Consider the following 53,317-nt stretch of genomic DNA (forward strand, 5'->3'; position numbering starts at 1 on the left):
GGCGTTGAGATGGTAATGCCGGGCGACAACATCAAGATGGTTGTCACCCTGATCGCTCCGATCGCCATGGAAGATGGTCTGCGCTTCGCGATTCGCGAAGGCGGCCGTACCGTTGGTGCCGGCGTGGTTGCCAAGATCATCGAGTAACCGCTCGGTGTCGAAAAGGGCCCTTCGGGGCCCTTTTTTCTATTGCTGATCATTTATTGACACCCCCTGGACGCATCCGTACAATTGCGCCTCCTTTTACCGGGCGTATTGCGTTTGGTAGGGATGGCTAATTGGAGTCTGAGGTCAAAATGCAAAACCAACAAATCCGTATTCGGTTGAAGGCTTTTGACCATCGCCTGATCGATCAATCAACCCAGGAAATCGTGGAAACCGCGAAACGTACTGGTGCTCAGGTGCGTGGTCCGATTCCACTGCCGACCCGCAAAGAGCGGTTCACTGTTCTGGTTTCTCCGCACGTCAACAAGGACGCGCGCGACCAGTACGAGATCCGTACTCATAAGCGTGTGCTGGATATCGTCCAGCCGACCGACAAGACTGTCGATGCGCTGATGAAGCTTGATCTTGCGGCTGGCGTGGAAGTGCAGATCAGCCTCGGCTAAAACCTGGAGTTTTAGTCGTGTAACGCTCTGAAATGGGCGGCCATAGCGGGTGAAAGCCCCGTACACTCAAGAGGTTACAACATGACTATTGGTGTAGTCGGTCGTAAATGCGGCATGACCCGCGTTTTCACCGAAGATGGTGTCTCTATTCCGGTTACGGTCATTGAGATCGAGCCGAATCGCGTCACTCAGTTCAAGAATGAAGAGAGCGATGGCTATCGCGCTGTGCAGGTTACTGTCGGCGAGCGTCGCGCGTCCCGCGTTACCAAGGCTCAGGCTGGTCATTTCGCCAAGGCGAATGTGGCTGCTGGTCGTGGTGTCTGGGAATTCCGCCTTGATGGCGAGGAGTTCCAGGTCGGTGACCAGATTAAGGCCGAGATCTTCCAGGCTGGACAGATGGTGGATGTCACCGGTCAGTCCAAGGGTAAAGGCTTTGCCGGTACCATCAAGCGCTGGAATTTCCGTGGTCAGGACAATACTCACGGTAACTCCGTATCCCACCGCGTCCCGGGTTCTATTGGCCAATGCCAGACTCCAGGCCGTGTTTTCAAGGGCAAGAAGATGTCCGGGCACATGGGCGCCGAGCGCGTAACCGTGCAGTCCCTGGAAATCGTGCGTGTCGATGCCGAACGTAATCTGCTGTTGGTCAAGGGTGCAGTGCCCGGTGCCACTGGTGGTGACGTTGTCGTGCGTCCGGCTGCCAAGGCTCGCGGGTAAGGGGGAGTTCACATGCAATTGAATGTTAATGGCGCACAAGCCATCGAAGTCTCCGAGCAAACCTTTGGCGGTGAGTTCAACGAAACGCTGGTGCACCAGGCAGTCGTCGCCTACATGGCTGGCGGTCGTCAGGGTAGCAAGCAGCAGAAGACCCGTTCTGACGTTTCCGGTGGCGGCAAGCGCCCCTGGCGTCAAAAGGGTACCGGCCGTGCTCGTGCAGGTACCTCGCGTGGTCCGATCTGGCGTGGCGGTGGTGTGACTTTCGCTGCTCGCCCGCAGAACCATGAGCAGAAGCTCAACAAGAAGATGTACCGCGCAGCGCTGCGTTCCATTCTTTCTGAACTGGTTCGTTCCGAGCGTTTGGTCGTCGTTGAAGATTTCGCCGTCGACAGCCCCAAGACCAAGCTGCTTGCTAACAAGCTGACCGGTATGGGTTTGAATGACGTACTGATCGTTTCCGATGCTGTCGATCAGAACCTGTATCTGGCGGCCCGCAACCTGCCGCACGTCGATGTTCGTGACGTTCAGGGTTCCGATCCCGTCAGCCTGATCGCCTATGACAAGGTCTTGATCACCGTGTCGGCTGTGAAGAAATTCGAGGAGCTGCTGGGATGAACCAGGAACGCGTATTCAAAGTCCTGCTTGGTCCGCACGTCTCCGAGAAGGCAACCATGTTGGCTGATAGCAAAAGCCAATTCGTTTTCAAGGTTGCTACTGATGCAACCAAGCTGGAAATCAAGAAGGCTGTCGAAAGCCTGTTCAACGTGAAGGTCGCTAAGGTCAGCACTCTGAATGTTCAGGGTAAGACCAAGCGCACCGCTCGCGGTCTGGGCAAGCGTAATGACTGGAAGAAGGCATACATCGCACTTCAGCCGGGCCAGGATCTCGATTTCTCCGGCAACGCTGAGTAAGGAAGGGGTGCATCATGGCAATCGTTAAATGCAAACCGACTTCCGCAGGCCGCCGTTTTGTGGTCAAAGTGGTCGGTCAGGAGCTGCACAAAGGCGCTCCTTATGCTCCGCTGCTCGAGAAGAAGTCGAAGTCTGGCGGTCGTAACAACAACGGTCGAATCACTACTCGTCACATTGGTGGTGGTCACAAGCAGCATTACCGTCTGGTTGATTTTCGTCGTAACAAGGATGGCATTCCAGCCGTCGTTGAGCGCGTTGAATACGATCCGAACCGTACTGCACACATCGCGCTGCTGAAGTATGCCGATGGTGAGCGTCGTTACATCATCGCTCCGAAGGGTGTATCTGCGGGCGACCAGCTGCTGTCTGGCGTAAACGCGCCAATCAAGGCTGGTAACAGCCTGCCGCTGCGTAACATTCCGCTGGGTTCCACCGTTCATGGTGTCGAGCTCAAGCCGGGCAAGGGCGCTCAGATTGCTCGTTCCGCTGGTGCTTCGGCGCAGCTGGTCGCGCGTGAAGGTGCTTATGTAACGCTGCGTCTTCGCTCCGGCGAAATGCGTAAAGTGCTGGCTGAATGCCGTGCGACCCTGGGTGAGGTCTCGAACTCCGAGCACAGCCTGCGTTCGCTGGGTAAAGCTGGTGCCAAGCGCTGGCGCGGTGTTCGCCCGACCGTTCGCGGTGTGGCAATGAACCCGGTCGATCACCCCCACGGTGGTGGTGAGGGTCGTACCTCCGGTGGTCGTCATCCGGTGTCGCCATGGGGCTTCCCGACTAAGGGCGCGAAGACTCGCTCTAACAAGCGCACCGATAACATGATCGTCCGTCGTCGCAAGTAACTAGAGGGATACGACAGTGCCGCGTTCTCTGAAAAAAGGTCCTTTTATCGATCTTCACCTATTGAAGAAGGTCGAAGTGGCGATGGAAAAGAATGATCGCAAGCCGGTTAAAACCTGGTCGCGTCGTTCTATGATCCTGCCGCAAATGGTCGGTCTGACCATCGCTGTGCATAACGGTCGTCAACATGTCCCCGTTCTCGTGAGCGAAGACATGGTCGGTCACAAACTCGGCGAGTTCGCTGGTACCCGCACTTATCGCGGGCACGTAGCGGACAAGAAAGGCAAGCGCTAAGGGGTAAGGAAAGATGGAAGTAGCCGCTAAGTTGTCGGGCGCTCGCATCTCCGCCCAGAAAGCCCGCCTGGTCGCCGACCAGATCCGCGGGAAGAAGGTGGGCGAAGCGCTCAACCTGCTGGCTTTCAGCAGTAAGAAAGCCGCCGAGATCATGAAAAAAGTGCTGGAGTCGGCTGTAGCCAACGCCGAGCACAACGAAGGCGCTGACGTGGACGACCTGAAGGTTTCCACTGTCTTCGTCAACGAGGGGCGTTCGCTTAAGCGCATCATGCCGCGTGCCAAGGGCCGCGCTGATCGCATCGTCAAGCGGTCTTGCCATATCACTGTCAAGGTTGCGGACAAGTAACGGAGTCGATCAGATGGGTCAGAAAGTACATCCCACTGGCATTCGCCTGGGAATCGTCAAGGAGCACACTTCCGTCTGGTATGCAGATGGTCGTACGTACGCCGATTATCTGCTTGCAGATCTGAACGTGCGTGAATACCTCCAAGACAAATTAAAAAGCGCGTCCGTAAGCCGTATCGACATCCATCGTCCGGCTCAAACCGCACGCATCACCATCCACACCGCTCGTCCCGGCATCGTGATCGGAAAGAAAGGTGAAGATGTTGAGAAGCTGCGTCAGGACCTGACCAAGAGAATGGGTGTGCCTGTGCACATCAACATCGAAGAAATCCGCAAGCCGGAGCTCGATGCAATGCTGGTAGCACAGAACGTCGCTCAGCAGCTGGAGCGTCGCGTAATGTTCCGCCGCGCTATGAAGCGCGCCGTACAGAACGCGATCCGCATTGGTGCCAAGGGCATCAAGATCCAGGTGAGCGGTCGTCTGGGTGGGGCTGAAATTGCCCGTACAGAATGGTATCGGGAAGGTCGTGTGCCGTTGCACACCCTGCGTGCCGATATCGACTACAACACCTACGAAGCGCACACCACTTACGGTGTGATTGGCGTCAAGGTTTGGATCTTCAAAGGCGAAGTTATTGGTGGTCGCCATGAAGAGCTCAAGCCGCAAGCGCCTGCGCCTCGTAAAAAAGCTGCCAAGTAAGGAGTACGCCAAATGTTGCAACCAAAGCGTACAAAATTCCGCAAGCAGATGACGGGGCACAACCGTGGCCTGGCTCAGCGCGGTAGCAAAGTCAGCTTCGGCGAATTCGCTCTGAAGTCTGTCGCCCGTGGTCGTCTTACTGCGCGTCAGATCGAGTCTGCACGTCGTGCATTGACTCGTCACGTTAAGCGTGGCGGCAAGATCTGGATCCGCGTCTTCCCTGACAAGCCTATTTCCAAGAAGCCGCTTGAAGTGCGGATGGGTAAAGGTAAGGGTAACGTCGAGTACTGGGTTGCCCAGATTCAGCCGGGCAAGGTGCTTTACGAGATCGAGGGTGTTTCCGAAGAGCTGGCGCGTGAGGCATTCGCCCTGGCTGCTGCAAAGCTGCCTCTCGCCACCTCCTTTGTTAAGCGGACGGTGATGTGATGAAAGCGAATGAGCTTCGTGAAAAATCCGCTCAGCAGCTGAACGAGCAGTTGCTCGAGCTGCTGCGCGACCAGTTCAATCTGCGTATGCAGAAAGCAACTGGCCAGTTGGGGCAGTCTCACCTGCTCTCGCAAGTCAAGCGCGATATCGCTCGTGTCAAGACTGTGCTCAACCAGCAGGCAGGTAAGTGATCATGGCTGAAGTTGAAAAAACTGTCCGTACGCTGACTGGCCGCGTCGTCAGCGACAAGATGGACAAAAGCATCACCGTACTGATCGAGCGTCGCGTCAAGCACCCGATCTACGGTAAATACGTGAAGCGTTCGACCAAACTGCACGCCCACGACGAAACCAACCAGTGCCGTATCGGTGACAAAGTCACGATTCGCGAGACTCGTCCTATGGCGAAGACCAAGTGCTGGATGTTGGTTGATGTCGTCGAACGTGCCGTCGAAGTCTAAGGGCTAAGGGTCGGAGAAATTATATGATTCAGACTCAATCAATGCTCGATGTGGCTGATAACAGTGGCGCTCGTCGCGTCATGTGTATCAAGGTTCTCGGCGGTTCGCACCGCCGTTACGCCGGCATCGGCGACATCATCAAGGTTACCGTCAAGGAAGCGATTCCTCGTGGCAAGGTCAAGAAAGGCCAGGTAATGACCGCTGTAGTGGTCCGTACCCGTCACGGTGTTCGTCGTCCCGACGGCTCCATCATTCGCTTCGATGGCAACGCTGCTGTTCTGCTGAACAACAAGCAGGAGCCTATTGGCACCCGTATTTTCGGGCCGGTGACGCGTGAGCTTCGTTCCGAGAAGTTCATGAAGATCGTCTCGCTCGCGCCTGAAGTGCTGTAAGGAGAAGCCGCATGCAAAAGATTCGTCGCAACGACGAGATCATCGTCATCGCCGGCAAAGACAAGGGCAAGCGCGGTAAGGTGCTCCGGGTGCTCGCTGACGACCGTCTGGTTGTCGGTGGTGTCAACCTGGTGAAGCGCCATACCAAGCCGAACCCGATGTCGGGCGTTCAGGGCGGTATCGTCGAGAAGGAGGCGCCACTGCACGCCTCTAACGTCGCTATTTTCAATGGCGAAACCAACAAGGCTGACCGCGTTGGGTTCAAGGTTGAAGACGGCAAGAAAATTCGTGTCTTCAAGTCGACCCAAAAGCCGGTTGAAGCTTGAGACTGCTAGGTAGATAACCATGGCACGACTAAAAGAAGTTTATCGGAAGCAAATCGCTCCCAAGCTGAAAGAAGAGCTTCAGCTTGGTAACGTGATGGAAGTTCCGCGCATTACCAAGATCACCCTGAACATGGGTATTGGCGAGGCCATCGGTGATAAGAAAATCATCGATAACGCGGTCGCCGATCTTGAAAAAATCACCGGCCAGAAGGTCGTCGTGACTCACGCTCGCAAGTCTATCGCTGGCTTCAAGGTCCGCGAAGGCTGGCCGATCGGTGTCAAGGTGACATTGCGCAGTGATCGTATGTACGAGTTCCTGGATCGTCTGTTGTCGATCTCCCTGCCTCGGGTTCGCGACTTCCGCGGCCTGAATGCCAAGTCGTTTGACGGCCGTGGCAATTACAGCATGGGTGTGAAAGAGCAGATCATTTTTCCGGAAATCGATTACGACAAGATCGATGCCCTGCGTGGTCTGGACATCACTCTGACCACTACTGCTCGGACGGATGAAGAGGGTCGCGCACTGCTGCGTGCCTTCAACTTCCCGTTCCGTAACTGATTGGAGTAGGCACATGGCTAAGCAAAGCATGAAGAACCGTGAGCTGAAGCGTCAGCAAACGGTTGCCAAGTACGCCCAGAAGCGTGCCGCGCTGAAAGCAACCATCGCTAACCCGGAGTCCACTCCGGAAGCGCGTTGGGAGGCTCAGGTGGCTCTGCAAAAGCAGCCTCGTGACGCAAGCGCTTCGCGCTTGCGTAACCGCTGCCGTCTGACCGGTCGTCCGCACGGTGTTTATCGCAAGTTCGGTCTTGCGCGTAACATGCTGCGTCAGGCCGCCATGCGTGGCGACGTACCGGGTCTGGTTAAAGCCAGCTGGTAAGAACGGTAGCTCGGCGCTCCTGTCGAGCTGGCTGTTTCCAAATCAAGCCCCTCTGGGGCTTGATTTGTTTCTGGACTATCTCTAGAATGTCCGGCTCGCCCGAGCCACGCCTTCGGCGTTCGCTCATCTAGCAGGCGACACGAGCCCTTCCGGGCTTATTTTTTTGTATTAGGAGCCAAGAGCCCATGAGTATGCAGGACCCGTTAGCGGACATGCTAACTCGTATCCGTAATGCCCAGATGGCCGAAAAGTCCGTCGTAAGCATGCCGTCTTCCACTCTGAAGGTGGCTGTAGCCAACGTTCTTCAGGGTGAAGGCTATATAGCAGGATACAACGTCAGCAGCGACGCCAAGCCGCAGCTGTCTATCGAGCTTAAGTATTTCGAGGGCCGTCCGGTCATCGAGGAGCTGAAGCGCGTAAGCCGTCCTGGCCTTCGCCAGTACAAATCCGTTGATCAGTTGCCGAAGGTTCGCGGCGGTCTGGGTGTTTCGATCGTGTCCACCAACAAGGGTGTGATGACTGATCGGGCTGCTCGCGCTGCTGGCGTTGGCGGCGAAGTGCTCTGCACAGTGTTCTAAGGGGGGATAAGCATGTCTCGCGTTGCTAAGAACCCCGTCAAGCTGCCCGCTGGTGTTGAATTCAACATGTCCGGCCAGCAGCTTTCGGTAAAGGGTGCCAAGGGTGCTCTGGAGCTGAATGTGCACTCGTCCGTGGAAGTGATTCACGAGGCTGGTGAGTTGCGTTTCGCTGCTCGCAATGGCGATCAGCAGAATCGCGCCATGGCCGGTACCACCCGTGCGCTGGTTAACAATATGGTCATCGGCGTCAGCCAAGGCTTCGAGCGCAAGCTTCAGCTGGTTGGCGTTGGTTACAAGGCGCAAGCCAAAGGTCAAGTGCTGTCCCTGGCTCTCGGCTTCTCGCACCCGGTGGAATATGAACTGCCGCAAGGCGTTACCGCTGAGACCCCCAGCCAGACCGATATCCTGATCAAGGGTGTCGATAAGCAACTGGTCGGTCAGGTGGCTGCTGAAATCCGCGATTTCCGTCGTCCTGAGCCTTACAAAGGCAAAGGCGTACGTTACTCGGACGAAGTGGTCCGTCGTAAAGAAGCTAAGAAGAAGTAGGGCATAGCAAATGAGCGTAAAGAAAGTTACTCGTCTGCGTCGCGCTCGCAAGGCACGCCTGAAGATGCGCGAGCTGGAAACCGTACGCCTGTGTGTGTACCGCTCTTCCCAGCACATCTACGCCCAGGTCCTTTCGGCCGACGGCGGCAAGGTCCTGGCCAGCGCCTCGACTCTGGACAAAGAACTGCGCGGCGGTGCCACTGGCAACGTCGACGCTGCCAAGAAAGTTGGTCAGCTGGTCGCTGAGCGTGCTAAGGCCGCAGGTGTCACCCAGGTGGCGTTCGACCGTTCTGGCTTCAAGTACCACGGTCGTGTCAAGGCACTGGCTGATGCTGCTCGTGAAGGCGGGCTGGAGTTCTAAGTTATGGCATATAACGAGCAAAAGCGCGACGAAGGCTACATTGAGAAGCTGGTTCAAGTTAACCGCGTCGCCAAGACTGTAAAGGGTGGTCGTATCTTCACCTTCACCGCGTTGACCGTGGTGGGTGATGGTAAGGGTCGTGTAGGTTTCGGTCGCGGCAAGTCCCGTGAAGTACCTGCTGCTATTCAGAAGGCCATGGAGGCGGCTCGCCGCAACATGATCCAGGTTGATCTGAACGGCACCACGCTGCAGTACGCTACCAAGGCGGCGCATGGCGCTTCCAAGGTCTACATGCAGCCTGCTTCCGAAGGTACCGGTGTTATCGCCGGAGGCGCGATGCGCGCCATCCTTGAGGTGGCTGGTGTGCAGAACGTCCTGGCTAAGTGCTACGGCTCGACCAATCCGGTGAACGTGGTTCATGCCACTTTCAAGGGGTTGAAGGCCATGCAGTCGCCTGAGTCGATCGCTGCCAAGCGTGGCAAGAGCGTCGAGGAGATTTCCTGATCATGGCTAATACCGTCAAGGTCACGCTGATTAAAAGCGTCAGCGGTCGTATCCCCAATCACAAGCTGTGCGTAAAGGGCCTCGGCCTTCGTCGCATTGGTCACACTGTCGAGGTTCAGGACACTCCTGAGAATCGCGGCATGATCAACAAGGCTTATTACATGCTCCGTGTGGAGGGCTAAGCCATGCAACTGAACGATTTGCGTTCTGCGCCGGGTGCCCGTCGCGAAAAGCTTCGTCCTGGTCGTGGTATCGGTAGCGGTCTGGGTAAGACCGGTGGCCGTGGTCACAAGGGTCAGACTTCCCGTTCCGGTGGCAAGATTGCTCCTGGGTTCGAGGGTGGTCAGCAGCCGTTGCATCGTCGTCTGCCGAAGTTCGGCTTCGTATCGCTCAAGGCCATGGATCGTGCAGAAGTACGCACATCCGAGCTGGCCAAGGTCGAAGGCGATGTTGTCTCCGTGCAGAGCCTCAAGGATGCCAACGTCATCAACCAGAACGTGCAGCGTGTGAAAATCATGCTGTCCGGTGAGGTTGGTCGCGCTGTGACCCTGAAAGGCATCGCAGCCACCAAAGGTGCGCGTGCGGCTATCGAAGCAGCTGGCGGCAAGTTCGAGGAATAAATGGCTAAGCAAGGTGCTCTCTCCGCGCTGAGTAATGGCGGGCTGTCTGAACTCTGGGCTCGTCTGCGCTTTTTGCTGATGGCGATCATCGTCTATCGAGTAGGGGCGCACATCCCGGTGCCGGGGATCAATCCCGACAGGTTGGCCGAGCTGTTCCGTCAGAACGAAGGGACCATCCTTAGTCTGTTCAACATGTTTTCAGGTGGTGCGCTGGAGCGCATGAGCATCTTTGCACTGGGGATCATGCCGTACATCTCGGCATCGATCATCATGCAGCTTATGACAGCCGTCAGCCCGCAGCTTGAGCAGTTGAAGAAGGAAGGTGAGGCCGGTCGCCGCAAGATCAGTCAGTACACGCGTTATCTAGCGCTGGTGCTCGCTATCGTGCAGGCCATCGGTATGTCCGTCGGTCTGGCCGGGCAAGGCGTCGCATTCAGCAGTGACTTCGGCTTCTACTTCGTCGCCATCACCACGTTTGTGGCGGGAGCGATGTTCATGATGTGGCTGGGTGAGCAGATCACTGAACGTGGCGTCGGTAACGGCATTTCGATGTTGATCTTTGCCGGTATCGTTGCTGGTTTGCCGGGCGCCCTAGGGCAGTCCTTCGAGTCAGCTCGCCAAGGTGATGTCAATATCATTGCGCTGTTGGCCGTGGGGCTTCTGGCCGTTGCGATCATTGGTTTTGTGGTCTTTATTGAGCGTGGTCAGCGGCGAATCGCCGTGCATTACGCCAAGCGTCAGCAGGGTCGTAAGGTCTTCGCTGCACAAACAAGCCACTTGCCCTTGAAAGTCAATATGGCTGGCGTGATTCCAGCAATCTTTGCGAGCAGCATTCTATTGTTCCCGGCTTCGTTGGGTCAGTGGTTTGGTCAGTCCGAAAGCATGAGCTGGCTGGCTGATATCTCGCAGTCGATTGCTCCCGGTCAGCCATTGAATATCCTGTTGTTCAGTGCCGGAATCATCTTCTTCTGCTTCTTCTATACGGCGTTGATGTTCAACCCTAAAGACGTTGCAGAAAACTTGAAGAAGTCCGGTGCGTTTATTCCAGGGATTCGTCCTGGTGAGCAGTCGGCGCGCTATATCGATGGTGTGCTGACCCGCTTGACCTTGTTCGGTGCCCTGTACATGACGGCTGTTTGCTTGCTTCCTCAGTTCCTTGTGGTTGCCGCAAATGTGCCGTTCTACCTTGGCGGGACCTCGTTGCTGATTGTGGTCGTGGTTGTAATGGACTTCATGTCTCAAGTGCAGTCACACCTGATGTCCCACCAGTACGATTCCCTGATGAAAAAAGCCAACCTGAAGGGCTACGGCAGCGGAATGCTTCGCTGAAGTCGGCTCTCAAGGTTCTAGGAGTTGGTCATGAAAGTTCGCGCATCGGTCAAAAAACTGTGCCGCAACTGCAAGATCGTTCGTCGCGAAGGCGTCGTTCGTGTGATCTGCAGCGCAGAACCGCGGCACAAACAGCGCCAAGGCTGATTGTGAGCTAAGGCTCGGGCCCGGCAGCTAGTGCGCTGCCGGGTTGATTATTTGTTATTACAGCGTTAGTATCTCGCGCCCTTTTCTTGGCTTCCGGGGCGTTGGGTAGCTGTCAATTGGAGTTTCACTGAATGGCCCGTATTGCAGGCGTAAACATTCCGGATAACAAGCACACTGTTATCTCGCTGACCTACATCTATGGTGTTGGTCGCACTCGCGCACAGACAATCTGTGCCGCTACCGGTGTAAACCCGGCAGCAAAAATCAAGGATCTTAGTGACGAGCAGGTTGAGCTGCTTCGTGGCGAAGTGGGCAAGTTCATCGTTGAAGGTGACCTGCGTCGCGAAGTCAACATGAAGATCAAGCGCTTGATGGACCTGGGTTGCTACCGCGGCCTGCGTCATCGTCGTGGTCTGCCGGTCCGCGGTCAGCGTACCAAGACCAACGCTCGTACCCGTAAGGGTCCGCGTAAGCCGATCCGCAAGTAATCGCATTAGCGCATCGACAGGAATCTAATCATGGCAAAACCTGCTGCTCGTCCTCGTAAAAAAGTAAAAAAGACGGTGGTTGATGGCATCGCCCATATCCACGCTTCTTTTAACAACACCATCATCACTATCACCGACCGTCAGGGCAATGCGTTGTCCTGGGCGACGTCTGGTGGATCCGGCTTCCGCGGTTCGCGTAAGAGCACCCCGTTCGCTGCCCAGGTGGCTGCCGAGCGTGCTGGTCAAGCTGCGCTTGAGTATGGCCTGAAGAACCTGGACGTTAACGTCAAGGGTCCTGGTCCGGGTCGTGAATCTGCCGTTCGTGCATTGAATGGTTGTGGTTATAAAATCGCCAGCATCACCGACGTGACGCCGATCCCGCACAACGGGTGCCGTCCGCCGAAGAAGCGCCGCGTGTAATCAGGAGACAGTGAGAAATGGCTCGTTATATTGGTCCCAAGTGCAAACTGTCTCGTCGTGAAGGCACCGATCTCTTCTTGAAGAGTGGTGTGCGCGCGCTCGAATCAAAGTGCAACATCGAAACCCCACCGGGTGTTCACGGTCAGCGTCGTGGTCGTTTGTCCGACTACGGTACCCAGCTGCGTGAGAAGCAGAAAGTCCGCCGCATTTATGGTGTTCTTGAGCGCCAGTTCAGCGGTTATTACAAGGAAGCTGCCAGCCGCAAGGGCGCTACCGGTGAAAACCTTCTGCAACTGCTCGAGTGCCGTTTGGACAACGTCGTGTATCGCATGGGCTTTGGCTCTACTCGTGCCGAATCACGTCAGCTGGTTTCGCACAAGTCGATTAGCGTAAATGGTCAGACAGTGAACGTTCCGTCTTACCAGGTTAAAGCAGGCGACGTGGTAGCCGTTCGTGAAAAGTGCCGCAACCAGCTGCGTATCGCCCAAGCCCTTGAACTGTGCGTACAGCGCGGTCGCGTTGAATGGGTCGAAGTAGATGCCGACAAGAAATCCGGTGTTTTCAAGAATGTTCCGGCGCGCAGTGATCTGTCAGCCGACATCAACGAAAACCTGATTGTCGAGCTCTACTCCAAGTAAGGGCTAGAAAATAGGTGTATCCATGCAGATTTCGGTAAATGAGTTCCTGACCCCCCGCCATATCGATGTGCAGGTGGTCAGTCCGACCCGTGCCAAGATCACTCTCGAGCCCCTCGAGCGCGGTTTTGGCCATACCCTGGGCAACGCGCTGCGTCGTATTCTGTTGTCCTCCATGCCCGGCTGCGCTGTGGTTGAGGCTGAGATCGACGGTGTGCTTCACGAGTACAGCGCTATCGAGGGCGTGCAGGAAGATGTCATCGAAATCCTGCTGAACCTCAAAGGTATCGCCATCAAGCTGCACGGCCGTGATGAAGTGACCTTGAGCCTGGTGAAGAAGGGCGCGGGCGCTGTTACCGCTGCCGATATCCAGCTGGATCACGATGTCGAAATCGTCAATGGCGATCACCTGATCGCCAACCTGGCGGCTAATGGCTCGATCAACATGAAGCTCAAGGTCGCTCGCGGCCGTGGCTACGAGCCGGCTGATGCGCGTCAGAGTGATGAAGATGAGAGTCGTAGCATTGGCCGTCTTCAACTCGACGCAACCTTCAGTCCGGTCCGTCGCGTGGCTTATGTTGTCGAAAATGCTCGTGTTGAGCAGCGTACCAACTTGGACAAGCTGGTTATCGACCTGGAAACCAACGGAACCCTGGATCCTGAAGAAGCGATCCGTCGTGCCGCGACCATTCTGCAGCAGCAGTTGGCCGCGTTCGTCGACCTCAAGGGTGACAGCGAGCCGGTCGTGGTCGAGCAAGAAGACGAGATCGATCCGATCCTGTTGCGTCCGGTTGACGACCTGGAACTGACCGTGCGTTCGGCGAACTGCCTCAAAGCAGAAAACATCTACTACATCGGTGATCTGATCCAGCGCACCGAAGTCGAGCTGTTGAAGACGCCGAACCTGGGCAAGAAATCTCTGACCGAAATCAAAGATGTTCTGGCTTCTCGTGGTCTGTCCCTCGGCATGCGCCTCGACAATTGGCCGCCGGCCAGTCTCAAGAAGGACGATAAGGCTACGGCCTGATCGACCATAGTCACCGAACTGATCGTTTGGTAAGGAATTTCAATCATGCGTCATCGTAAAAGTGGCCGTCATCTCAGCCGCACAAGCGCTCACCGCAAGGCCATGTTTCAAAACATGGCGGTGTCGCTGTTCGAGCACGAACTGATCAAGACAACCCTGCCTAAGGCCAAGGAACTGCGTCGCGTAGCCGAGCCGCTGATCACTTTGGCTAAGGAAGACAGCGTCGCTAATCGTCGTCTGGCTTTCGACCGTACTCGTTCCAAGGCTATCGTTGGTAAGCTGTTCAACGATCTCGGCCCGCGTTACGCCGCCCGTCAAGGTGGTTACCTGCGTATTCTCAAGTGCGGTTTCCGCGCTGGAGACAACGCACCGATGGCTTACGTTGAGCTGGTTGACCGTCCGGTCACCGGTGAAGTGGAAGCTGCCGAGTAAGCTTTGCTTGCTTGAAAAAAACCGAGCGCATGCTCGGTTTTTTTATGCGTATGGGTCTTTAGCTGCGTCAGCCAGCGAATCGGCGATCGCTTAAGATGACCTGAGCGAAGCATGGCCGATTAAGGTATTCGTTTTCTCAGTCATGCACGCGGGTGTTACCGATCATGACGGCAATCAGTAGTGCGTCGCCGGCTGCATATAGGGTGAGCGACTCTTAGAGCCGGATGAGCGCGTCGAGTTACGCTGACCCGATCGGGACTGCTGATTCGGCATATGGCTGGGCGCTGCCCGGGGTGGGAGGTGATTCCTGCGGAATCGCTGATAGCTGATGTGAGGCCGGGCTTGGGGCAGCCCGGCTTGTTTATTGCTGTCAGGCCTTGTCGCGCTCCAGTAAAGGCTTCAGGAAGTGACCGGTATGTGACTGGGACATTGAGGCAACTTGTTCAGGTGTGCCTGTTGCGATGATCTGTCCGCCCTTTGAGCCACCTTCAGGCCCCAGATCCACAAGCCAGTCAGCGGTTTTGATCACATCAAGGTTGTGCTCGATCACCACGACAGTATTGCCGTGATCGCGAAGGCGGTGGAGGACGTCCAAGAGTTGCTGGATATCAGCGAAGTGCAGCCCGGTGGTTGGTTCGTCGAGGATGTACAGGGTTTTGCCTGTGTCGCGCTTGGAGAGCTCTCGAGACAGCTTGACGCGCTGAGCTTCGCCGCCGGACAGCGTGGTCGCACTCTGTCCCAGCTTTATATAAGACAGCCCTACGTCCATTAGCGTTTGCAGCTTACGCGCCACCGCAGGCACGGGGTCGAAGAATTCCCTGGCTTCCTCAATGGTCATGCCCAGCACTTCGGTAATGCTTTTGCCCTTGTACTTCACCTCGAGCGTTTCGCGGTTGTACCGCTTGCCTTTGCACACATCACAGGGCACATAGATGTCGGGCAGAAAATGCATTTCTACCTTGATCACGCCGTCGCCTTGGCAGGCTTCGCAGCGCCCGCCCTTCACGTTGAAGGAGAAGCGCCCGGGTCCGTAGCCCCTTGAGCGTGCTTCCGGTACGCCGGCGAAAAGCTCGCGAATGGGGGTGAAGAGGCCGGTGTAGGTGGCCGGGTTAGAGCGAGGCGTCCGTCCAATCGGACTTTGGTCGATGTCCACGACCTTGTCCAAGTGCTGGAGGCCGTCGAAAGAGTCGTGTGCTGCCACTTCCAGTGTTGTAGCGCCGTTCAAGGCTGTGGCGGTGATCGGGAAAAGCGTATTGTTGATCAGCGTCGACTTACCCGAACCCGAAACGCCAGTGATGCAGGTAAGCAGCCCGACAGGGATCTCCAGATCCACATTGCGCAGATTGTTGCCCCGCGCACCCTTGAGTTTGAGCAGCTTGGCCGGGTCGCGCGGTGTTCGTTCGGCAGGGTAGAGAATTTTCACCCGGCCGGATAAATACCCGCCGGTCAGCGAAGCAGGGTTGGACATCACTTCATCGGGCGTGCCTTCTGCGACGATTTGCCCGCCGTGCACGCCGGCGCCTGGACCAATGTCGACGACGTAGTCTGCCAGGCGTATGGCGTCCTCATCGTGCTCGACGACAATCACTGTGTTGCCTATGTCGCGGAGGTGGCGAAGCGTGCCCAGCAAGCGTTCGTTGTCTCGCTGGTGTAGGCCAATAGAAGGCTCGTCGAGGATGTACATGACGCCGACCAGGCCGGCACCGATCTGGCTCGCCAGGCGGATACGCTGGGCTTCACCGCCGGACAGCGTGTCAGCGCTGCGGTCCAGGGTCAGGTAGTCTAGACCCACGTTCACCAGGAATTGCAGTCGCTCGCAGATCTCCTTGAGAATCTTGTCGGCAATTTCGCCGCGACGGCCCGGTAGCGTGAGTCCAGCGAAATATTCTGTGGCGTCGCCAATCGGCAGCCCGGTCACTGCCGGTAGCGTCTTGTCCCCGACCCAGACATGGCGAGCTTCGCGGCGCAGCCGAGTACCACGGCACTCCGGGCAGGGCTGTGTGCTGAGATACTTGGCCAGTTCTTCACGTACTGAGTTGGATTCGGTTTCCCGATAGCGGCGCTCGAGGTTGGGGATAATGCCTTCGAAAGGGTGTGACCGTTTGACGATGTCGCCGCGGTCGTTCAGGTATCGGAAGTCGACATTTTCCTTGCCGCTCCCGCGCAGAACATATTTCTGCTGCTCGGCGGGCAGGGTGTCGAACGGCTCGTCGAGGCTGAACCCGTAATGCGAGGCGAGTGAGCCGAGCATCTGGAAGTAATAAACATTGCGCCGATCCCAGCCGCGGATAGCGCCTTCAGCCAGTGTTAACTCGCCATTGACCAGGCGCTTGGCGTCGAAGAATTGTTTGACGCCAAGGCCATCGCAGGTTGGGCAGGCCCCTGCGGGATTGTTGAAAGAGAAAAGCTTTGGCTCCAGCTCGCTGATCGAGTGTCCACAGACGGGGCAGGCGAAGCGAGCGGAGAAAATCATCTCCTCGCTGTCATCCTCTTCTTCCATCGGCGCCACCAAGGCGATGCCGTCGGCCAGTTTCAGTGCCGTCTCGAACGATTCGGCGAGGCGCTGCTGCAGGTCGTTGCGGACCTTGAAACGATCCACCACAACGTCGATGGAGTGCTTCTTCTGCTTGTCCAGTTTCGGCAGTTCATCGAGCTCGTAAAGTCGACCGTTGACCCGCGCGCGAACAAAGCCCTGGGCGCGTAACTCATCGAATACCGCCAGATGTTCGCCCTTGCGCTCGCGGATTACTGGCGCAAGAAGCATCAGCTTGCGGCCTTCAGGAAGCGCGAGGACCTGGTCGACCATTTGGCTAACTGTCTGGGCTTCCAGTGGGGCGTCATGGTCAGGGCAGCGTGGCGTGCCCGCACGTGCATAGAGCAGTCGCAGGTAGTCGTAAATCTCGGTGATGGTGCCGACGGTGGAACGTGGGTTGTGGGAGGTCGACTTCTGCTCGATGGATATGGCCGGGGAGAGCCCTTCGATGGTATCGACGTCGGGCTTTTCCATCATCGAGAGAAACTGCCGGGCATATGCCGACAGAGATTCGACGTAGCGGCGCTGGCCCTCGGCATAAAGCGTGTCGAAGGCCAGCGAGGACTTGCCCGAACCAGACAGGCCTGTGATCACGATCAGTTTGTCGCGTGGCAAGGTCAGGTCGATGTTTTTCAGGTTGTGGGTACGAGCCCCACGAATCAGAATCTTGTCCAAAGCAGCCTCGCATGGCGGGCGAAAACCCGAAAGTATACGGCCACGGGCGACATCGCGGCAAAGTAGCGAACCTGTGCCGGGCAGGGGATGACTGCTAGAATCGCCGCCGGTTAATTCAAGCGAGACCCCACATGCAGGATCCTTACAGCGAGCGCATGAGCGCCAGCGAAACCCGTGCAGCCTCCGGCTTAGCCTTGGTTTTCGCGTTTCGCATGCTCGGCATGTTCATGGTGCTGCCGGTGCTAGCAACCTATGGTATGGATCTGCAGGGCGCGACGCCGGCACTCATTGGTCTCGCCATTGGTGCTTATGGTTTGACCCAGGCGGTGCTGCAAATTCCGTTCGGAATCATTTCCGATCGAATTGGCCGCCTTCCAGTGATCTATTTCGGGCTGTTGATCTTTGCCGCTGGCGCGGTGTTTGCCGCGACGGCCGATACCATTTGGGGGGTCATCGCCGGTCGTGTCCTGCAGGGGGCGGGTGCGATCTCGGCCGCGGTAATGGCGCTGTTGTCCGATCTGACCCGTGAGCAGCATCGCACCAAGGCAATGGCGATGATCGGCATGAGTATCGGGGTGTCGTTCGCGGTGGCGATGGTTGTCGGCCCGCTGCTGACGAGTGCATTCGGACTTTCCGGACTGTTTTGGGTGACGGCTGGTATGGCAGCGCTAGGCATGCTGGTCGTAGCCGTACTTCCGCGCGCGCCAGCACATATTCGGCACCGGGAATCCGGAGTCGCCCGGCAGGCGCTGGGTGCAACGCTCCGCCATTCCGATCTGTTGCGGCTTGATTTCAGTATTTTCGCGCTGCATGCGGTTCTCATGGCCAGCTTCGTCGCGTTACCGCTGGCGCTGGTGAATGAAGCCGCCCTGCCCAAGGAGGAGCACTGGTGGGTGTACCTTACCGCGCTGGTAGTAGGTTTCTTGGGTATGGTGCCTTTCATTATCTATGGTGAAAAGAAGCGTCAGATGAGGCGCATCGTCCTGGGTGCGGTCGCGGTGCTGGTACTTTCCGAGTTGTTCCTCTGGTGGTTCGGCGATCGGCTCTGGTCGTTGGTCGGCGGCATGATCGTCTTCTTCATCGCTTTCAACTTGCTGGAAGCTTCATTGCCGTCGCTGATCAGCAAGGTCGCCCCGGCGGGTGGCAAGGGAACGGCGATGGGGATCTATTCAACGAGTCAGTTCCTTGGTTCCGGCCTGGGCGGCGTGCTCGGCGGCTGGCTCTACCAGCTGGGTGGTCTAGGGACGGTATTCGCAGGATGTGCAGCGCTGTGTGCGCTCTGGTTTATCGTTACCTGGAGCATGCGAGAGCCGCCGTACGTCACGGGGCTGCGTCTGCCGCTGTCCGCCGGTGCGGCGCGTAATCCGGCACTTACGGAGCAAATGATGGCGATCCCGGGTGTATCCGACGCGGTGGTGATCGTCGAGGAGGCCGCTGCTTATGTGAAGGTGGACATGAAGGTGCTGGATCGGGCTGCACTGGATCACCTGGTGGCCTGATAGAAAGGTGCCCCATTTCTGGTACGCAGGTTTGGCTTTGGCCTTCGTCCGGTCGCGTCGGTTGGCCCACTTCGGGCCGGTAGGGTAAGATTGCCGGTCATTGGCTATTTCACGCTTGTGGATTCGAGCCAACCACATTCATGTTTGAGCAAAGGAGTTACCCATGGCCAGAGGGGTGAATAAAGTCATCTTGATCGGCAATGTCGGCGGCGACCCGGAAACCCGCTACATGCCCAATGGCAATGCGGTGACCAACATCACGCTGGCCACCACCGACAGCTGGAAGGACAAGCAGACCGGCCAGCAGCAGGAGCGCACCGAGTGGCATCGCGTCGTGCTGTTCGGCAAGGTTGCCGAGATTGCTGGCGAGTACCTGCGCAAGGGCTCGCAGTGCTACATCGAAGGGCGCCTGCAGACCCGTGAGTGGGAAAAGGAAGGCGTTAAGCGCTATACCACCGAGGTGGTCGTGGACATGGGCGGGACCATGCAGTTGCTGGGTGGCCGTGGTGGCAGCTCCGACGATGCGCCGCGTCAATCTCAGCCGCGCCCGCAGCGTGAATCCCAACCGCAGCAGCAGTCGCGGCCCCAGTCTCAGCCGCAACCCGCTCAGCAGCCGGCTCCGGACTACGACAGCTTCGACGACGATATCCCGTTCTAGAGTTCACTCCATGCGAATGCGCCTGATGCTGTTGGGCGGCGGTAATGCCCTGGGTCAGGCGCTTATCCGCCTGGGCGCCGAGGAAGACATTGGCTTTCTCGCGCCGCGCCCGCCCAGTCAGGGCTGGGATGCGCCAAGTCTGACCACTTTGCTCGACGATAACCGTCCGGATATCGTGATCAACCTTGCCTATTACTTCGACTGGTTTCAGAGCGGGCGGGTGGATGAAACGGCGCTAACCAAGCAGGAGCGCGCTGTCGAGCGCCTGGCCGAGCTGGGGCAGCATCATCAGTTCGTTCTGATGCAGCCGTCCAGCTACCGTGTTTTTGACGGGGCCCGAACGACTTCCTACAGCGAAAAAGACGAAGTGGCGCCGCTGGACGCGCGTAGCTGTGCCCTTTGGCGTATGGAGCAGAGCGTGCGTGCGCTTTGCCCTCGGCACGTTCTTCTGCGCTTTGGCTGGTTGCTGGACGACAGTTCGGACGGCTTGCTAGGCCGTTTCCTTCAGCGTCTTGAGCAGAGCGAGGAGCTTTGTCTCGCCGATGACCGTCGCGGCAATCCTACGCCAGTGGAAGATGCGGCGCGGGTCATCCTGGCTGTGCTGAAGCAATTGGATTGTCAGGCGCCACTGTGGGGAACCTACCACTATGGTGGGCATGAAGCGTCAACCCCGCTGGTGGTCGGCCAGGCGCTCCTGGCCGAGGCGGCCAGTCATCGCCAGCTGGCGGTTGAAAGCCTGACCCCTATCGCTCATGCGGCCTGCTCAGATGCAGCAGACGAGCCGCAGCACGGCGTGTTGGCCTGCAAGAAAATATTCAACACCTTCGGCATCAAGCCGCGCGCCTGGCGCACCGGGCTGTCGAGCCTATTGGAGCGCTATTATCGTCATGGCTGAGCTGCCTGTTCTGGTTACCGGAGGGGCCGGGTTCATCGGCTCTAACCTTGTTGATGCACTTGTTGCTCGAGGCTACTCCGTTCGGGTATTGGACAATCTGTCTACTGGCAAGCGCAGTAATTTGCCGGATCATGCGGGCGTTGAGCTGATGGTCGGCGACGTCGCGGATGCACAAACCATGCGCGATGCCGTTCGGGGATGTCGCGCCGTTGTGCACCTTGCGGCTGTGGCATCGGTACAGGCCTCGGTCGATGATCCGGTTGGTACGCATCAGAGCAATCTAGTAGGAACGCTGAATCTCTGTGAGGCGATGCGCGAAGCCGGTATACGCCGGGTTCTTTTTGCATCGAGTGCGGCGGTATACGGCAATAACGGAGAGGGCGAGCCCATAGGCGAAGACACGCCGAAAGCGCCACTGACGCCCTATGCTGCAGACAAGCTGGCCAGCGAGCACTATCTGGATTTCTACCGGCGTCAGCATGGACTTGAACCGGTAGTCTTCCGTTTTTTCAATATCTACGGCCCACGCCAGGATCCGTCCTCGCCCTATTCGGGCGTGATCAGCATCTTTACCGAGCGTGCCCAGAAGGGCTTGCCTATCGCCGTTTTTGGCGACGGCGAGCAGACGCGCGACTTCGTGTATGTCGGCGATCTCGTCGAGCTTCTCATGCAGGCGCTGGAGTCGTCGGTGGTTCCGGAGGGCGCTGTGAATGTCGGACTGAACCAGGCGACCTCGCTGAACCAGCTGCTTGATGCAGTGGGTGAGGTGCTTGGCGAATTACCCGAGGTGACATACCAGGCGGCGCGGCATGGGGACATCCGGCATTCGCGCGCTAACAATACGCGGCTGCAGCAGCGCTATCGCTTACCAGAGCCTGCTACCGGAATGCGTGAAGGTCTGGTCAAATTGCTAGGTTTGTAGCGATTCGCGGAAACAGAAAAAGGCGCCGAATGGCGCCTTTGTTTTGTCTGAGGTTCGGCAGTGCCGATGACTTCAGAACTTGTAGCCGAGACCGACCATGTAGACCATTGGATCGACGTCAACATCGACTTTGACCTTGGCGCCGCCGAAGTTCGTTGTGCCTGTCGTATCGATGTCGATATAGCGAACCTGGGCGTTGACCATCACATTGTCGGTCAGCATGTAATCCATGCCCACTTGCGCAGCCAAGCCCCACGAGTCCTTCATGTCCAGGCCGCTGAAGCCCTTGCCCTCAGCTTCGCTGCTGAGCTTGTCATCGAAGAACCAGGTGTAGTTGATGCCAGCGCCGACGTAGGGTTGGAACGCTGACTTGCTGTCGAGCGGGTAGTACACGACGCTGAGGGTCGGTGGCAGATGCTTGAGTTCGCCCAGCTTGCCGTTCAACGATGCAAAACCGCCGGGCATGCCAGCAACACCGACGTCATGAGTGAAGGGGCTGGCGGCGAGCAGTTCGATACCGATTTTGTCGGTAACCATGTAGGCGAAGTTCAGACCCAGCTGGGTGTCGCTATCGAGCGTAGCCTTGGTGCTGGCAACGCTCGTGGAGAGGGCGCCTACCCAGATGTCACTGCTTTCCTCGTGCGGATCAACAGTAATCGCACCAGCACGCAGAAGTACATCACCAGCCTGGTAGGCCTGGGCGAAGGGGGAGGCGAGAGCTACGGCCAGCACGGACGCGGTAAACAGGGTCTTGCGCATAATGGAAACTCCATAGAGACATGGTGTGTTGCGACTGGTGGCCATGGTAGGGCGTGCGGACCTGGCGACTTTGATCCAGCTCAACGAAACGTTCCGCTTTGCCCCGGCTGCGACGTAATGCCCGGGTTGCCTTCTTTTGCGGATCTAGATGATAATGTTTCTCTTTTCTGAACCGCAGTGGCCGGATATGCGTCGTGGTTTAAAGATGAGCTGCGCGACTATTGCAAGCTGTTATAACATAACGTTTTAGGCTGCCGTGAACCGAGGATCCGCTCCGCATGAATCAGTACCCGACCCGCTTGTTCGCAGGCGTGCTGTTGTCGTTATGCCTGCCGCTTAACGCAGCTCCGCTGGACGCTGCGCTAGAAGAAAGCCAGCAACTGGCTGCCGAAGCCAAGGCCTCGCAGGCGCGTATCGAGCAACTCGATGACGCGACGCGGCAGATGCTCACCGAATACCGCAATGCCGTTCAGCAGGCGGAGGCCCTGAAGGCCTACAACGAGCAGTTGGTGGAGTTGACCGCTGCGCAGCGCAAGGAGCTGGATGGATTTCAGCGTCAGCTGGACAGCATCGAGCGCACCCAGGAAGCCGTTGCGCCGCAGATGGGACGGATGATTGAAGTGCTTGAGGAGTTCATCGCAGCAGACCTTCCGTTCCTCCCCGACGAGCGCGCCGATCGCCTCGCCAGTCTGCAGGACATTCAGGCGCGCGCTGACGTCAGCCTTGCTGAGAAATATCGCCGCATCCTTGAGGCCTACCAGATCGAGAGTGACTACGGCCGCACTCTGGAGGCCTGGCGCGGCGAGCTGCCGGTCGAAGGCGGCAGTCGCAGCGTCGAATTCCTGCGTCTGGGTCGGACGATGCTTTATTACCAGACTCTCGATGCACACGAGAGCGGTTGGTGGAACCCGAAGACCCGCGGCTGGAAAGTCCTTGATGGCAGCGCGCGTCGGCCGATCACCAAGGCGATTGCCATTGCCCGCCAACAGCAAGCCCCGACCTGGCTCGAGCTGCCCATCAAGACCTTGGCCAAGGAGGCTGCGCAATGAGCCGCTTGTTGACGTTATTGCTCATCGGACTGTTGCCGGCAATGGTTCAGGCTGCAGAGCCCCTGAGCCCCGACCAGTTGCTCCAGCGTATTCGCAGCGAGCGCGCCGCAGAAGTCGACGCCATGCAAGCGCGGGAGCAGGCCTTCATTCAGAATCGCAGCGAGCAAGCGCAACTGCTGGCGCGAGCCAATGCTGCGCTTGAAAAACAGAAAGCCGAAGCCGAGCGCCTGAAAACTGAATTCGACCGTCAGGAAGCCGAGTTGGCCGAGCAGGAAAAGCTATTGGCGCAGCGCGTCGGTCATCTCGGTGAACTGTTTGGTGTGGTCAGGCAGAGCGCTGGTGACATCGCCGGGCAATGGCAGGACAGTCTGCTCAATGCCCAGTATCCGGAGCGTTTGCAGCGCCTGCGGGCGTTGGCGGAAAGCCGCACGCTGCCGTCGGCCGATGATCTGGACAGCTTCTGGATGACGCTGCTCGAAGACCTTACGGCCAGTGGTCAGGTGGAGCGTGTCGAGCTGCCGGTAGTCGGCGTCGATGGGCAGCGCAGCACCCAGCCGGTTCTGCGGGTCGGTAACTTCTCGGCATTCACCGATGATAATTTCCTGCGCTACGACAGCGACGCTCGCGAGTTGCTGACGCCGAGCCGCCAGCCTGCCGGCATGGGGACGGTCAATGACTACATGAACAGCAGCGAGGCGTTGGCCACGCTGCCGATCGACCCGAGCCGCGGTTCGTTGCTGGCTCAGCTGCAGCGCCAGCCCCAATTGTGGGACCGTGTCCAGCAAGGTGGTCTGGTCGGCTGGGTCATTCTAGTCTTGGGTGCCATCGGCCTGATCCTTGCGGTATGGCGCATGGTCTATCTGGCAAGGGTCGGGCGGGCGGTGAACCGGCAGACGCGCGAGCTCAATCAACCGCGTGACGACAACCCGCTGGGCCGTATCATCGGCGTGCTGGGACCGAAGCCTCAACTGTCCGACCTCGAGACGCTTGAGCTGAAGCTCGACGAGGCGATCCTCCAGGAGACACCACCCCTCGAGCGCGGCCAGCCGCTGCTCAAGCTGCTCAGCGCCGTCGCGCCGCTACTCGGCCTGCTGGGCACCGTGACCGGCATGATCGTGACCTTCCAGGCCATTACGCAGAGTGGCGGAGGGGATTCTCGGCTGATGGCCGATGGTATTTCTCAGGCGCTGGTAACCACGGTGCTGGGCCTGGTGGTGGCGATACCACTGTTGTTCCTGCACAGCCTGCTGGCGAGCCGCAGCAAGGCGCTGATCCAGCTGCTCGAACAGCAAAGCGCTGGGCTGATCGCGCTGCATCTGTCGGGGACTCCGCGTCGTGACTGATCTGCACGGCCAATGGCTGCGTCTGGTCGACAGCGGTTATGCGCTGCTCGACTTCATGGCGGCAGGTGGCGCGGTGATGTGGGCGCTGGCTGCTCTTTGTGTGCTGTATTGGACGCTGGTCTTCGAGCGGTTGTGGTTCATGCGCCGGGTGTTTCCGCGCTGGGTGGAAGCCCGCCGCGAGGCCTGGTCACGCCTGGGTAATGATTCCGGTAGCTGGCAACGCGCCGTGCGTAGCGCCTGGCTGGCGCAGGCCCAGCAGCAACTGGCCGGACCCTTGCGCATGAGCAAGACGCTGGTGGCGATGTACCCGCTGCTTGGATTGCTGGGCACCGTCAGCGGAATGATTGCGGTATTCGATGTGCTGGCGCTTAACGGCACCGGCAACCCGCGCGGCATGGCCGCGGGCGTCTGGCAGGCGACACTGCCGACCATGGCCGGCATGGTGCTGGCCATCACTGGACTGTTTAGCCTGGCGCGTCTCGAACGTATTTCGCGCCAGGCTCTCGACCGGCTGGCCGACCAGCTGCGTCACGATTGAGGATTAACGGATGCGTATGCGTCGTCACCACTACCAGCAGGAAGAAGATACCGGCATCGACCTGACGCCGATGCTCGACGTGGTTTTCATCATGCTGATTTTTTTCATCGTCACCAGCTCCTTTATCAAGGAATCCGGTGTCGAGGTTCAGCGGCCGCAGGCCGACACCGCCAGCGCGCAGGAAAAGGGCAATATCCTGATTGCGGTGACGGCGGATGGTCAGGTCTGGATCGACAAGCAGGCCGTGGACGTACGCAGCGTCAGGGCCCACGTCGAGCGCATGCGCGTCGACCAGCCGGAAGGTGCCGTCGTGGTGCAGGCCGATCAGGATGCGCGCACGGGCCTTGTGGTTCAGGTGATGGATCAGGCACGTCTCGCCGGGGTTCAGGACGTGGCCCTGGCCGCCAGTTCGGGAGCGCAGTGATGGTTCGTGGGCTGACCCGCGTCGGGTTGTCCTTCATCGCTGCCTGCGTGGTGGCGTTGCTGTTGTTTGCGCTGATGCTGAGCATGGTCAACCCGCCCCGTAGCGAGGTGACCGACGACCCGGTGGCCATTGCTAATTTCGTGCGGATGGACAATCGCAACGAAAGCACTGCCACCCGCTCGCGGCAGCAGGCACCGCAACCGCCTCAACCAAAGACACCCCAAACCCCCACGCCGCCGACCCCGAGCATGGCCACTCCGAGCGCCAATCTGCCGAAGCTCGATTTGCCCCTGCCGAACATCGACACCGGTGTATCGGTCGCCAGCGCGCCAGCGCCCAGCCTCGCCGGGCTGACAGCCGCGTCCGCTCCGGCAGCACCTCCTGCGCCAGCCGCTCCTTCGGCAGACGAGACGGCAGGACAGTCCGGTCCCGAGCAGGAAGTCATGCCGCTCAATGATGTTCGTCCCGAATACCCTTATCGGGCGCGTCAGCGCGGTATCGAAGGCCATATCAAACTCGCCTTCACCATCACCGCCGCCGGTAAGGTTGAAAACATCCGCGTGCTGGAGGCTTCGCCGTCGAATGTGTTCGATCGCGAGGCCCGCCGTGCCGCGGCCCGCTGGCGTTTCGCCCCGCGCACCGAAAACGGTTCGGCCGTCTCGCGTGAAGCCGTGAAAACCCTGCATTTCCGCCTGCAAGGAGAACGCTGACATGCCCCGTTTGCTGTTGTTGATCTCGTTGTTGTTCGCTGCATCGGCTCAGGCTGCCCAGAGCGTTGATCCCTCGGTGTTCAAAGCATTGGAACGAGCCCAGAGTGCGCAGGAGAAGGGCGACTATGGCGCTGCGCATCGCGCGCTGAAACAGGCCGAGGCAAAGCCAGGCAGTGCCGAGGAAGCCTTGTTATGGCGAAGCCGGGCGTATCTGGCCTGGGCTGAAGGCAACAATCGTCAAGCGCTGGAGCTACTCGACAAGGCGATCGCCAGTGGCAAGCTGGACGAGGCAATTCTGCCGAACGAGCGGCTCAATCTGGCGAAACTCAACCTGGTCGAACGCCGCTATGCCAAGGTCGTCAGCCTGCTGGGCTCACCCGCCAATGCAAGCGAAGAAGTGCTGCAGATGCTGGTGCAGGCTTATCAGGGGCTCGGGCAGCATGCCAAGGCATTGCCACTGGCCGAACGCTATGTCCAGGCCAACCCCAACGCGGCCGACACCTGGTTGCAGTTTCTGGTAGCCGGTAACGCTGAGCTGAAGCGTTACGAGACAGCAGAGCGCTGGCAAAGCAGGCTTCTAGCCCGTCATCCGGATCAAGCCAAGAGCTGGCGGCAGTTGGCGGGCTTGCAGCAGATGGCTGGCGATGAAGACAAGGCGCTGGCAACCCTCCGTGCGGCTCATGTCAAAGGTCTTCGATTTACTGAGGCCGAACTGGACAATCTAGTCTTGCTTGCCAGCGCCGCGGGTCAGCCCTGGCAAGGTGCCAAGCTGCTTCAGGGCATGCTTGACTCACGCCTTCTACCCAGTGATGCCAAGCGGCGCGAACGTCTGGGGATGCTCTGGTGGCAAGCGCGTGAGCGTTCGCAGGCGGCGCAGATCTACCGCAATCTGGCGGCTCAATCCGGTAGCGCCACGTTCTGGCTCAACGTCGCTCAGCTGGAGCTGGAGCAAGCCCATTGGCAGGCCGGGCTCGATGCGCTGAAGCAGGCCGAGCGCGCAGGCGCCGAGCGACGCAAGGTTCGCTCATGGCGGGAGTGGGCCGAAGGCGAGCTAAGCTTCGAGCGTCAGCGTCAGGTCGCCAGCACTCGCTGACGGTGATGGGACGAACTGAGAGGGCGCTTTCAGGCAGCGCTGAGATGTCCTGAACGAGCGCTGCGCACGCTGCGTAGTAGAGGCAAACAGAAACCCCGCACCGACGCGGGGTTTCGCTTTTCTGCGTGGTGATATGCGGATGCTGGTTAGCGAAGGGCAAGTTCGCCCGCTGTGATGTGCGAGGCTCAGTTATTACCGTGCGTCCACGATATGCGCTGTTACCTGCTGCCAGCTTGCAAGACGAAATCGATTGGTATCGCTCAATGACGCCGTTCAGCTAGTTGATAACGGCGTCGCAGCGCTGCCTTTATTCAAGCTCGTAGAGATAGATCTTCTGCGCTTCCATGCGATAGCCCGCATCGGCCAGTTCGCTGGTGGCGTGTTCGACTTTTAGCGGACCTTCAATCCAGAAGGGCTGGTACAGCTCGTCCACTTTCACCCCGAGCTCGCTGGTGGCATGCACGATCTGGTTGGACGGCGGGGGCGGCACGTGAATACAGGCGCCGAAATAGGGCACCAGCAAAAACTCGGTCACTCGTCCGTCTTCGCCCATGTCCAGCGGTACGATATAGCCGGGCAGCTTGACCTGAACACCATCGAGGTTTTCGACTACCGGCTCGGCGGGTGATTGCTGAGCCGCTGACGGGCCCGCTTCTGCGGCGAGCGCATCGGCCAGTTGCGACATATCGTGGAGCGCCACCGGGGGAGGTGGCGGCGGGGCGTCTGCCGGGATCAGGTCCGACCATTGCAGCTCACGGACTTCCGCAGCAGCGAAAGGCGCCGCGAGGGCGAACAGGGTGGCAAGCAGCAGGCGAGACATGGGGTTCCTCATACTCTGATCGATAGGCCGTCGGCCAGCGATTGCCGGTAGGCACGCCACGCCGGCACACAGCCCATCAATAGCCCGGCAAGCACTATGCCCGCCAGCACCGACCACTCATAGGCACTCGGCAGCGCCAGCGGCAGATACAGACCGTAGTGACTCTGCAGCGGCCCCTGCGCGAACGCAATGGCGATATATAACAGCAAGAGCCCGAGCAGCGCGCCCGCGAGTGCCAGACTCAGGGCTTCGACCACCAGCAGACCGGCGATATGCCAGGGCCGGGCACCCACCGAGCGCAGAATGGCCATCTCACGGCGCCGCTCGTTGAGGCTGGTGAGAATGGCGGTGAGCATGCCGATCAATCCGGTCAGCACGACGAACAAGGACACCACGAACAGCGCCTGTTCAGCGGTGCCCATCAGGCTCCAGAGCTCTTGCAGCGCCACGCCGGGCAGAATGGCCAGCAGCGGCTCGCCGCGATAGCCATTGATTTCGCGCTGCAGCGTGAAGGTGGCGATCTTGCTGTTGAGGCCCAACATGAAGGCAGTGATCTGCTTGGGTTGTAGGTCTAGCTGGCGCGCCTGTTCTGCATCGATGCGCGCGGCGCCGCGAGCCGGCATGCCGTTCTGCCAATCGATGTGCAGCGCCTCCATCCCCGCCAGATTGACATGCAGCGTGCGGTCCACCGGCGTGCCGGTGCGCGTGAGGATGCCGACTACACGAAAGGGCTTGTCGTCGTGCTTAACCAGGCTGACCGTGGCGACACCGTGCGCCAGCACCAGTTGGTCGTCCAGTTTGTAATTCAGTGACTCAGCCACTTCGGCGCCCAGCACCACTTCGAAAGGGTCATCGGCGAATGGTCGGCCGTGCGCCAGTTGCAGCGGCTGCTTGCGACCGTAACGGTAATGGTCAAAATAGGCGCTGCTGGTGCCCATCACGCGATAGCCGCGGTGAGAATCGCCCAGCGAAATAGGAATGGCCCAACTGACCCGAGGGTGCTCGGCGAAATGCTCGAAGCTCTCCCAGCGAATGTTGTTGGTGGCGTTGCCGATACGGAACACCGAATACAGCAGCAGGTTCACCGAGCCGGAGCGGGCGCCGACGATCAGGTCGGTGCCGCTGATGGTACTGGCAAAGCTGGCGCGCGCCTCGGTGCGCACGCGCTCCACGGCGAGCAGCAGGCATACCGACAGCGCGATGGCGAAAACGGTGAGCAGGGCAGTGAAGCGGCGGTTATTCAGGCTCGCCAAGGCCAGGCGCAACAGGTACATGGCCTACAACTCCGGGATGCGTGCGGCGTGATTGAGCTCCGCCAATGAGAGGCTGCGGTCGAACAGTGGCGCGAGGCTTTGGTCGTGACTGACAAACAGCAGGCTTGAACCAGCCTCGCGGCATTCGGCGAACAGTAGCTGGAGAAAGGCTTCTCGACTGTCGGCATCAAGGGCCGACGTGGGTTCGTCGGCGATTACCAGTTCCGGCTGACCGATCAGTGCACGGGCTGCGGCGACGCGTTGTTGCTGGCCGATCGACAGGGCTTCGGCCCGTCGCTCAAGCAGGCTCTTTGGTAGGCCGAGATGCTGGAGCAGGCTGGCTGCCGCCTGCGCAACGCTGCCATATCGCTGACGTGCGCGCGCGGCCCGTGCCCTGGAAAAATGACAGGGCAGGCTGACGTTTTCCGCCACCGAAAGGAAAGGCAGCAGGTTGAACTGCTGAAAGATATAGCCGGTGTGATCGACCCTGAATCGATCCCGCGCACCGGCCGAAAGCGCTGCGAGATCGGTGCCGAGCAGCTGAACCGTTCCGCGCTGCGCTTTCTGCACGCCGCCAATCAGGCCCAACAGGGTGGTCTTGCCGCTGCCCGACGGCCCCTTGAGGAACAGGCTCTGGTTGGGTGCCAGCGTGAAGCTGGGAATGTCGAGCAGCTCCGCCTGGCCCGGCCAGGCGAAACCCAATTGGTGCAGTTCAAGCAGTGATGCGGTCATCGAGATGATCCGTGTCGGGCAAGCCGGGAGTTTACTGCGTCGAGCCAGGCGGCAGACAGGATCAGATCAGAAGGCTGCGCGTGGCTGGTCCGCGGTGAGTTGCACGCCCTGTTGACCGTTCGGACCGATCAGCTGTGCCTGGATCTTCTGCGTACCGGGGAACGCTTTGAACAAGCCTTGCAGATCGAGCGCCTTTAGCGCTTCGGGCGCGGCGCAATTGAAGTGGTAATGCGCGTGGATTTCGCTGTGCTGGCTTTCATGATCTTCATCGTGCTCGTTGTCATGGTCATGGCCCTCACCTCCAAATAGCGGGCTCTCCAGCTCGGATTCGGCCAGGGTGCAGCCTGCTGCTGCTGTAGGCAGGCCGAACAGCCCGTTCGGCTGTTCCAGCTGTTTGCGTGCATCGGCGACCTTGCGCTTATCCGCTTCGCTGCTCGGCGCGTGCTCGAAACCCACCAGATTCATCGCCGGGCTGCGCAATTCGACTTCCAGCGTGGAACCCACCAGAGCCGCGTCCAGTTCCGCTGCGCCATGCTCGTGGGCGCCGAGACTGTCGTGGTGCGCATGATCATGGTCATGATCGTGCTCGGCAGCCAGAACAAAACCGGGCAGTAACGCGAAAGGCAGGGCAAGCAGCAGACGGCGCATGGTGATCTCCACATGGTTAATGGTTACGTTATAACAAATATCTGTTGCGACTGGCCAGTCTTCACCTCCCATGGGAGCATGCGATCTCGTTTTTCAGGAGAGTGGCGATGATTCGAATTCGCGGCAATGTCGGCGATCTGCCGGTGGACCTCAGCATTGAAATGGACGACCACGACTGGGCGCAGCTGGTGCGCCAGATGCCCGCCGCTCAGGTCGAGCCCGCCCCGGTGCCATCGGCCGACAAGCCGACGGCTGATCCCCATTGGCACGAGGCGCAGCAATTGTTGCGCGCGGCGCAGCGCATGGACGGGCCGCAGCTCTTAGCGGAGCTGCAAGCGCTGGCCGGTAGCGCTCAGATGGGCAAGCGCCTGCTGGTGCGCTTGCGTCACTGCGCTCAGGTCAAGGTGGACAGCGGTGCGGATGCACCTGTCTATCGCTGGATCGACTGAACGGCTCGACCGCGATCCGAATTAAAGGCGTTGGGTCTGGAAGGTATCGCAACGTGTCGGGTCGCCATTGTCGAAGCCGATACGAAACCACTTCACCCGTTGCGCAGAGGTGCCATGAGTGAAGGCATCCGGAACGACCCGGCCCTGGCTTTGCTGCTGCAAACGGTCATCGCCGATGGCGTTGGCCGCGTTCAATGCTTCCTCAAGATCCCCTTCCTCAAGCCAGTCATGACGCTGCTGGGCGTGGTTGGCCCAGACCCCGGCAAAGCAATCCGCCTGCAGTTCCTGTCGAACCAGTAGGCCGTTGTCACCCTCCATGCGCGCGCCGCGCTGACGGGCAGCCTGCATTTGTTGCGATACACCCAGCAGCGTTTGGACGTGGTGGCCGACCTCATGGGCGATCACGTAGGCCTGAGCGAAATCGCCCGCGACCGAAAAGCGCGAGGCCATCTCATCGAAGAACTGCAGATCGAGATACACCTGTTGGTCGCCCGGACAGTAGAAGGGGCCCACCGCCGAATTGGCGAAGCCACAGGCTGAGCTCACGCCACCACGAAAAAGCACCAGGGTAGGGTCGCGGTACTGCTGCCCGGACTGCTGAAACAAGGCGCGCCAGGTGTCCTCGGTATCGCCCAGGATCGACTGTACGAAGGCAACCTGCGGGTCGTCGCCATTGGCTGGAGCGCTGGTCTGCTGCGTTGGTGCGGGACCGGACTGGTCGGCCAGCTGACCGAGGATCTGCAGAGGATCTTGGCCGGACAACAGGCCGATCACCACGACGATAGCGACCCCCGCCAGGCTCAGGCGCCCGCCACCGATGCCTCCGCTTCGGCCGCGAGCGTCCACCACATTGTCACTGCGACGAGCCTTTTTCCAACGCATGCCTGAATCCCTCTGCCGATTGCTGTCTCTGCTCAGACCGGCCTCAGCGGCAGCAAATTCAGCGGCTCGCAGACGTTTTGTCTGTTACGTCAGTCTGCCGGGTACTCGGCCAACACCGACTGCTCACCCTCGTTGCCCACGGCAATCACCTTGAACGCATCTTTATGCGCGCCCATTTCCATACCGGGCGACCCCATTGGCATTCCGGGGACCGCTGCACCGATCAGATCGGGTTGTGCTCGAAGCTTAAGGATATCGGCAGCCGGTACGTGGCCTTCGACGAATTTCCCGTCGATCACGCCGGTATGGCAGGAGCCCAGACTATGGGGCACGCCGAGGCGGTTCTTGACCGCCGCCATGTCGGTTTCGACGTGGTCGTCGACCTGGAAGCCGTTGGCTTCCAGGTGCTCTATCCATGCTTTGCAGCAACCGCAATTGGCGTCGCGGTGCACCTCGATGGCAATGGGGTCGGCGGCCTGCGCGAAGCTGGCGAAAAGAGCGGTGACGAGCAATAAGCGGCGCATGAAGGATTCTCCGGCGGGATTGTGCGCAGCATAGCCCCATGCTCGCAGGCACCCAAGCCTGCTGGTGTGAGCGAATGTCACAGGGGGCGGCCAAAGCCTGGGGCGAACCAAAACGGGGCGATCCGGTCGGATATCCATCATGGTGCGGAGCCGCTGTCAGGAGAGTTTTCGATGCGTTTTGCCCGTTTCGTTCTGCTTGCGCAGGCGTTGGTGATGGCCTGCCTCAGTTTGGCCTACTGGCTGCGGCCTCACGAGATGGCCAATCTGAACGGCATGCTGTTGATGGAGACTGCATCGGTCAGCCATATGCGCGTCTACTACGGCGGCTTGCAGTTGGGACTGGCGCTGTTCCTGATCTGGAGCGCGCGCGCACCGGAGCGAGCTCGCCCAGCGCTGATCATGCTGGTAATGACCATGGCTGCGCTGGTGCTGGGAAGGCTGGTGTCGCTCTGGGTGGACGGCGGTGAGCTGGTCGGCTTCGATCTGGCCTCGATGCTCTACCGCGTACTGGCTGTAGTACTTGCTGGCCTCGCCTGGCGTGCTGTGCGCGAGCGTTCGGAGCCAGAGCCTGAGCGTCTCGAGCCTGCTACCCATCGGCTCGTCAGCGAATCTCCGATGCCATTCAAGTTGGGTGACACCCCACCTCACGTAGAACCTGGGTCAGGTGAGCCTTCACCTCAGCCGTTCCGTCGCGGGGATCCTGTCGCCTGACCAGCTCGTATGTACCGGATGAGTCTCTTCAGCCTGATGCCCTTATCGGGCGCTTCCGGCCAGACGTTCATAATCCAAAGTCAGTTGTTCAAGCTTGCGCAGCAGCGAGTCGCTGGTGGTGACGATTACGGTCGGCACGAAGCGTGAATCGTCCGCCAAGGTGAATCCGGCGCGGGCGAAACGCCATTGGGTATCTATCTTTTCGAGCTGGCTAGTGATTTGCGCGGTGTTCTGCGGCGACTCCTTCAGCTCAGTCAACCCATGCTCGAACTCATTGACCGCAGCATCGAAATCACTGCGCAAGCCCTGCTCTGCTAGCTTCCAACTCATGGCCAGATAAAGCATGGCGATGCGCTGTCTGAGCATGCGTTGGCGTCCGCTGCGGTTTACCAGTCGGGCGGCCTGATTGCCGCTGTGACGCTCGATCTTTCTGACCAGCGCTTCGCTCTGGCTGAGGAGGCGGTCAGCCAGGCGCAGCAGTTCGGCGGATTGGCTGCGGTCCGGGCGGGTTAGAGCCAACTGACGATACTGGTGCCAGGTGTCAGTTGCTTCGTTCAATGCTTTGCGGATATCCCTGTCAGCGGCGTATTCATCGAGCCACTGAGCGTTCTCCTCGACGCCGGCAATGCTGTTGTCGAGCTGACTGGCGGCGAGGTCGACACGGGTGTCGGTGCCGATCATCAGATAGGTCTTGGCGATGCGTTGGCTGAGCATGCGCTGCATGCCGGCACGGTTGACCGCTTCTGCATCGCTGGTGCCGGCCTGACAGGGCAGGCTGCCGGACAGCAAGCCGAGCAGCAGCGTGGTGATTAACGAGGTTTTGAACATGGAGCGCTCCTGACGTCCGGGCCGACGCGATGCTGATCGTTCGGTCAGTCGCCGTGGGCGAGACAATAGAGCGCTGAGTGCTAACGGCATTGATGATTATCAAGGGTGCCAGAGCGGTGCTTCAGCCTGAGGTCTGGCGCACAAAACGGCGGCGCAGACCGGCGGCTCTGGCTCAGCCTTTGGCCTCGTGCTCCAGGATCCAGACCGCCGCTTCCACCCGCGAGCGCAGGCCCAGCTTGTGCAACAGATTCTTAACGTGGACCTTGACGGTGCCTTCGGTAATACCGAGCTTGCGCGCGATCATCTTGTTGCTCTGGCCTTTGGCAATCAGCCGAAGGACCTCTTTTTCGCGCTTGGTCAGGCTGGAGAACGATACCTGCCCGGTGGGTTTGGGCCGCACCCGGATCGCTTCGGCGAGCACCTGGGTCAGTTCAGGGCTCAAGGCCATTCGGCCGGTCGCCGCCAGGCGGATCTGCTCGATCAGCTGTTCGGCATCCATGTCCTTGAGCAGATAGCCGTCAGCACCGTTGCGCAGGGCTTCGAGTACGTGGCCCTGTTCGTCGGAGACGGTAAACATCACGATGCGTGCGTCAATGTCCACGTCGCGCATGCGGCGGGTGGTTTCCAGCCCGTCGATACCCGGCATGTTGAGGTCCATCAGGATGAGGTCGGGTTCTGTCTGTTGCGCGAGCGCGATGGCGTCCTCGCCGTTGCCTGCCTCACCGACCACCTCAAGGTCATTTTCCAGTTCCAGCAAGTCACGCAGACCCCTACGCATCATGGGGTGGTCGTCGACCAGCAGGATTCGTGCAGTAGTCCCTTCGTTCATGCGTGACCCGTTCCTGTTTGAGGGGAAAAGTGGCGGTAGGCGGGCGGGAACCGCAGGTATACCAAGGTGCCTCCGGCGGGGCGCCGACCGATGTTAATGGTGCCGTTCAGGCTGTTGGCTCGCTCGCGCAGGATGATCAGGCCATAGTGGCCGGCACGCTGCTCCTCAAGTCGGATGCCGATGCCGTCGTCCTCGATCGTGACGTGAATGGTGCCCAGCGTGTCCTGAGTCAGGCGCAGCCAGCAATGCGCCGCCTCGGCATGCTTGACCACATTACTAAGCGCTTCGCGGACGATCTGCAGGCAGTGCACTTCTTCGTTGGGCGTGAGCGGGCAGTGATCGAGCTGGTAGTCACTCTCGACCTGCAGCCCCGAGTGGGCGCTGAACTCCTGAATTGTGGCGTACAGCGCCGGTTTGAGCCCGGGCTCGTTGACCTTGATACGAAACGTAGTAAGCAATTCACGCAACTGGCGATAGGCCGCACTCAGCCCCTGCTCAATTTGCTGCACGCTGTCGTCCAGTTGTGCCTGGTCGCTCTGCTTCTGCATCAGCCGCTTGAGGCGGGCCAGTTGCAACTTCTGCGCGGCTAGCGCCTGGGCCAGTGAATCGTGCAGCTCACGGGCAATCACCGCACGCTCCTCCATCAAGGCCAGGCGCGCCTGTTTCTGGCCGAGTCGGGCCAGGCTCAGCGATGCGGCGAACAGGTCGGCCAAGGTCGTCAGCGGTAGCGTCTGCCAGGGCTGCAGTGGCTCGCCTGTACGACTGGCCACCCGCAGCGAGCCCAGCTCGTCCGGCCCTGAGCGCAGCTCGAATGTCAGCAATGTTTCGCCAGTCGGCAGTCGGCCGGTCTGGTTAACTGGGCAGGCATCGCACTGGGGCAGCTGGCAGTATTCCGGTGGCTGCAGATCGTGTGAGGTCATCGCCGTGTGGCTGCCCGCTTCGGAGGATCGGTTCAGGCACAGCGATATCGGGCCGGTGCCTAGGATCTGCTGCACCTTACTGAGTTGCGCGCCCATCATCTGGGAGGGGTCGTCCGGCTTGCTGTAGAGCATCCGGGCGCTGTCGAACAGCAGCTGCAGCGTGGCGTTGCTGCGAGTCAGGGCGGCGGTCTTGTCATCGACCTTCTGTTCCATGTCCGCGTAGAGGCCGGCCAGTTCCTGACTCATCTGGTTGAGCGTGCGGGCCAACAGGCTCAACTCGGTATCGCCGGGAATCTGCACCTGGCCGCTGAAGTCACCCTTGCCGATATCGCGGGCCATCCGGGTCAGGCTGCGCAGCGGTGTGGCCAGGTTGTTGTGCAATCCGTAGATCAGCACGAAGGCGATTACCACGATGACGAACAGCGTACCGGCCTGCAGGGCGCGGATAACGCTGAGCTTGCCTTCCGAGGCTTCCTGCAGCGTGCGAACAAAGGTGTCCAGCTCATTGACGAACGCTGGCGCCTCCCGACGATACTCCTCGAGCCGTGCCGGTTGCGCATCGAGCAGGGGACGCATGCCTTGGTCCCAGTGCTGCGAAACCGCGGCATGCAATGCTGGCAGCTGGGTACTGTCGTGGCGGTGCAAAGCCGAGCGCAACGAGGCGGAACGCAACGTCTGCTGCAGGGTTTCAATGCGCTCGGAGAGCAGGGCCTGCGAGCCGTATTCGGCGGTGAAGGCCAGACGGTAGGCCTGCATGCGCAAACTGCCAGCCTGATTGATCGCCTCGGCATCGCCTTCCAGAGCGTCCGCCAGGTAGAGGCTGGCAAGCATGCTGATCAGCGAGACACCGATGATGACCACGAAGGCCACCAGCGTATTGAACACGATCGAGTGGCGGGTGGAGAGCGGCTCGCTTTCGGTTGAAGACATGTTCGGCTCGACGATCAGGCGATGCTGCATTCTGCGCCTGGTCGGGCCCGCTGGCCACGGGTGAGCGCGTACCTCCAATGCTTTCGAACCCTCTTCTAAGGCGCCGCCGTTGGCCGGCGCTACTGCCTAACCCGCTGATTCTAAATTGTTTTTATTATTGAGATGGGGATACCTCGGAAGAGGTAGTCAAGAGGCGTGTGGCAAATCGCCGTTTCCCCTGTATTGACCACAGTCAAATTCGGATCGATCCCCTCCCCTTAGCGTGCAAGCCATTCCTGAACCCGCTGCGTTTGCCGGCCGGGTGTCTTGGCGCCAAGAGGATCGACCAATGAGCAATATCGAAAAGTGGGATGTGGAGGACCAGATCTTCTGGGACACCACTGGCAAGCGGGTCGCCAATCGCAATCTGTGGATTTCCATCCCGAGTCTGCTGATGGGCTTCGCCATCTGGTTGATGTGGGGCATCGTCACGGTGCAGATGCTCAACCTCGGCTTTCCGTTCGCGCCCGCCGAGCTGTTCACCCTGACCGCCATCGCCGGTCTTACCGGTGCCACCCTGCGCATTCCGGCGTCGTTCATGATCCGCATCGCCGGTGGGCGCAACACCATCTTCCTCACCACCGCGCTGCTGATGATTCCTGCCGCCGGCGCGGGCATTGCCCTGCAGAGCCAGGACACACCACTGTGGGTCTTTCAGCTGCTGGCCTTCCTCTCCGGTATCGGCGGCGGCAATTTCGCCTGCTCGATGAGCAACATCAGCACCTTCTTCCCGAAGAACCAGCAGGGATTGGCCCTGGGCCTCAACGCCGGCCTCGGTAACTTCGGTGTCACCACCATGCAGATCCTGATCCCGCTGGTGATGACTGCCGGCGTGTTCGGCTTTATCGCCGGTGAGCCGATGACACTGGTCAAGGACAGCGGCACGTTGATCGGCGGCATTTCGGCCGGAACCGATACCTGGATTCAGAATGGTGGCTGGGTCTGGCTGCTGTTTCTGGTGCCGCTGGCCTTCGCCGGCTGGTTCGGCATGAACAACCTGCTGGTGATCTCGCCAACGCCGGGCTACCCGCTCAACGCCTTTGGCAAGATTCTCGGGCTCTACGCCGTCGCCTTTGTCGCCGCCGGCCTCGGCCTGTACCTCTACCTGCCTGCACCGACCGGCCTCGGCGTACTGAACATGTGGGGCGTGATGCTGCTGACCATCGGTGCGACGCTCGGCATGTTGCGCCTGCTGCCGGGCAGCATCAGCCCGAACATCAAGCGTCAGTTCACCATCTTCCGCGACAAGCACACCTGGTCGATGAGTGTGCTGTACATCCTGACCTTCGGCTCGTTCATCGGCTTCTCCATGGCGCTGCCGCTGTCGATCACGGTGATCTTCGGTTTCATGAATGAGGTCGGCGCTGATGGCGTGGTGACCCGCGTCGCCAACCCCAACGCGCCAAGCGCACTCACCTACGCCTGGATTGGCCCGTTCATTGGCGCCCTGATCCGTCCGCTGGGCGGCTGGATCTCCGACAAGGTCGGCGGCTCCATCGTCACCCAGGTGATCTCGGTGGTCATGGTCATCGCCTCGGTAGCTGCCGGCTATGTGATGCAACAGGCCTACGGTTCGGCACAGCCCGAAGAGTATTTCTTCCTGTTCCTGGTGCTGTTCCTAGTGCTGTTCGCCGCCAGCGGCATCGGCAATGGCTCGACCTTCCGCACCATCGGCGTCATCTACGACCGCGAGAAGGCCGGCCCGGTACTCGGCTGGACCTCCGCTGTCGCCGCCTACGGCTCCTTCGTTGCCCCGATCGTGATTGGCGAACAGGTCAAGGCCGGCACCCCCGAGGTGGCTATGTACGGCTTCGCGGTGTTCTACGCGCTGTGCCTGATCCTCAACTGGTGGTTCTACCTGCGCCCCAACGCCTACGTGAAGAACCCCTGAGTCCGGAGAGCTGCCATGAACATCATGATTGCCTACGACAACTCGCGTAACGCCAGGAAAGCCCTGGACGCCACGCTCGAGATGTTCGGTCCGCTGAAGCCGCTGATCATGCTGGTCGGCGTGGTGGAAGAGACCCGTGACACCAGCGACTCGGCGGTCGAGCTGTACGAGCGCGAGCGTCGCGAATTCCAGGCCTTCCTGCAGGAGGCGGCGGCCAAGGTCAGCGCCTTTGGCCTGGACGTCGACGTGATCCTCGCCGAAGGCGACGCCCGCAAGATGATTCTCAAGGCCGCCGAGCACAAGAAACCCGACCTGCTGGTTATCGCGCGGCATTCCAACGAACCGGACGGCGGCTTCATCTCCCGCTCGCTGAATCTCTTGGTCGACGAGCTCGACTACATGACCTTCGGCAGCGTCAGCGCCTTCCTGGCCCGCCGGGCGCCTTGCCCGGTCCTGATTCAAGCCTGCCCCTGAGTGAGGAGCTCAACATGAGAGTTTCTACGCTGTTCGAATGGAAGCGCCCCGAGATCCGGGCCCTGCATCTGACCTGGATTGCCTTCTACATCTGCTTTTTCGTCTGGTTCGGCATGGCGCCGCTGGCCTCGAGCATGCTGAAAAGCGTGAACTGGCTGACCCCCGAAGATCTGAAGCTGTTCGCCATCGCCAACGTGGCGCTGACCATCCCGGCGCGCATCCTGGTCGGCATGGCGCTCGACCATTGGGGCCCGCGCCGGGTGTTCTCGGTGCTGCTGGTGGTCATGGCGGCGCCCGCGCTGTTCTTCGCCTTTGGTGACAGCCGCGTCCAGTTGCTGGTGTCGCGGCTGATCCTCAGCTCCATCGGTGCCAGCTTCGTGGTTGGCATCCACATGACCGCCATGTGGTTCAAGCCAAAGGACATCGGTTTCGCCGAGGGCTTCTACGCCGGCTGGGGCAACTTCGGCTCCGCCGCTGCCGCCATGAGCCTGCCGGCCATCGCCATCCATGCCTTCGGTGGTCCGGAAGGCTGGCGCTGGGCGATTGCCAGCTCGGCGATCATCATGGCCGTCTACGGCGTGTACTACTGGTTCGCGCTCACCGACGGTCCGGCCGGCACCATCCACCGCAAGCCGCACAAGGCCAGCGCGCTGGAAGTCAGTACCTGGGCCGACATGATCAAACTCATTATCTGGACCATCCCCATGGTCGGCGTGCTGGGCATTCTGGTCTGGCGCATCGAGGGGCTGGGTTATCTGAGTGCCACGGGCGCGCTGATCAGCTATGCGGTGATCGCGCTGGTGGTGATCTTCCAAGTGGTGCAGATCCTGCGGGTCAACGTGCCGATCCTGAAGAAGGGCGTGCCGGAAGACGACAAGTACCCCTTCAACACCGTGGCCGCGCTCAATTCCACCTACTTTGCCAACTTCGGTGCGGAGCTGGCGGTGGTGTCGATGCTGCCGATGTTCTTCGAATCCACCTGGGGCCTGACCCCGACCACCGCGGGCATCATTGCCGCCTCCTTCGCCTTCGTGAACCTGGTGGCGCGGCCCATGGGTGGGCTGGTCTCCGACCGCTTCGGCAACCGTCGCTTCGTCATGCTCAGCTACATGCTTGGCATTGCCGTCGGCTTCCTGCTGATGGGCCTGATGAATGCCGAGTGGCCGTTGATGGTGGCTGTGGCGATCACCGTGCTGTGCTCGCTGTTCGTGCAGGGGGCCGAGGGCGCGACCTTCGGCATCATCCCTTCGATCAAGCGCCGGGTCACCGGGCAGATCTCAGGCATGGCCGGGGCCTACGGCAACGTCGGCGCCGTCTGCTACCTGACCCTGTTCACCTTCGTGACCCCCTCGCAGTTCTTCATGGTGATCGCCGCCGGTGCCTTCGTCAGCTTCGGGCTCTGCCTGCTCTGGCTGAAGGAGCCCGAGGGCGCGTTCTCCGACGAGTACTACGTGTCCAGCGTCGACCGCGAACTGGAGGCCCGCCAGAAGCTTGCGTCCTGACGTTTCTACCCCTGATGCGCCGGTCCCAGAGATCGGCCAGCCGAGATTGATAAGCCGACCGGTCGGGCCCGTGGTTCGCAACCGGAGTGAGGAGAAATAACCAATGAGCCACTTGCTCGATCAACTGCGCTTCTTCAACAGGAAGCAAGGCGAGTTTGCCGATGGTCATGGCGAAACCCGCATCGAATCCCGCGACTGGGAAAACGTCTACCGCTCGCGTTGGCAGTACGACAAGATCGTGCGGTCCACCCACGGGGTGAACTGCACCGGTTCCTGCTCCTGGAAGATCTACGTGAAGAACGGCCTGATCACCTGGGAAACCCAGCAGACCGATTACCCGCGCACCCGCAACGACCTGCCCAACCACGAGCCGCGTGGCTGCCCGCGTGGGGCCAGCTACAGCTGGTACATCTACAGCGCCAACCGCCTGAAGTACCCCAAGGTGCGCAAGCCGCTGCTCAAGCTGTGGCGTGAAGCGCGGCGCAACATGACCCCGGTGGACGCCTGGGCCAGTATCGTCGAGGATAAGGCCAAAGCCGAGTCCTACAAGAGCAAGCGTGGCATGGGCGGCTTCATCCGTTCCAGCTGGGAAGAAGTCAACGAGATCATCGCCGCCGCCAACGTCTACACCGTCAAACAGTACGGCCCGGACCGCGTCGTCGGCTTCTCGCCGATCCCGGCCATGTCGATGGTTTCCTACGCGGCCGGTAGCCGCTATCTGTCGCTGATCGGCGGCGTGTGCCTGAGCTTCTACGACTGGTACTGCGACCTGCCACCGGCCTCGCCACAGGTGTGGGGCGAGCAGACCGACGTGCCGGAATCGGCCGACTGGTACAACTCCAGCTACATCATCGCCTGGGGCTCCAACGTCCCGCAGACCCGTACGCCGGACGCGCATTTCTTTACCGAAGTCCGCTACAAGGGCACCAAGACCGTCGCCATCACCCCGGACTACGCCGAAGTCGCCAAGCTCACCGACCTCTGGCTCAACCCCAAGCAGGGCACCGACGCCGCCCTGGCCCAGGCCTTCGCCCACGTCATCTTCAAGGAATTCCACCTCGAGACACCAAGCGCCTACTTCCGCGACTACGCCAAGCGCTACACCGACATGCCGGTGCTGGTGCGCCTGAACGAGAAGGCCGGCAGCTACATCGCCGACCGCTTCCTGCGCGCATCCGACCTGGCCGACAACCTCGGTCAGGACAACAACCCCGAGTGGAAGACCATCGCCGTCGACGGCAGCACCGGCGAGCTGGTCTCGCCGCTCGGCTCCATCGGTTATCGCTGGGGCGAGAAGGGCAAGTGGAACATCGAAGCCCGCGAAGGCAAGGACGGCCGCGACGTCGACCTCGCCCTGACCCAGATCGAGGGCGGCGAGACGGCCGAGGTCGCCTTCCCGTATTTCGGCGGCATTCTCCACGAGCATTTCCAGCACGCCGAAGGCGAGAGCATCCAGCTGCGCCGCGTCCCGGTGCGTAGCATCACCCTGGCCGACGGCAGCACCACCAAGGTCGCCACCGTATTCGACCTGATGGCCGCCAACCTGGGTATCGACCGGGGTCTGGGTGGCGCTAACGTCGCTTCCAGCTACGACGACGCCAGCGTGCCGGGCACTCCGGCCTGGCAGGAAGTCATCACCGGCGTGGCGCGTGAGAAGGCGATCCAGATCGCCCGTGAATTCGCCGACAGCGCCGACAAGACCCATGGCCGTTCCATGATCATCGTCGGTGCGGCGATGAACCACTGGTACCACATGGACATGAACTACCGCGGCCTGATCAACATGCTGATGTTGTGCGGTTGCGTGGGTCAGACCGGTGGTGGCTGGGCACACTACGTGGGTCAGGAAAAGCTGCGTCCGCAGTGCGGCTGGCTGCCGCTGGCCTTCGGCCTCGACTGGAGCCGTCCGCCGCGGCAGATGAACGGCACCAGCTTCTTCTACAACCACAGCTCGCAGTGGCGTCACGAGAAGATGAGCATTCACGAAGTGCTCTCGCCGCTGGCCGACAAGTCGCAGTTCCCCGAGCACATGCTCGACTACAACATTCGTGCCGAACGCGCCGGCTGGCTGCCGAGCGCACCGCAGCTCAACCGCAACCCGCTGCAGATCTGCCGTGACGCCGAGGCTGCCAGTCTGTCGCCGGTGGACTACGTCACCCAGTCGCTGAAGGACGGTTCGCTGAAGTTCGCCTGCGAGCAGCCGGACAACCCCGATAACTTCCCGCGCAACATGTTCATCTGGCGCTCCAACCTTTTGGGCAGCTCGGGCAAGGGCCACGAGTACATGCTCAAGTACCTCTTGGGCACCAAGAACGGCGTGATGAACGAGGACCTCGGCAAGCGCGACGGCTTCAAGCCGCTCGAAGCCGAATGGCAGGACGACGGCGCCATCGGCAAGCTCGACCTGGTCACCACCCTCGACTTCCGCATGTCCTCGACCTGCGTGTACTCCGACATCGTTCTGCCGACCGCGACCTGGTACGAGAAGGACGACATGAACACCTCGGACATGCACCCCTTCATCCACCCGTTGTCGGCGGCCATCGACCCGGCGTGGGAAGCGCGTTCGGACTGGGAGATCTACAAGGGCATCGCCAAGGCCTTCTCGAAGATGGCCGAAGGTCACCTGGGGGTGGAGAAGGATCTGGTCACCGTACCGCTGCTGCACGACAGCCCCGGCGAACTGGCTCAGCCGTTTGGCGGCACCGACTGGAAAACCGCTGGCGTCGATCCGCAGCCGGGCAAGAACTGTCCGAACATGGCAGTGGTCGAGCGCGACTATCCGGCCACCTACAAGAAATTCACCTCCCTCGGCCCGCTGCTCGACAAGCTCGGCAACGGCGGCAAGGGCATCAACTGGAACACCCAGGCTGAAGTCGATTTCCTCGGCGAGCTGAACTACAAGGTGCGCGACGAGGGCGTCAGCCAGGGTCGTCCACAGATCGAGTCGGCCATCGACGCAGCCGAGGTCATTCTCAGTCTGGCGCCGGAAACCAACGGCCACGTGGCGGTGAAGGCCTGGGCCGCGCTGTCGGAATTCACCGGCCGCGACCATAGCCACCTGGCGCTGCCCAAGGAGCACGAGGCGATCCGCTTCCGTGACATCCAGGCTCAGCCGCGCAAGATCATCTCCAGCCCGACCTGGTCAGGCCTGGAAGACGAGCATGTGTCGTACAACGCCGGCTACACCAACGTCCACGAGTTCATCCCGTGGCGCACCATCACCGGCCGCCAGCAGTTCTTCCAGGATCACCCCTGGATGCAGGCCTTCGGTGAGCAGCTGATGAGCTACCGGCCGCCGATCAACACTCGCACCATCGATTACGTGAAGGGCAAGAAGAGCAACGGCCATACCGAGATCGTCCTCAACTGGATCACCCCGCACCAGAAGTGGGGCATCCACAGCACCTACTCGGACAACCTGATCATGCTCACCCTGAGCCGTGGCGGCCCGATCGTGTGGATGAGCGAAATCGATGCCAAGAAGGCCGGCATCGAGGACAACGACTGGATCGAGTGCTTCAACGCCAACGGCGCCTTGACCGCCCGTGCGGTGGTCAGCCAGCGCGTGATGGAAGGCATGGTGATGATGTACCACGCCCAGGAACGCATCGTGAACGTGCCCGGCAGCGAGACCACCAAGACCCGCGGCGGCCACCACAACTCGGTGACCCGCGTGGTGCTCAAGCCCACCCACATGATCGGCGGCTACGCCCAGCAGGCGTACGGCTTCAACTACTACGGCACCGTGGGTTGCAACCGCGACGAGTTCGTCGTGGTACGCAAGATGGCCAAGGTCGACTGGCTCGACGGCCCGAATGGCAACGACCTGCCGCAACCCCTGCCGCAAGACATCTGAGGAATAGGCCATGAAGATTCGTTCACCCGAGGTGGCAGCGCATGGTCCCCGGACCATGCCCGCTCTGAAGATCAAGGCGCCGGTTGTGGAGGCTGCACAATGAAAATTCGTTCACAAGTGGGCATGGTCCTGAACCTGGACAAGTGCATCGGCTGCCACACCTGCTCGATCACCTGCAAAAACGTCTGGACCAGCCGCGAAGGTATGGAATACGCCTGGTTCAACAACGTCGAGACCAAGCCTGGCATCGGCTACCCGAAAGAGTGGGAAAACCAGGACAAGTGGAGGGGCGGCTGGGTACGCAATGGCGACGGCACCATCAATCCGCGCATCGGCGGCAAATTCCGCGTGCTGGCGAACATCTTCGCCAACCCGGACCTGCCGACCATCGACGACTACTACGAGCCGTTCGACTTCGATTACCAGAACCTGCACACCGCGCCGATCTCCGAGCACCAGCCGGTGGCCCGGCCGCGCTCGCTGATCTCCGGTCAGCGCATGGAGAAGATCGAGTGGGGCCCGAACTGGGAAGAAATCCTCGGCACCGAGTTCGCCAAGCGGCGCAAGGACAAGAACTTCGACAAGGTCCAGGCCGACATCTACGGGCAGTACGAAAACACCTTCATGATGTACCTGCCGCGCCTGTGCGAGCACTGCCTGAACCCGACCTGCGCGGCCTCCTGCCCGAGCGGTGCGATCTACAAGCGCGAGGAGGACGGCATCGTTCTCATCGACCAGGAGAAGTGCCGCGGCTGGCGCATGTGCATCAGCGGCTGCCCGTACAAGAAGATCTACTTCAACTGGAAGAGCGGCAAATCCGAGAAGTGCATCTTCTGCTTCCCGCGCATCGAGGCCGGCATGCCGACCGTCTGCGCCGAAACCTGCGTCGGCCGCATCCGCTACCTCGGTGTGCTGCTGTACGACGCCGACCGCATCCATGAAGTGGCCAGCACGGTCAACGAGCAGGACCTGTACCAGAAGCAGCTGGAAATCTTCCTCGACCCGTCCGATCCGGAGGTCATCGAGCAGGCCCTCAAGGATGGCGTGCCGATGTCGGTGATCGAAGCCGCGCAGAAGTCGCCGGTGTACAAGATGGCCGTCGACTGGAAGCTGGCCCTGCCGCTGCACCCCGAATACCGCACACTGCCGATGGTCTGGTACGTGCCGCCGCTGTCGCCGATCCAGAACGCCACGGCGGCCGGCCACGTCAGCATGGACGGCGTGCTGCCGGACGTCGACAGCCTGCGCATTCCGCTGCGCTACCTGGCCAACCTGCTCACCGCTGGCGACGAGGAGCCGGTCAAGCTGGCGCTCAAGCGCATGCTCGCCATGCGTGCCTACAAGCGCGCCGAGCAGGTCGATGGCGTGCAGGACCTTGAAGTACTGGACAGCGTCGGGCTGTCGGTGGCCCAGGTCGAGGACATGTACCGCTATCTCGCCATCGCCAACTACGAAGACCGCTACGTGATCCCGACCGCGCACCGCGAGGAGGCCATGAGCGACGCCTTCGCCGAGCGCTCCGGTTGCGGCTTCAGCTTTGGCAGCGGGTGCTCGGGCGCCTCGGACACCAACATGTTCGGCGCCAAGAAGGCCAACCGCCGCGACATCATCCAGACCGTCCAGCTGTGGGAGGACTGAGCCATGCGCATCCTTAAAGTGATATCCCTGCTGCTCGACTATCCCGACCAGCACTTGCGCGACGGCCACGCGGAGCTGGCCCAGGCCATCGGCGCGGCCCGCGAGATCAGCCCGGCGCAGCGCATCGCGCTGCGGCGCCTGCTCGACGAGCTGACCGAGGGCGACCTGATGGACGTGCAGGAGCGTTACACCGACCTGTTCGACCGCGGCCGTTCACTGTCGCTGCTGTTGTTCGAACACGTGCATGGCGAATCTCGCGACCGCGGCCAGGCCATGGTCAACCTGATGGCGCAGTACACCGAGGCTGGCTTCGACATCGGTGTACGCGAGCTGCCGGACTACATCCCGCTGTACCTCGAGTACCTCGCCACCCGCGATGGCCTCGAGGCCCGCGAGGGGCTGGCCGATGTGTCGCATCTCCTGGCTCTGCTGGCGGCGCGTCTGCAGGAACGCGAAAGCCCGCATGCGGCGTGCTTCCGTGCGCTGCTGCAGATCGCCGGCGAGCCGGTGCAGGAAACCCTCGCCGGCCTGCAGGAGCAGGTCGCCGCCGAGGAACGCGACGACTCGCTGGAAGCGCTGGACAAGATCTGGGAGGAGGAACAGGTCAATTTCCTCCAGGCCGAGCAGCAGGATCGCTGCCCATCCATGCCCAGCGGGCCGGGCAAGGCTCGCGAGGAAAGCCCGGTACCGCTGCACTGGACCGATTTCAAGCATGACGGGCTGGCTGCCGCGCTCGCCCAGGAGGTGCGCAATGTCTAACTTCAATTTCCTGCTGTTCGGGGTCTACCCCTACATCGCCCTGGCCATCTGCCTGATCGGTAGCTGGGCACGCTTCGACCTGTCGCAATACAGCTGGAAGGCTGGCTCGAGCCAGATGCTGTCAAACAACCGCATGCGCCTGGCGAGCAACCTGTTCCACGTCGGCATCATCTTCATTCTGGCCGGTCACTTCGTCGGCCTGCTGATGCCCGAGGCGCTGTACCACCACTTCATCAGCAGCGGTCAGAAGCAGATCGTCGCGATGGTGTCCGGCGGCTTCTTCGGCATTCTCTGCCTGATCGGCCTGGTGATGCTGATGCACCGCCGTATGACCGACGCCCGCGTGCGTGCCACCTCCAACACCAGCGATGTGATGATCCTCTTCGTGCTGCTGGCGCAGCTGGTGCTGGGTCTGCTGACCATCGTCGCTTCCACCGGCCATCTGGACGGTTCGGTGATGGTGCTGCTGGGCACCTGGGCGCAGAGCCTGGTGACCCTGCAGCCGGTCAAGGCCGCAGGCGCCATCGAAACGGTCGGCATCATCTACAAGCTGCACGTGTTTCTCGGCGTGACCCTGTTCGTGCTGTTCCCCTTCACCCGTCTGGTGCACATCGTCAGCGCGCCGGTGTGGTACCTGGGCCGGCGCTATCAGATCGTCCGGCAGAAGGGCGTCAAGCCGGCCATGCCGCGCCCGCAGCGTCCGCGTACCTATGAAGCGCCGGCTCGCGAAACGTCCGCGCCTACGGCTGTACCCGGTTACGCCACGGCGAAGAGTAAGACCCCGGCGTGATGACTCGGCGGCTGGCGCACTTTGCGTCAGCCGCCCTGGCTGAATCGACCAAACCTTCATACGGCTTTAGCGAGGTGATCATCATGGGTTGTGGATGTGGTGGAAGCACAGGCGGAGGCGGCTGCGGTGGCGGCACGCGTCCGGAGATCGAAGTGCCGGTCGATGCCCCTCTGTTTGAGGAGCTGCCGCACGAGGAGGGCTCTGAGCAGGCGTCCGGCGAACCCTCGCTGATCGCCAGCAGTGAACAGGAGTGGCCGCGGGTTCAGGTCAACGGCGTGGCCATCGCTTCTCAGGCCATCGCCCAGGAACTGCAATATCATCCGGCCGAAAGCCGCGATGAGGCCGTGTACCTGGCGACCCAGGCGCTGGTGTTGCGCGAGCTGTTGCAGCAGCGTATTGGCGAGCTGGGGCTGGTGGTGCGAGCCGCGTCCGGCGAGAGCGAGGAGGAAGCGGCCACCCGCACCCTGATCGAACAGGAAGTGCCGCTGCCGCTGGCCGATGAGGCGGCCTGCCGGCAGTACTACAACGGCAACCAGCAGCGCTTCTTCAGCGCACCCTTGCTGGCCGCGCGGCATATCCTGCTGGCCTGCCCGGCGGATGATGCCGAAGCCCGTAGCCTGGCGCGTGAACAGGCCTTGGCGTTGATCAGGGAGCTTCAGGGCGCCCCGCAACGCTTCGCCGAACTGGCGCTGCAGCATTCGGCCTGTCCGTCGAAGGGCCAGGGCGGCGCGCTGGGGCAGATCAGCAAGGGCCAGACGGTGCCGGAGTTCGAGCGCCAGCTGTTCCGCCTGCCGGTCGGCCTGTGCCAGCAACCGCTGGAAAGCCGCTACGGCTATCACCTGGTGTTCATCGATCAGCGTATCGAAGGCGAGCAGCTGCCTTACGAGGCGGTCGCCGGTTCGATTCGCGCCGAGCTCAACCAGCGCGTCTGGCAGATCGGCGTCAGCCAGTACCTGCAGAACCTGGTGGGTGCGGCGAATATCGAGGGCATCCAGATGCAGGGCGCCGACACGCCACTGATGCAATAACAGCGGCTTGGCCCTGCGCCGGGTGGAGGGTGCTTCACCCATCCACCGCGAGGGCCCACGGTGGATGAAAAAAGCGTCATCCACCCGACGAGGTTTCAGAGGTGTTCTAGATGACTGAACTACGCGATGCCCACGACCGCCCGATCGATTACCTGCGCATGTCGGTGACCGACCGCTGCGATTTCCGCTGCGTCTACTGCATGGCCGAGGACATGACCTTCCTGCCGCGCCAGCAGGTGCTCGGGCTGGAGGAGCTGGAACGCATCGCGCGTATTTTCGTCGGCCTGGGGGTGAAGAAGATTCGCCTCACCGGCGGCGAACCACTGGTGCGCCAGGGCATCGTCGGCCTCTGCGAGCGCCTCGCGGCACTGCCCGGCCTGCGCGAACTGGTGATGACCACCAACGGCTCGCAGCTGGTCAAGCTCGCTGCACCCTTGGCGCGCGCCGGGGTCAAGCGGCTGAACATCAGCCTGGATAGTCTGGATGCCGCCAAATTCCACGCCATCACCCGCACCGGTCAGCTGCAGCAGGTGCTCGACGGCATCGGGGCGGCGCGCGATGCCGGCTTCGAGCGGATCAAGCTCAACGCCGTGGTGATGAAGGGCCGCAATGCCGAGGAAGTCGCCGACCTGGTGGACTTCGCCATCGCCGGCGGGCTGGACCTGAGCTTCATCGAGGAAATGCCGCTGGGTGACGTCGGTCGTTCGCGCGGCGAGCGCTTCTGCTCCAGTGACGAGGTCAAGGCGCTGATCGCCGAGCGGCACACGCTTATCGATTCGGCCGAGCAGAGCGGCGGCCCGGCACGTTACGTGCGCCTGCCGGAGTATCCACAAACGCGCATCGGCTTCATCTCGCCGCATTCGCACAATTTCTGCGCCACCTGCAACCGCGTGCGGCTGACGGTGGAGGGGCGCCTGCTGCTGTGCCTGGGCCACGAGAATGCCATTGACCTGCGTGCATTGCTGCGTCGCCACCCGACCAGTGATCAGCCGGCGATCGATGCCATCCACGCCGCGTTGCAGCGCAAGCCGTTGCGCCACGAATTCTCCAGTGGCGGTGAGGTCCAGGTATTGCGCTTCATGAACGTCAGCGGCGGTTGAGCCAACGACCCATGGGCTACGAGCCGACCGCTTAATTCGCTACCATCGGACGCTATTGCCGATTTGACCCACACGCCCAGCTGCCGCAATCAGGCTTGTCGCAGAAACCGCTCGTGCCATTGCCTGCAACGCTCACGGCACCACTCAGCGCGCGCATACCTCCAAAGGGGAATGGGTTCGCATACGGCACGGGTGCAGCCTGTGCACACATCTTCAAAGGAGTTTCGAGCCATGGCTCATCTGTCCAACACCGAATTTCAGGCCCTGAGCATCGCGGTGCTTACGGTGAGCGACACCCGCAACATCGATTCCGATACCTCCGGTCAGGCGCTGATCGACGGCCTGCAGAGCGCCGGCCACACCCTGGCCGAGCGGGCCATCGTCAAGGATGACATCTGGCAGATCCGCGCCCGCGTCTGCAGCTGGATCGCCAGTGAGAACGTGCAGGTCGTGCTGGTGACCGGTGGTACCGGCTTCACCGCCCGCGACAACACTCCACAGGCGGTACAGCCGCTGCTGGACAAAGACGTCGATGGCTTCGGCGAGCTGTTTCGCTACGTTTCGCTGGGCGAGATCGGCACCTCCACCGTGCAGTCCCGCGCGCTGGCCGGCATGAGCAACGGCACGCTGGTCTGCTGCCTGCCGGGCTCGACCAACGCCTGCCGTACCGCCTGGAACAAGATCCTCGTCGAGCAGCTGGACAGCCGCACCAAGCCCTGCAACTTCGTGCCGCACCTCAAGGCTTCCGCGGTCGAATACTGCGGGCCACGCTCATGAGCGCCTCTGGCTGCGATACCAGCGGCCTGAAGCCGGTCGACGAGGCCATTGCCGAGCTGCTGGCACGGGTGCCGGCGCTGCCGCCGGTGGAGCATGTGACGCTGTCCGATGCCCTCGGCCGGGTGCTGGCCGAATCGCTCGACGCACCCTTCCCGGTGCCGGCCTGGGACAACAGCGCGATGGACGGCTACGCCCTACGCGCGGCCGACCTGTCGGCCGACGGCGGTTGGCTGCCACTGGCCGGGCGCATCGCCGCCGGTGATGCGGCCGACCAGCAACTGCCCGCCGGCCACGCCGTGCGCATCTTCACCGGCGCGCCGCTGCCGCCGGGCGCCGACACCGTGGTGGCGCAGGAAGACTGTCAGGTCGAGGCGGACCGCGTGCATCTGCCCGGGGTTACCCCAGGGGCCCATGTGCGTCGGCAGGGCGAGGAGGTCAAGGCTGGCGAGGCGGTGCTGCAGGCCGGCAAGCGCTTGCGTCCGCAAGAAATAGGATTGCTGGCGAGCTTCGGCGTGGCCCGCGTCGCGGTCTATCGGCGGCTGCGCATCGGCTTGCTGTCCAGCGGCAACGAACTGCGTGAGCCCGGCGAAGCACTGGCACCAGGGCAGATCTACAACTCCAACCGTTACTGCCTGCTCAGCGTGCTGCGCAGCCTCGGGATGGAAGTGCACGACTACGAAATCCTCGTCGACGAGCTGGCGGCCAGCCGTGATGCGTTGGCGCTGGCAGCCTCCGAATGGGACATGTTGATCACCTCCGGCGGCGTCTCGGTCGGCGAGGAGGACCATCTCAAGCAGGCGATTCGCGAACTGGGCGAGCTGCACATGTGGCGCCTGGCAATTCAGCCCGGTAAGCCGCTGGCCTTCGGAGAGGTCAATGGCAAGCCGTGGATCGGCCTGCCAGGCAACCCCGCTGCGGCGCTGATCACCTCGCTGGTGGTGGCGCGGCCGTTCCTGCTCAGCGCCCAGGGTTGCACCGAGGTGCTGCCCAAGCCGCTGCGGCTGACCGCTGGCTTCGCTTGGCGCAAACCGAACAACCGCCGCCAGTATCTGCGCGCACGGCTGGAGCAGGTCGATGGCGAGATGCGTGTATGCCTGCACCCGCGGCAGGGCTCGGCGATGCTGACCTCGGCCAGCTGGGCCGAAGGCCTGGCCATCGTCGAACGCAACCGCACGCTGGAAGCGGGTGAAGTGGTGGAGTACCTGCCGTTCAGCGAGTTGCTCGGCTGACACACGAAAACGCCCGGTCGATGACAATTCGGCCGGGCGTTTTCGTGCCTGGGTCAGCTTTGTCGCTGCGGCAGCATCCGTCGAAGGACGTCGTCGCGGCGCACGTAATGATGAAACAGCGCGGCGGCCGCATGCAGACCGATCAGCCAGTAACCGAGCTCGGCCACGGTTTCGTGAATTTCCTTGAAATCGCCGGCCAGGTTCTTGTCCGGCGAAAGCAGGGCCGGCAGTTCCAGGCCAAAGAAGGGAATTGGCTTGCCCGCAGCACTCAGTGTCAGCCAGCCCAGCAGCGGCAGTCCGATCATCAGGGCGTACAACGCCAGGTGCGCCAGCTTGGCCAGCCGTTGCTCCCAGGCTGCGCTGGCGATGGCGAGCGGCGCCGGGCGCAACCATCTGGCCAGCAAACGCAGCCAGACCAGCATGAACACTGACAAACCGAGCATGAAATGCCACTGCTTGAGCAATTCGCGCGGCTCGCTGCCCTTGGCGAAATTACCCTTCAGTTCAATCGTGGCGTAGACCGCTGCAATCAGCAGCACCATCAGCCAGTGCAGGCCAATGGACACCCGTCCGTAGCGTCTTGGTATCAGTTTTTCATTCATTTCACCTACTCCGCGTGTGGATACTTGCCGCGAGTCTAGGCCTCGAAACTTAAGCGAAGCTTATCCGGGCAAGCGTCGCGACGTTTCGACGCGCCTGATAAGGCTTGCGTCGATGGAAGGTCAGCGCTGCGCGAAGGGACAGGCTCTGGGTCGGGAACAGGCTCAGGTGCGGGGGATACGCACAGCCACGCGCAGTCCACCCAACGCCGAATCGAGCAGTTCGACAGTTGCACCGTGCAGCTCAGCGATGCGCGCAACAATCGACAGGCCGAGTCCCGCGCCCTGACCGCCGTCGAGGCGAACGAAGCGCTCGAACAGTTGCGCGCGCAACTGGGGTGCAATGCCCGGCCCGCTGTCCGCAACCTCAAGGGTCAAGTGCTCGGCGGTGCTGCGCAGCTGTACCTCGATCCGTCCGCCCGTCGGCGTGTAGGCCAGCGCGTTACCGATCAGGTTCTGCAGCAGCGTCGCCAGGCTCGCGGCATCGCCGGTCAGCGTGCAGTCGGCGTGCTCATCGACTTCCAGCGCGAGCTCCTGTTCGCGGGCGATCGCCAATGGCGTCAACTCGGCGAGGGTGTCGCGTGTCAGTCGGCACAGGTCGAGCGGGGCCAGGCGCAGCTGCTGGGCGCTGGGTTCCAGCCGGGCCAGGGTCAGCAACTGCGTGACTACGCGTGTGGTGCGGTCGACCCCGGCAAGCAGCTGCCGGATGGCCTCGTCACGCTCGGCGTCGCTGCCGGCCTGCAGCGCGTTCTGAGCATGAACCCGAAGTACGGCCAGCGGCGTGCGCAGTTCGTGGGCCGCGTCGGCGATGAAGCGTTTTTCCCGGTCGACCAGTTGATTGACTTGCTGCAGCAGGCGGTTGAGCGAGGCGGCCACCGGCTCTAGTTCCTGCGGCAGCGGTGCCAGCAGCAGTGGCGCGAGGTTGTCCGGATCGCGACTCTTCAGCAGTTGCGCCATGTGGGCCAGCGGACGCAGGCCCAAGCCCACCGCCAGCCAGATCAGCAGCGCCAGCAACGGCAGGCCGATCAG

At 61.0% G+C, this 53,317-nt stretch carries 63 protein-coding genes and 2 pseudogenes (1 of these 65 cut by a window edge); 52 read left to right on the forward strand and 13 right to left on the reverse strand.

What is annotated here, in order from left to right:
• The 29 genes and pseudogenes from AAGW23_RS13295 to rplQ form a co-directional block, all read left to right on the forward strand.
• Nucleotides 1-147 (forward strand): annotated as a pseudogene (locus AAGW23_RS13295) (elongation factor Tu); the annotation flags it as partial.
• A 149-nt stretch (nt 148-296) separates the two neighbouring features.
• The gene (gene rpsJ, locus AAGW23_RS13300; protein ID WP_003186070.1) at nt 297-608 is read left to right on the forward strand and encodes a 30S ribosomal protein S10; all 312 of its coding nucleotides are present in this window, start codon (nt 297-299) and stop codon (nt 606-608) included.
• 81 nt (nt 609-689) lie between these two features.
• Nucleotides 690-1,325, forward strand: coding sequence for a 50S ribosomal protein L3 (gene rplC, locus AAGW23_RS13305; RefSeq protein WP_045430590.1), 636 nt, complete (start codon nt 690-692; stop codon nt 1,323-1,325).
• A 12-nt stretch (nt 1,326-1,337) separates the two neighbouring features.
• Nucleotides 1,338-1,940, forward strand: coding sequence for a 50S ribosomal protein L4 (rplD, locus tag AAGW23_RS13310; RefSeq protein WP_019339977.1), 603 nt, complete (start codon nt 1,338-1,340; stop codon nt 1,938-1,940).
• Nucleotides 1,937-2,236 (forward strand): 50S ribosomal protein L23, encoded by a 300-nt coding sequence (rplW, locus tag AAGW23_RS13315; protein WP_021209378.1) that lies wholly within the window; start codon nt 1,937-1,939, stop codon nt 2,234-2,236. Before rplD ends, rplW begins: the two co-directional genes overlap by 4 nt.
• A gap of 14 nt (nt 2,237-2,250) precedes the next feature.
• Nucleotides 2,251-3,072 (forward strand): 50S ribosomal protein L2, encoded by an 822-nt coding sequence (rplB, locus tag AAGW23_RS13320; protein WP_019339975.1) that lies wholly within the window; start codon nt 2,251-2,253, stop codon nt 3,070-3,072.
• Between the two features lie 16 nt (nt 3,073-3,088).
• Nucleotides 3,089-3,364 (forward strand): 30S ribosomal protein S19, encoded by a 276-nt coding sequence (gene rpsS / locus AAGW23_RS13325; RefSeq protein ID WP_021209376.1) that lies wholly within the window; start codon nt 3,089-3,091, stop codon nt 3,362-3,364.
• Between the two features lie 13 nt (nt 3,365-3,377).
• Complete coding sequence (gene rplV / locus AAGW23_RS13330; protein WP_003103908.1) at nt 3,378-3,710, forward strand: 50S ribosomal protein L22; 333 nt, start codon at nt 3,378-3,380, stop codon at nt 3,708-3,710.
• A 13-nt stretch (nt 3,711-3,723) separates the two neighbouring features.
• Entirely contained in the window at nt 3,724-4,410 is a 687-nt protein-coding gene (gene rpsC / locus AAGW23_RS13335) for a 30S ribosomal protein S3 (RefSeq protein WP_019339973.1), read from the forward strand.
• A 12-nt stretch (nt 4,411-4,422) separates the two neighbouring features.
• Complete coding sequence (rplP, locus tag AAGW23_RS13340) at nt 4,423-4,836, forward strand: 50S ribosomal protein L16 (protein WP_003176421.1); 414 nt, start codon at nt 4,423-4,425, stop codon at nt 4,834-4,836.
• Nucleotides 4,836-5,027: a 50S ribosomal protein L29 gene (gene rpmC / locus AAGW23_RS13345; RefSeq protein WP_003289209.1), complete on the forward strand. Its 192-nt coding sequence runs from the start codon at nt 4,836-4,838 to the stop codon at nt 5,025-5,027. Before rplP ends, rpmC begins: the two co-directional genes overlap by 1 nt.
• A 2-nt stretch (nt 5,028-5,029) precedes the next feature.
• The gene (gene rpsQ / locus AAGW23_RS13350) at nt 5,030-5,296 is read left to right on the forward strand and encodes a 30S ribosomal protein S17 (RefSeq protein WP_025240347.1); all 267 of its coding nucleotides are present in this window, start codon (nt 5,030-5,032) and stop codon (nt 5,294-5,296) included.
• Between the two features lie 23 nt (nt 5,297-5,319).
• Nucleotides 5,320-5,688, forward strand: coding sequence for a 50S ribosomal protein L14 (gene rplN / locus AAGW23_RS13355; protein WP_003289207.1), 369 nt, complete (start codon nt 5,320-5,322; stop codon nt 5,686-5,688).
• Between the two features lie 11 nt (nt 5,689-5,699).
• A complete protein-coding gene (gene rplX, locus AAGW23_RS13360) occupies nt 5,700-6,014 on the forward strand; it encodes a 50S ribosomal protein L24 (protein ID WP_342406935.1) in 315 nt (104 codons plus the stop codon).
• Between the two features lie 19 nt (nt 6,015-6,033).
• Complete coding sequence (rplE, locus tag AAGW23_RS13365; RefSeq protein ID WP_019339970.1) at nt 6,034-6,573, forward strand: 50S ribosomal protein L5; 540 nt, start codon at nt 6,034-6,036, stop codon at nt 6,571-6,573.
• A gap of 13 nt (nt 6,574-6,586) precedes the next feature.
• On the forward strand, nt 6,587-6,892 hold the full coding sequence (gene rpsN / locus AAGW23_RS13370) for a 30S ribosomal protein S14 (protein WP_046164401.1): 306 nt from the start codon (nt 6,587-6,589) through the stop codon (nt 6,890-6,892).
• A gap of 185 nt (nt 6,893-7,077) precedes the next feature.
• Nucleotides 7,078-7,470 (forward strand): 30S ribosomal protein S8, encoded by a 393-nt coding sequence (gene rpsH / locus AAGW23_RS13375; RefSeq protein ID WP_003281824.1) that lies wholly within the window; start codon nt 7,078-7,080, stop codon nt 7,468-7,470.
• Between the two features lie 12 nt (nt 7,471-7,482).
• On the forward strand, nt 7,483-8,016 hold the full coding sequence (rplF, locus tag AAGW23_RS13380) for a 50S ribosomal protein L6 (protein WP_019339968.1): 534 nt from the start codon (nt 7,483-7,485) through the stop codon (nt 8,014-8,016).
• 10 nt (nt 8,017-8,026) lie between these two features.
• On the forward strand, nt 8,027-8,377 hold the full coding sequence (gene rplR / locus AAGW23_RS13385) for a 50S ribosomal protein L18 (protein WP_019339967.1): 351 nt from the start codon (nt 8,027-8,029) through the stop codon (nt 8,375-8,377).
• Between the two features lie 3 nt (nt 8,378-8,380).
• Nucleotides 8,381-8,881 (forward strand): 30S ribosomal protein S5, encoded by a 501-nt coding sequence (gene rpsE / locus AAGW23_RS13390; RefSeq protein ID WP_019339966.1) that lies wholly within the window; start codon nt 8,381-8,383, stop codon nt 8,879-8,881.
• A gap of 2 nt (nt 8,882-8,883) precedes the next feature.
• A complete protein-coding gene (gene rpmD, locus AAGW23_RS13395; protein ID WP_003281818.1) occupies nt 8,884-9,063 on the forward strand; it encodes a 50S ribosomal protein L30 in 180 nt (59 codons plus the stop codon).
• Nucleotides 9,064-9,066: 3 nt separating this feature from the next.
• Nucleotides 9,067-9,501, forward strand: a complete 435-nt coding sequence (rplO, locus tag AAGW23_RS13400; RefSeq protein WP_159969087.1) for a 50S ribosomal protein L15 — start codon at nt 9,067-9,069, stop codon at nt 9,499-9,501.
• On the forward strand, nt 9,502-10,830 hold the full coding sequence (secY, locus tag AAGW23_RS13405) for a preprotein translocase subunit SecY (RefSeq protein WP_159969086.1): 1,329 nt from the start codon (nt 9,502-9,504) through the stop codon (nt 10,828-10,830).
• A 30-nt stretch (nt 10,831-10,860) separates the two neighbouring features.
• A complete protein-coding gene (gene rpmJ, locus AAGW23_RS13410) occupies nt 10,861-10,977 on the forward strand; it encodes a 50S ribosomal protein L36 (RefSeq protein WP_014854209.1) in 117 nt (38 codons plus the stop codon).
• Nucleotides 10,978-11,108: 131 nt separating this feature from the next.
• Nucleotides 11,109-11,465, forward strand: a complete 357-nt coding sequence (gene rpsM, locus AAGW23_RS13415; RefSeq protein ID WP_045430560.1) for a 30S ribosomal protein S13 — start codon at nt 11,109-11,111, stop codon at nt 11,463-11,465.
• A 30-nt stretch (nt 11,466-11,495) separates the two neighbouring features.
• Nucleotides 11,496-11,885, forward strand: coding sequence for a 30S ribosomal protein S11 (gene rpsK, locus AAGW23_RS13420; protein ID WP_014854207.1), 390 nt, complete (start codon nt 11,496-11,498; stop codon nt 11,883-11,885).
• A gap of 17 nt (nt 11,886-11,902) precedes the next feature.
• Entirely contained in the window at nt 11,903-12,523 is a 621-nt protein-coding gene (rpsD, locus tag AAGW23_RS13425; RefSeq protein ID WP_045430555.1) for a 30S ribosomal protein S4, read from the forward strand.
• A 22-nt stretch (nt 12,524-12,545) separates the two neighbouring features.
• Nucleotides 12,546-13,547, forward strand: a complete 1,002-nt coding sequence (locus AAGW23_RS13430) for a DNA-directed RNA polymerase subunit alpha (protein ID WP_019339960.1) — start codon at nt 12,546-12,548, stop codon at nt 13,545-13,547.
• Between the two features lie 45 nt (nt 13,548-13,592).
• The gene (rplQ, locus tag AAGW23_RS13435; RefSeq protein ID WP_025240355.1) at nt 13,593-13,979 is read left to right on the forward strand and encodes a 50S ribosomal protein L17; all 387 of its coding nucleotides are present in this window, start codon (nt 13,593-13,595) and stop codon (nt 13,977-13,979) included.
• A 370-nt stretch (nt 13,980-14,349) separates the two neighbouring features.
• On the opposite strand, the gene uvrA is transcribed toward rplQ, so the two are convergent.
• Nucleotides 14,350-17,187 carry an excinuclease ABC subunit UvrA gene (gene uvrA, locus AAGW23_RS13440; RefSeq protein WP_342406938.1) on the reverse strand — a complete coding sequence of 946 codons (2,838 nt, stop codon included), beginning with the start codon at nt 17,185-17,187 and terminating at the stop codon, nt 14,350-14,352.
• A gap of 131 nt (nt 17,188-17,318) precedes the next feature.
• Here uvrA and AAGW23_RS13445 point away from each other — a divergent pair, with 131 nt between their 5' ends.
• The 4 genes from AAGW23_RS13445 to AAGW23_RS13460 all read left to right on the forward strand — a co-directional run bounded on the left by AAGW23_RS13445 (nt 17,319) and on the right by AAGW23_RS13460 (nt 21,161).
• The gene (locus AAGW23_RS13445) at nt 17,319-18,686 is read left to right on the forward strand and encodes an MFS transporter (protein ID WP_342406939.1); all 1,368 of its coding nucleotides are present in this window, start codon (nt 17,319-17,321) and stop codon (nt 18,684-18,686) included.
• Nucleotides 18,687-18,849: 163 nt separating this feature from the next.
• Nucleotides 18,850-19,344, forward strand: coding sequence for a single-stranded DNA-binding protein (locus tag AAGW23_RS13450; protein WP_342406940.1), 495 nt, complete (start codon nt 18,850-18,852; stop codon nt 19,342-19,344).
• A gap of 10 nt (nt 19,345-19,354) precedes the next feature.
• Entirely contained in the window at nt 19,355-20,239 is an 885-nt protein-coding gene (locus tag AAGW23_RS13455) for a sugar nucleotide-binding protein (protein WP_342406941.1), read from the forward strand.
• The gene (locus AAGW23_RS13460; protein ID WP_342406942.1) at nt 20,232-21,161 is read left to right on the forward strand and encodes an NAD-dependent epimerase/dehydratase family protein; all 930 of its coding nucleotides are present in this window, start codon (nt 20,232-20,234) and stop codon (nt 21,159-21,161) included. Before AAGW23_RS13455 ends, AAGW23_RS13460 begins: the two co-directional genes overlap by 8 nt.
• 72 nt (nt 21,162-21,233) lie before the next feature.
• Here the strand turns inward: AAGW23_RS13460 and AAGW23_RS13465 are convergent, their stop codons facing one another.
• A complete protein-coding gene (locus tag AAGW23_RS13465) occupies nt 21,234-21,920 on the reverse strand; it encodes an OmpW/AlkL family protein (protein ID WP_342406943.1) in 687 nt (228 codons plus the stop codon).
• A 278-nt stretch (nt 21,921-22,198) separates the two neighbouring features.
• Here AAGW23_RS13465 and AAGW23_RS13470 point away from each other — a divergent pair, with 278 nt between their 5' ends.
• From AAGW23_RS13470 to AAGW23_RS13495, 6 genes are read left to right on the forward strand one after another with little or no spacing between them, the layout of a single operon-like run.
• Complete coding sequence (locus AAGW23_RS13470) at nt 22,199-22,969, forward strand: DUF3450 domain-containing protein (protein WP_342406944.1); 771 nt, start codon at nt 22,199-22,201, stop codon at nt 22,967-22,969.
• Complete coding sequence (locus AAGW23_RS13475) at nt 22,966-24,312, forward strand: MotA/TolQ/ExbB proton channel family protein (RefSeq protein ID WP_342406945.1); 1,347 nt, start codon at nt 22,966-22,968, stop codon at nt 24,310-24,312. Before AAGW23_RS13470 ends, AAGW23_RS13475 begins: the two co-directional genes overlap by 4 nt.
• A complete protein-coding gene (locus AAGW23_RS13480) occupies nt 24,305-24,850 on the forward strand; it encodes a MotA/TolQ/ExbB proton channel family protein (protein ID WP_102838116.1) in 546 nt (181 codons plus the stop codon). Before AAGW23_RS13475 ends, AAGW23_RS13480 begins: the two co-directional genes overlap by 8 nt.
• Before the next feature lie 10 nt (nt 24,851-24,860).
• Nucleotides 24,861-25,274: an ExbD/TolR family protein gene (locus tag AAGW23_RS13485; protein ID WP_200638217.1), complete on the forward strand. Its 414-nt coding sequence runs from the start codon at nt 24,861-24,863 to the stop codon at nt 25,272-25,274.
• A complete protein-coding gene (locus tag AAGW23_RS13490) occupies nt 25,274-25,984 on the forward strand; it encodes an energy transducer TonB (RefSeq protein ID WP_148926953.1) in 711 nt (236 codons plus the stop codon). The genes AAGW23_RS13485 and AAGW23_RS13490 overlap by 1 nt, the downstream gene beginning before the upstream one ends.
• 1 nt (nt 25,985) lies before the next feature.
• Nucleotides 25,986-27,077, forward strand: a complete 1,092-nt coding sequence (locus tag AAGW23_RS13495; protein ID WP_200638218.1) for a tetratricopeptide repeat protein — start codon at nt 25,986-25,988, stop codon at nt 27,075-27,077.
• A 307-nt stretch (nt 27,078-27,384) separates the two neighbouring features.
• Here AAGW23_RS13495 and AAGW23_RS13500 read toward each other — a convergent pair whose 3' ends face one another.
• The 4 genes from AAGW23_RS13500 to AAGW23_RS13515 all read right to left on the reverse strand — a co-directional run bounded on the left by AAGW23_RS13500 (nt 27,385) and on the right by AAGW23_RS13515 (nt 30,530).
• On the reverse strand, nt 27,385-27,897 hold the full coding sequence (locus AAGW23_RS13500; RefSeq protein ID WP_342406946.1) for a DUF3299 domain-containing protein: 513 nt from the start codon (nt 27,895-27,897) through the stop codon (nt 27,385-27,387).
• An 8-nt stretch (nt 27,898-27,905) separates the two neighbouring features.
• A complete protein-coding gene (locus tag AAGW23_RS13505; protein ID WP_342406947.1) occupies nt 27,906-29,171 on the reverse strand; it encodes an ABC transporter permease in 1,266 nt (421 codons plus the stop codon).
• 3 nt (nt 29,172-29,174) lie between these two features.
• Nucleotides 29,175-29,882 (reverse strand): ABC transporter ATP-binding protein, encoded by a 708-nt coding sequence (locus AAGW23_RS13510; protein ID WP_342406948.1) that lies wholly within the window; start codon nt 29,880-29,882, stop codon nt 29,175-29,177.
• A 66-nt stretch (nt 29,883-29,948) separates the two neighbouring features.
• Nucleotides 29,949-30,530 (reverse strand): DUF2796 domain-containing protein, encoded by a 582-nt coding sequence (locus AAGW23_RS13515; RefSeq protein ID WP_342406949.1) that lies wholly within the window; start codon nt 30,528-30,530, stop codon nt 29,949-29,951.
• A 107-nt stretch (nt 30,531-30,637) separates the two neighbouring features.
• On the opposite strand from AAGW23_RS13515, the gene AAGW23_RS13520 reads away from it, so the two are divergent.
• Nucleotides 30,638-30,979 carry a hypothetical protein gene (locus tag AAGW23_RS13520; protein ID WP_342406950.1) on the forward strand — a complete coding sequence of 114 codons (342 nt, stop codon included), beginning with the start codon at nt 30,638-30,640 and terminating at the stop codon, nt 30,977-30,979.
• A 21-nt stretch (nt 30,980-31,000) separates the two neighbouring features.
• On the opposite strand, the gene ypfJ is transcribed toward AAGW23_RS13520, so the two are convergent.
• Both ypfJ and AAGW23_RS13530 read right to left on the reverse strand, forming a co-directional pair.
• Nucleotides 31,001-31,861 carry a KPN_02809 family neutral zinc metallopeptidase gene (gene ypfJ / locus AAGW23_RS13525; protein ID WP_342406951.1) on the reverse strand — a complete coding sequence of 287 codons (861 nt, stop codon included), beginning with the start codon at nt 31,859-31,861 and terminating at the stop codon, nt 31,001-31,003.
• 89 nt (nt 31,862-31,950) lie between these two features.
• Nucleotides 31,951-32,385, reverse strand: coding sequence for a DUF411 domain-containing protein (locus tag AAGW23_RS13530; protein WP_342406952.1), 435 nt, complete (start codon nt 32,383-32,385; stop codon nt 31,951-31,953).
• A gap of 171 nt (nt 32,386-32,556) precedes the next feature.
• On the opposite strand from AAGW23_RS13530, the gene AAGW23_RS13535 reads away from it, so the two are divergent.
• Entirely contained in the window at nt 32,557-33,096 is a 540-nt protein-coding gene (locus AAGW23_RS13535) for a DUF4345 domain-containing protein (RefSeq protein ID WP_342406953.1), read from the forward strand.
• Between the two features lie 42 nt (nt 33,097-33,138).
• Here the strand turns inward: AAGW23_RS13535 and AAGW23_RS13540 are convergent, their stop codons facing one another.
• The 3 genes and pseudogenes from AAGW23_RS13540 to AAGW23_RS13550 all read right to left on the reverse strand — a co-directional run.
• Entirely contained in the window at nt 33,139-33,924 is a 786-nt protein-coding gene (locus AAGW23_RS13540) for a type IV pili methyl-accepting chemotaxis transducer N-terminal domain-containing protein (RefSeq protein ID WP_342406954.1), read from the reverse strand.
• A 172-nt stretch (nt 33,925-34,096) separates the two neighbouring features.
• Nucleotides 34,097-34,705, reverse strand: a complete 609-nt coding sequence (gene narL, locus AAGW23_RS13545) for a two-component system response regulator NarL (protein ID WP_342407084.1) — start codon at nt 34,703-34,705, stop codon at nt 34,097-34,099.
• Nucleotides 34,695-36,649: pseudogene (locus tag AAGW23_RS13550) on the reverse strand (histidine kinase); the annotation flags it as partial. The pseudogene AAGW23_RS13550 and the gene narL, both read right to left, overlap by 11 nt.
• A 282-nt stretch (nt 36,650-36,931) precedes the next feature.
• On the opposite strand from AAGW23_RS13550, the gene AAGW23_RS13555 reads away from it, so the two are divergent.
• The 11 genes from AAGW23_RS13555 (at nt 36,932) to AAGW23_RS13605 (ending at nt 51,689) form a co-directional block, all read left to right on the forward strand.
• Complete coding sequence (locus AAGW23_RS13555; RefSeq protein WP_342406956.1) at nt 36,932-38,533, forward strand: antiporter; 1,602 nt, start codon at nt 36,932-36,934, stop codon at nt 38,531-38,533.
• A gap of 15 nt (nt 38,534-38,548) precedes the next feature.
• On the forward strand, nt 38,549-39,007 hold the full coding sequence (locus AAGW23_RS13560) for a universal stress protein (protein ID WP_342406957.1): 459 nt from the start codon (nt 38,549-38,551) through the stop codon (nt 39,005-39,007).
• Between the two features lie 14 nt (nt 39,008-39,021).
• On the forward strand, nt 39,022-40,509 hold the full coding sequence (locus tag AAGW23_RS13565) for an MFS transporter (RefSeq protein WP_342406958.1): 1,488 nt from the start codon (nt 39,022-39,024) through the stop codon (nt 40,507-40,509).
• 103 nt (nt 40,510-40,612) lie between these two features.
• Nucleotides 40,613-44,368 carry a nitrate reductase subunit alpha gene (locus AAGW23_RS13570; RefSeq protein ID WP_342406959.1) on the forward strand — a complete coding sequence of 1,252 codons (3,756 nt, stop codon included), beginning with the start codon at nt 40,613-40,615 and terminating at the stop codon, nt 44,366-44,368.
• A 99-nt stretch (nt 44,369-44,467) separates the two neighbouring features.
• Nucleotides 44,468-46,006, forward strand: coding sequence for a nitrate reductase subunit beta (narH, locus tag AAGW23_RS13575; protein ID WP_342406960.1), 1,539 nt, complete (start codon nt 44,468-44,470; stop codon nt 46,004-46,006).
• A 3-nt stretch (nt 46,007-46,009) separates the two neighbouring features.
• Entirely contained in the window at nt 46,010-46,765 is a 756-nt protein-coding gene (narJ, locus tag AAGW23_RS13580) for a nitrate reductase molybdenum cofactor assembly chaperone (protein WP_342406961.1), read from the forward strand.
• A complete protein-coding gene (gene narI / locus AAGW23_RS13585; RefSeq protein ID WP_342406962.1) occupies nt 46,758-47,555 on the forward strand; it encodes a respiratory nitrate reductase subunit gamma in 798 nt (265 codons plus the stop codon). Before narJ ends, narI begins: the two co-directional genes overlap by 8 nt.
• Nucleotides 47,556-47,638: 83 nt before the next feature.
• Entirely contained in the window at nt 47,639-48,583 is a 945-nt protein-coding gene (locus tag AAGW23_RS13590; RefSeq protein ID WP_342407085.1) for a peptidylprolyl isomerase, read from the forward strand.
• Nucleotides 48,584-48,693: 110 nt separating this feature from the next.
• Nucleotides 48,694-49,683, forward strand: coding sequence for a GTP 3',8-cyclase MoaA (moaA, locus tag AAGW23_RS13595; protein ID WP_342406963.1), 990 nt, complete (start codon nt 48,694-48,696; stop codon nt 49,681-49,683).
• Nucleotides 49,684-49,914: 231 nt separating this feature from the next.
• Complete coding sequence (moaB, locus tag AAGW23_RS13600; protein ID WP_019339935.1) at nt 49,915-50,460, forward strand: molybdenum cofactor biosynthesis protein B; 546 nt, start codon at nt 49,915-49,917, stop codon at nt 50,458-50,460.
• Entirely contained in the window at nt 50,457-51,689 is a 1,233-nt protein-coding gene (locus AAGW23_RS13605) for a molybdopterin-binding protein (RefSeq protein ID WP_342406964.1), read from the forward strand. The genes moaB and AAGW23_RS13605 overlap by 4 nt, the downstream gene beginning before the upstream one ends.
• 53 nt (nt 51,690-51,742) lie before the next feature.
• Here the strand turns inward: AAGW23_RS13605 and AAGW23_RS13610 are convergent, their stop codons facing one another.
• Together AAGW23_RS13610 and AAGW23_RS13615 are read right to left on the reverse strand one after the other, a co-directional pair.
• Nucleotides 51,743-52,291 (reverse strand): cytochrome b, encoded by a 549-nt coding sequence (locus AAGW23_RS13610; protein WP_342406965.1) that lies wholly within the window; start codon nt 52,289-52,291, stop codon nt 51,743-51,745.
• 162 nt (nt 52,292-52,453) lie between these two features.
• Nucleotides 52,454-53,317, reverse strand: the 3' portion of a protein-coding gene (locus AAGW23_RS13615; protein WP_342406966.1) for an ATP-binding protein. It continues 549 nt past the right edge of the window; 864 of the gene's 1,413 nt are visible here — the last part of the coding sequence; the start codon falls outside the window, past its right edge — the gene reads right to left on this strand; its stop codon occupies nt 52,454-52,456.

The sequence above is a fragment of the Stutzerimonas chloritidismutans genome (assembly GCF_038562055.1).
GTDB lineage: Bacteria > Pseudomonadota > Gammaproteobacteria > Pseudomonadales > Pseudomonadaceae > Stutzerimonas > Stutzerimonas chloritidismutans_A.

Coding starts and splice junctions, on each gene's coding strand:
- rplP (WP_003176421.1), top strand. CDS start 4,423: ATGTTGCAACCAAAGCGTACAAAATTCCGCAAGCAGATGACGGGGCAC.
- rplO (WP_159969087.1), top strand. CDS start 9,067: ATGCAACTGAACGATTTGCGTTCTGCGCCGGGTGCCCGTCGCGAAAAG.
- narH (WP_342406960.1), top strand. CDS start 44,468: ATGAAAATTCGTTCACAAGTGGGCATGGTCCTGAACCTGGACAAGTGC.
- AAGW23_RS13470 (WP_342406944.1), top strand. CDS start 22,199: ATGAATCAGTACCCGACCCGCTTGTTCGCAGGCGTGCTGTTGTCGTTA.
- AAGW23_RS13515 (WP_342406949.1), bottom strand. CDS start 30,530: ATGCGCCGTCTGCTGCTTGCCCTGCCTTTCGCGTTACTGCCCGGTTTT.
- rpsE (WP_019339966.1), top strand. CDS start 8,381: ATGGCATATAACGAGCAAAAGCGCGACGAAGGCTACATTGAGAAGCTG.
- moaB (WP_019339935.1), top strand. CDS start 49,915: ATGGCTCATCTGTCCAACACCGAATTTCAGGCCCTGAGCATCGCGGTG.
- rpsM (WP_045430560.1), top strand. CDS start 11,109: ATGGCCCGTATTGCAGGCGTAAACATTCCGGATAACAAGCACACTGTT.
- rplF (WP_019339968.1), top strand. CDS start 7,483: ATGTCTCGCGTTGCTAAGAACCCCGTCAAGCTGCCCGCTGGTGTTGAA.
- AAGW23_RS13535 (WP_342406953.1), top strand. CDS start 32,557: ATGCGTTTTGCCCGTTTCGTTCTGCTTGCGCAGGCGTTGGTGATGGCC.
- AAGW23_RS13450 (WP_342406940.1), top strand. CDS start 18,850: ATGGCCAGAGGGGTGAATAAAGTCATCTTGATCGGCAATGTCGGCGGC.
- narJ (WP_342406961.1), top strand. CDS start 46,010: ATGCGCATCCTTAAAGTGATATCCCTGCTGCTCGACTATCCCGACCAG.
- rpsH (WP_003281824.1), top strand. CDS start 7,078: ATGAGTATGCAGGACCCGTTAGCGGACATGCTAACTCGTATCCGTAAT.
- AAGW23_RS13510 (WP_342406948.1), bottom strand. CDS start 29,882: ATGACCGCATCACTGCTTGAACTGCACCAATTGGGTTTCGCCTGGCCG.
- rplQ (WP_025240355.1), top strand. CDS start 13,593: ATGCGTCATCGTAAAAGTGGCCGTCATCTCAGCCGCACAAGCGCTCAC.
- AAGW23_RS13445 (WP_342406939.1), top strand. CDS start 17,319: ATGCAGGATCCTTACAGCGAGCGCATGAGCGCCAGCGAAACCCGTGCA.
- AAGW23_RS13490 (WP_148926953.1), top strand. CDS start 25,274: ATGGTTCGTGGGCTGACCCGCGTCGGGTTGTCCTTCATCGCTGCCTGC.
- rpsK (WP_014854207.1), top strand. CDS start 11,496: ATGGCAAAACCTGCTGCTCGTCCTCGTAAAAAAGTAAAAAAGACGGTG.
- ypfJ (WP_342406951.1), bottom strand. CDS start 31,861: ATGCGTTGGAAAAAGGCTCGTCGCAGTGACAATGTGGTGGACGCTCGC.
- rpmC (WP_003289209.1), top strand. CDS start 4,836: ATGAAAGCGAATGAGCTTCGTGAAAAATCCGCTCAGCAGCTGAACGAG.
- AAGW23_RS13520 (WP_342406950.1), top strand. CDS start 30,638: ATGATTCGAATTCGCGGCAATGTCGGCGATCTGCCGGTGGACCTCAGC.
- secY (WP_159969086.1), top strand. CDS start 9,502: ATGGCTAAGCAAGGTGCTCTCTCCGCGCTGAGTAATGGCGGGCTGTCT.
- rpsQ (WP_025240347.1), top strand. CDS start 5,030: ATGGCTGAAGTTGAAAAAACTGTCCGTACGCTGACTGGCCGCGTCGTC.
- AAGW23_RS13605 (WP_342406964.1), top strand. CDS start 50,457: ATGAGCGCCTCTGGCTGCGATACCAGCGGCCTGAAGCCGGTCGACGAG.
- rpsN (WP_046164401.1), top strand. CDS start 6,587: ATGGCTAAGCAAAGCATGAAGAACCGTGAGCTGAAGCGTCAGCAAACG.
- AAGW23_RS13555 (WP_342406956.1), top strand. CDS start 36,932: ATGAGCAATATCGAAAAGTGGGATGTGGAGGACCAGATCTTCTGGGAC.
- rpmJ (WP_014854209.1), top strand. CDS start 10,861: ATGAAAGTTCGCGCATCGGTCAAAAAACTGTGCCGCAACTGCAAGATC.
- AAGW23_RS13475 (WP_342406945.1), top strand. CDS start 22,966: ATGAGCCGCTTGTTGACGTTATTGCTCATCGGACTGTTGCCGGCAATG.
- AAGW23_RS13610 (WP_342406965.1), bottom strand. CDS start 52,291: ATGAATGAAAAACTGATACCAAGACGCTACGGACGGGTGTCCATTGGC.
- AAGW23_RS13560 (WP_342406957.1), top strand. CDS start 38,549: ATGAACATCATGATTGCCTACGACAACTCGCGTAACGCCAGGAAAGCC.
- AAGW23_RS13570 (WP_342406959.1), top strand. CDS start 40,613: ATGAGCCACTTGCTCGATCAACTGCGCTTCTTCAACAGGAAGCAAGGC.
- rplE (WP_019339970.1), top strand. CDS start 6,034: ATGGCACGACTAAAAGAAGTTTATCGGAAGCAAATCGCTCCCAAGCTG.
- rplD (WP_019339977.1), top strand. CDS start 1,338: ATGCAATTGAATGTTAATGGCGCACAAGCCATCGAAGTCTCCGAGCAA.
- rplX (WP_342406935.1), top strand. CDS start 5,700: ATGCAAAAGATTCGTCGCAACGACGAGATCATCGTCATCGCCGGCAAA.
- narL (WP_342407084.1), bottom strand. CDS start 34,705: ATGATGCGTAGGGGTCTGCGTGACTTGCTGGAACTGGAAAATGACCTT.
- rplV (WP_003103908.1), top strand. CDS start 3,378: ATGGAAGTAGCCGCTAAGTTGTCGGGCGCTCGCATCTCCGCCCAGAAA.
- AAGW23_RS13565 (WP_342406958.1), top strand. CDS start 39,022: ATGAGAGTTTCTACGCTGTTCGAATGGAAGCGCCCCGAGATCCGGGCC.
- rpmD (WP_003281818.1), top strand. CDS start 8,884: ATGGCTAATACCGTCAAGGTCACGCTGATTAAAAGCGTCAGCGGTCGT.
- AAGW23_RS13455 (WP_342406941.1), top strand. CDS start 19,355: ATGCGAATGCGCCTGATGCTGTTGGGCGGCGGTAATGCCCTGGGTCAG.
- rplR (WP_019339967.1), top strand. CDS start 8,027: ATGAGCGTAAAGAAAGTTACTCGTCTGCGTCGCGCTCGCAAGGCACGC.
- AAGW23_RS13540 (WP_342406954.1), bottom strand. CDS start 33,924: ATGTTCAAAACCTCGTTAATCACCACGCTGCTGCTCGGCTTGCTGTCC.
- rplN (WP_003289207.1), top strand. CDS start 5,320: ATGATTCAGACTCAATCAATGCTCGATGTGGCTGATAACAGTGGCGCT.
- rpsD (WP_045430555.1), top strand. CDS start 11,903: ATGGCTCGTTATATTGGTCCCAAGTGCAAACTGTCTCGTCGTGAAGGC.
- AAGW23_RS13495 (WP_200638218.1), top strand. CDS start 25,986: ATGCCCCGTTTGCTGTTGTTGATCTCGTTGTTGTTCGCTGCATCGGCT.
- AAGW23_RS13460 (WP_342406942.1), top strand. CDS start 20,232: ATGGCTGAGCTGCCTGTTCTGGTTACCGGAGGGGCCGGGTTCATCGGC.
- AAGW23_RS13485 (WP_200638217.1), top strand. CDS start 24,861: ATGCGTATGCGTCGTCACCACTACCAGCAGGAAGAAGATACCGGCATC.
- rpsJ (WP_003186070.1), top strand. CDS start 297: ATGCAAAACCAACAAATCCGTATTCGGTTGAAGGCTTTTGACCATCGC.
- AAGW23_RS13505 (WP_342406947.1), bottom strand. CDS start 29,171: ATGTACCTGTTGCGCCTGGCCTTGGCGAGCCTGAATAACCGCCGCTTC.
- narI (WP_342406962.1), top strand. CDS start 46,758: ATGTCTAACTTCAATTTCCTGCTGTTCGGGGTCTACCCCTACATCGCC.
- rpsC (WP_019339973.1), top strand. CDS start 3,724: ATGGGTCAGAAAGTACATCCCACTGGCATTCGCCTGGGAATCGTCAAG.
- rplW (WP_021209378.1), top strand. CDS start 1,937: ATGAACCAGGAACGCGTATTCAAAGTCCTGCTTGGTCCGCACGTCTCC.
- moaA (WP_342406963.1), top strand. CDS start 48,694: ATGACTGAACTACGCGATGCCCACGACCGCCCGATCGATTACCTGCGC.
- AAGW23_RS13465 (WP_342406943.1), bottom strand. CDS start 21,920: ATGCGCAAGACCCTGTTTACCGCGTCCGTGCTGGCCGTAGCTCTCGCC.
- rplC (WP_045430590.1), top strand. CDS start 690: ATGACTATTGGTGTAGTCGGTCGTAAATGCGGCATGACCCGCGTTTTC.
- AAGW23_RS13500 (WP_342406946.1), bottom strand. CDS start 27,897: ATGTCTCGCCTGCTGCTTGCCACCCTGTTCGCCCTCGCGGCGCCTTTC.
- AAGW23_RS13590 (WP_342407085.1), top strand. CDS start 47,639: ATGGGTTGTGGATGTGGTGGAAGCACAGGCGGAGGCGGCTGCGGTGGC.
- rplB (WP_019339975.1), top strand. CDS start 2,251: ATGGCAATCGTTAAATGCAAACCGACTTCCGCAGGCCGCCGTTTTGTG.
- AAGW23_RS13430 (WP_019339960.1), top strand. CDS start 12,546: ATGCAGATTTCGGTAAATGAGTTCCTGACCCCCCGCCATATCGATGTG.
- AAGW23_RS13530 (WP_342406952.1), bottom strand. CDS start 32,385: ATGCGCCGCTTATTGCTCGTCACCGCTCTTTTCGCCAGCTTCGCGCAG.